The organism is Salipiger sp. ABF4_146, from assembly GCF_056161345.1.
The window spans coordinates 57,672-102,349 of the sequence record NZ_JBSWYX010000016.1 but is presented as its reverse complement, the minus strand read 5'-3'; the positions used below and the strand labels follow the sequence as shown (position 1 = coordinate 102,349).

Annotated in this window: 33 protein-coding genes and 2 pseudogenes (1 of these 35 only partly in view); 18 read left to right on the top strand and 17 right to left on the bottom strand. The window is 66.9% G+C overall.

The window, feature by feature from the left end; all coding sequences use genetic code 11:
- Window positions 1–85 precede the first annotated feature (85 nt).
- Window positions 86–265 (top strand): annotated as a pseudogene (locus tag ACXAJT_RS20615) (transposase); the annotation flags it as partial.
- Between the two features lie 383 nt (window positions 266–648).
- On the opposite strand, the gene ACXAJT_RS20610 reads toward ACXAJT_RS20615, so the two are convergent.
- Genes ACXAJT_RS20610 through ACXAJT_RS20600 form a run of 3 tightly spaced genes read right to left on the bottom strand, consistent with a single transcriptional unit; the run spans window position 649 to window position 4,366 of the window.
- The gene (locus tag ACXAJT_RS20610; RefSeq protein WP_475238368.1) at window positions 649–2,844 is read right to left on the bottom strand and encodes a xanthine dehydrogenase family protein molybdopterin-binding subunit; all 2,196 of its coding nucleotides are present in this window, start codon (window positions 2,842–2,844) and stop codon (window positions 649–651) included.
- Window positions 2,841–3,863 carry an FAD binding domain-containing protein gene (locus ACXAJT_RS20605; RefSeq protein WP_475238365.1) on the bottom strand — a complete coding sequence of 341 codons (1,023 nt, stop codon included), beginning with the start codon at window positions 3,861–3,863 and terminating at the stop codon, window positions 2,841–2,843. The genes ACXAJT_RS20610 and ACXAJT_RS20605 overlap by 4 nt, the downstream gene beginning before the upstream one ends.
- Window positions 3,860–4,366, bottom strand: a complete 507-nt coding sequence (locus ACXAJT_RS20600; RefSeq protein WP_475238363.1) for a 2Fe-2S iron-sulfur cluster-binding protein — start codon at window positions 4,364–4,366, stop codon at window positions 3,860–3,862. The genes ACXAJT_RS20605 and ACXAJT_RS20600 overlap by 4 nt, the downstream gene beginning before the upstream one ends.
- Before the next feature lie 471 nt (window positions 4,367–4,837).
- Between ACXAJT_RS20600 and ACXAJT_RS20595 the strand changes: the two genes are divergently transcribed.
- The 6 genes from ACXAJT_RS20595 to ACXAJT_RS20570 all read left to right on the top strand — a co-directional run bounded on the left by ACXAJT_RS20595 (window position 4,838) and on the right by ACXAJT_RS20570 (window position 12,461).
- The gene (locus ACXAJT_RS20595) at window positions 4,838–6,292 is read left to right on the top strand and encodes an ATPase domain-containing protein (RefSeq protein WP_475238361.1); all 1,455 of its coding nucleotides are present in this window, start codon (window positions 4,838–4,840) and stop codon (window positions 6,290–6,292) included.
- 28 nt (window positions 6,293–6,320) lie between these two features.
- Entirely contained in the window at window positions 6,321–7,814 is a 1,494-nt protein-coding gene (locus ACXAJT_RS20590) for an HWE histidine kinase domain-containing protein (protein ID WP_475238359.1), read from the top strand.
- Window positions 7,815–8,125: 311 nt separating this feature from the next.
- Window positions 8,126–8,872 (top strand): gluconate 2-dehydrogenase subunit 3 family protein, encoded by a 747-nt coding sequence (locus tag ACXAJT_RS20585; protein ID WP_475238356.1) that lies wholly within the window; start codon window positions 8,126–8,128, stop codon window positions 8,870–8,872.
- A gap of 3 nt (window positions 8,873–8,875) precedes the next feature.
- A complete protein-coding gene (locus tag ACXAJT_RS20580) occupies window positions 8,876–10,645 on the top strand; it encodes a GMC family oxidoreductase (protein ID WP_475238352.1) in 1,770 nt (589 codons plus the stop codon).
- Window positions 10,646–10,657: 12 nt separating this feature from the next.
- Complete coding sequence (locus ACXAJT_RS20575) at window positions 10,658–11,992, top strand: c-type cytochrome (protein WP_475238350.1); 1,335 nt, start codon at window positions 10,658–10,660, stop codon at window positions 11,990–11,992.
- Between the two features lie 259 nt (window positions 11,993–12,251).
- Complete coding sequence (locus ACXAJT_RS20570; protein ID WP_475238348.1) at window positions 12,252–12,461, top strand: hypothetical protein; 210 nt, start codon at window positions 12,252–12,254, stop codon at window positions 12,459–12,461.
- A gap of 292 nt (window positions 12,462–12,753) precedes the next feature.
- Here the strand turns inward: ACXAJT_RS20570 and ACXAJT_RS20565 are convergent, their stop codons facing one another.
- On the bottom strand, window positions 12,754–13,785 hold the full coding sequence (locus tag ACXAJT_RS20565) for an IS110 family RNA-guided transposase (protein WP_475238345.1): 1,032 nt from the start codon (window positions 13,783–13,785) through the stop codon (window positions 12,754–12,756).
- 172 nt (window positions 13,786–13,957) lie between these two features.
- Here ACXAJT_RS20565 and ACXAJT_RS20560 point away from each other — a divergent pair.
- Window positions 13,958–14,310 (top strand): annotated as a pseudogene (locus ACXAJT_RS20560) (transposase); the annotation flags it as partial.
- Between the two features lie 792 nt (window positions 14,311–15,102).
- Here the strand turns inward: ACXAJT_RS20560 and ACXAJT_RS20555 are convergent.
- The 5 genes from ACXAJT_RS20555 to acsA are packed head-to-tail and all read right to left on the bottom strand — an operon-like array spanning window position 15,103 to window position 22,305.
- Entirely contained in the window at window positions 15,103–17,175 is a 2,073-nt protein-coding gene (locus ACXAJT_RS20555) for a [FeFe] hydrogenase, group A (RefSeq protein WP_475238343.1), read from the bottom strand.
- A gap of 46 nt (window positions 17,176–17,221) precedes the next feature.
- Window positions 17,222–17,479: an acyl carrier protein gene (locus ACXAJT_RS20550; RefSeq protein ID WP_475238339.1), complete on the bottom strand. Its 258-nt coding sequence runs from the start codon at window positions 17,477–17,479 to the stop codon at window positions 17,222–17,224.
- Window positions 17,476–18,621 carry a dihydrolipoamide acetyltransferase family protein gene (locus ACXAJT_RS20545; RefSeq protein WP_475238335.1) on the bottom strand — a complete coding sequence of 382 codons (1,146 nt, stop codon included), beginning with the start codon at window positions 18,619–18,621 and terminating at the stop codon, window positions 17,476–17,478. Before ACXAJT_RS20545 ends, ACXAJT_RS20550 begins: the two co-directional genes overlap by 4 nt.
- A 16-nt stretch (window positions 18,622–18,637) precedes the next feature.
- Window positions 18,638–20,647: a pyruvate dehydrogenase (acetyl-transferring) E1 component subunit alpha gene (gene pdhA, locus ACXAJT_RS20540; RefSeq protein ID WP_475238332.1), complete on the bottom strand. Its 2,010-nt coding sequence runs from the start codon at window positions 20,645–20,647 to the stop codon at window positions 18,638–18,640.
- Window positions 20,644–22,305, bottom strand: a complete 1,662-nt coding sequence (acsA, locus tag ACXAJT_RS20535; RefSeq protein WP_475238329.1) for an acetate--CoA ligase — start codon at window positions 22,303–22,305, stop codon at window positions 20,644–20,646. Before acsA ends, pdhA begins: the two co-directional genes overlap by 4 nt.
- A 462-nt stretch (window positions 22,306–22,767) precedes the next feature.
- Between acsA and ACXAJT_RS20530 the strand changes: the two genes are divergently transcribed.
- From ACXAJT_RS20530 to ACXAJT_RS20500, 7 genes are all read left to right on the top strand, one after another.
- Window positions 22,768–23,442 carry a hypothetical protein gene (locus ACXAJT_RS20530; protein WP_475238326.1) on the top strand — a complete coding sequence of 225 codons (675 nt, stop codon included), beginning with the start codon at window positions 22,768–22,770 and terminating at the stop codon, window positions 23,440–23,442.
- Between the two features lies 1 nt (window position 23,443).
- Window positions 23,444–24,457 (top strand): hypothetical protein, encoded by a 1,014-nt coding sequence (locus ACXAJT_RS20525; protein WP_475238323.1) that lies wholly within the window; start codon window positions 23,444–23,446, stop codon window positions 24,455–24,457.
- 10 nt (window positions 24,458–24,467) lie between these two features.
- Window positions 24,468–26,177 (top strand): Dyp-type peroxidase, encoded by a 1,710-nt coding sequence (locus tag ACXAJT_RS20520; protein ID WP_475238320.1) that lies wholly within the window; start codon window positions 24,468–24,470, stop codon window positions 26,175–26,177.
- A gap of 10 nt (window positions 26,178–26,187) precedes the next feature.
- On the top strand, window positions 26,188–27,549 hold the full coding sequence (locus ACXAJT_RS20515) for a cytochrome P450 (protein WP_475238315.1): 1,362 nt from the start codon (window positions 26,188–26,190) through the stop codon (window positions 27,547–27,549).
- A gap of 9 nt (window positions 27,550–27,558) precedes the next feature.
- Window positions 27,559–28,362 carry a glutathione S-transferase C-terminal domain-containing protein gene (locus ACXAJT_RS20510; RefSeq protein WP_475238310.1) on the top strand — a complete coding sequence of 268 codons (804 nt, stop codon included), beginning with the start codon at window positions 27,559–27,561 and terminating at the stop codon, window positions 28,360–28,362.
- Window positions 28,363–28,439: 77 nt separating this feature from the next.
- The gene (locus tag ACXAJT_RS20505) at window positions 28,440–28,757 is read left to right on the top strand and encodes a c-type cytochrome (protein WP_475238306.1); all 318 of its coding nucleotides are present in this window, start codon (window positions 28,440–28,442) and stop codon (window positions 28,755–28,757) included.
- The gene (locus ACXAJT_RS20500; RefSeq protein ID WP_475238303.1) at window positions 28,723–29,205 is read left to right on the top strand and encodes a hypothetical protein; all 483 of its coding nucleotides are present in this window, start codon (window positions 28,723–28,725) and stop codon (window positions 29,203–29,205) included. The genes ACXAJT_RS20505 and ACXAJT_RS20500 overlap by 35 nt, the downstream gene beginning before the upstream one ends.
- 78 nt (window positions 29,206–29,283) lie before the next feature.
- Here the strand turns inward: ACXAJT_RS20500 and ACXAJT_RS20495 are convergent, their stop codons facing one another.
- Both ACXAJT_RS20495 and ACXAJT_RS20490 read right to left on the bottom strand, forming a co-directional pair.
- The gene (locus ACXAJT_RS20495) at window positions 29,284–30,582 is read right to left on the bottom strand and encodes a PQQ-dependent sugar dehydrogenase (RefSeq protein ID WP_475238300.1); all 1,299 of its coding nucleotides are present in this window, start codon (window positions 30,580–30,582) and stop codon (window positions 29,284–29,286) included.
- A 278-nt stretch (window positions 30,583–30,860) separates the two neighbouring features.
- On the bottom strand, window positions 30,861–31,163 hold the full coding sequence (locus tag ACXAJT_RS20490; RefSeq protein WP_475238298.1) for a hypothetical protein: 303 nt from the start codon (window positions 31,161–31,163) through the stop codon (window positions 30,861–30,863).
- A gap of 230 nt (window positions 31,164–31,393) precedes the next feature.
- On the opposite strand from ACXAJT_RS20490, the gene ACXAJT_RS20485 reads away from it, so the two are divergent.
- Window positions 31,394–32,947: a fused MFS/spermidine synthase gene (locus ACXAJT_RS20485; RefSeq protein WP_475238295.1), complete on the top strand. Its 1,554-nt coding sequence runs from the start codon at window positions 31,394–31,396 to the stop codon at window positions 32,945–32,947.
- A 233-nt stretch (window positions 32,948–33,180) separates the two neighbouring features.
- A complete protein-coding gene (locus ACXAJT_RS20480; RefSeq protein ID WP_475238292.1) occupies window positions 33,181–34,185 on the top strand; it encodes a phosphatase PAP2 family protein in 1,005 nt (334 codons plus the stop codon).
- Between the two features lie 186 nt (window positions 34,186–34,371).
- Here ACXAJT_RS20480 and ACXAJT_RS20475 read toward each other — a convergent pair whose 3' ends face one another.
- Entirely contained in the window at window positions 34,372–36,723 is a 2,352-nt protein-coding gene (locus ACXAJT_RS20475; protein ID WP_475238289.1) for a membrane-bound PQQ-dependent dehydrogenase, glucose/quinate/shikimate family, read from the bottom strand.
- Between the two features lie 559 nt (window positions 36,724–37,282).
- Between ACXAJT_RS20475 and ACXAJT_RS20470 the strand changes: the two genes are divergently transcribed.
- Window positions 37,283–37,918, top strand: a complete 636-nt coding sequence (locus tag ACXAJT_RS20470) for a hypothetical protein (protein ID WP_475238286.1) — start codon at window positions 37,283–37,285, stop codon at window positions 37,916–37,918.
- A 15-nt stretch (window positions 37,919–37,933) separates the two neighbouring features.
- Here ACXAJT_RS20470 and ppsA read toward each other — a convergent pair whose 3' ends face one another.
- From ppsA to ACXAJT_RS20445, 5 genes are all read right to left on the bottom strand, one after another.
- Entirely contained in the window at window positions 37,934–40,348 is a 2,415-nt protein-coding gene (ppsA, locus tag ACXAJT_RS20465) for a phosphoenolpyruvate synthase (protein ID WP_475238282.1), read from the bottom strand.
- A gap of 15 nt (window positions 40,349–40,363) precedes the next feature.
- Entirely contained in the window at window positions 40,364–41,734 is a 1,371-nt protein-coding gene (locus ACXAJT_RS20460; RefSeq protein WP_475238279.1) for an MBL fold metallo-hydrolase, read from the bottom strand.
- 111 nt (window positions 41,735–41,845) lie between these two features.
- Window positions 41,846–42,883, bottom strand: a complete 1,038-nt coding sequence (locus ACXAJT_RS20455) for a glycosyltransferase family 4 protein (protein ID WP_475238276.1) — start codon at window positions 42,881–42,883, stop codon at window positions 41,846–41,848.
- The gene (locus tag ACXAJT_RS20450) at window positions 42,880–44,487 is read right to left on the bottom strand and encodes an ABC transporter permease (protein WP_475238273.1); all 1,608 of its coding nucleotides are present in this window, start codon (window positions 44,485–44,487) and stop codon (window positions 42,880–42,882) included. Before ACXAJT_RS20450 ends, ACXAJT_RS20455 begins: the two co-directional genes overlap by 4 nt.
- On the bottom strand, window positions 44,484–44,678 hold the 3' portion of the coding sequence (locus ACXAJT_RS20445; RefSeq protein ID WP_475238271.1) for an ABC transporter ATP-binding protein. It continues 597 nt past the right edge of the window; only the last 195 of its 792 coding nucleotides appear in the window; its start codon lies off the right edge, out of view; its stop codon occupies window positions 44,484–44,486. The genes ACXAJT_RS20450 and ACXAJT_RS20445 overlap by 4 nt, the downstream gene beginning before the upstream one ends.

The following is a 44,678-nucleotide window of genomic DNA, read 5'->3' as shown; positions in this document are numbered from 1 at the left end:
CTGATTGCTTGGCCATGATCCCCTCCACCCGTTACGGACAGTGAATCACGATGATCATCAATCAGCCAGTGGTTTCCGGAGGTGTCCAGGTTACGCCCTGTCGATCAAGCACCGCAAACGGATCGAAGAGGCTTTCGGCTGGGCCAAGACCGTCGGCGGCATGGCTCAGACCGTCTATCGCGGCCTCGAAAGGGTGCGCTCCCGCTTCATCCTTACGATGGCCGCAAACAACCTCGCGCGACGGCCCCGGCTGTTGGCCGCATAATGACGAGAGACCGCGTCAGACACGCGCGCCTTCTGCGCCGAAACACCCGAAGCCAAACCTGACCAGTTCTGCCGAAAGGAAACCGTTCCACCTCGCCGACTTCTTCAGCGGCCTGTTAGGCGATGGGCGCCTGACGGATAAAGCTGCTAGCGCCGCTAGGAAGAAGCACCCGCCGCGCGAGACCGAGCTGAATTCGAACCCGGAGTGCGCACATGAGAACGCTCGCGGCCCAACGGCCCTTAAAAAGGCCAACGGCGCCGCAGTGAAAGCGTGCCGTTGCGCTGACAACAAGCTATTCGCCGCCTTGCGGCACACCCGTCGGCTTGGCCATCGCTGGATCGATGCACACGTCCCCCGCCGCACAAGCGGCGGGGGACTGTGGGTCAGGAACCCGCGGCGTCCATCGCTGCGATCACCCGGTCGGGGGTGGCGGGCATGTCGTAGACCCGCGCGCCGCAAGCGTTGCGCACCGCATTGAGCACCGCCGCTCCGGCGCCCGAGATGCCCAGTTCGCCGATGCCCTTGGTCTGGATCGGGTTCGCCATGTCATCCCGCTCTTCAAGGAACACCACCTTGAGCTCTCCGGGCACATCCGCATGCGCAGGCACGTGGTAGTTGGCGAGGTCGCGTGTTGCCAGATGGCCGGTCCGCGGATCGTGCGACAGCTCCTCGGTCAGCGCCGAGCCGAGCCCCCAGATCATCCCGCCAAGCGCTTGCGAACGCGCGGTTTTCTCGTTGAGGATGCGGCCCATGGCCATCACGCCGAGCATGCGGCGCACGCGTACCTCGCCGGTGTAGGCATGCACCGCCACCTCGGCGAAATGCGCCCCGAAGCCCGAGGAGAAGTGGCTCTCGGAGGTGCCCCCGGCCTCGACGCTGGCTTCCTCGACGAGCTCTGCGTCGACCAGTTCGGAAAGCGGCACCTCGCGGTTGCCGCCGCGGGCGATGCCGTCCTGCAGGGTGAGCTCGGACAGGCTGCACCCCATGCGGTCGGCGAGTGTCTGGCGGATCGCCTTCGCCGCGAGGAAGGTCGCCGAGCCGGCGGAGTTAGCCCCGAAGGAGCCGCCGGACCCGGACGCGCCGGGGAAGCTGGTGTCGCCAAGGCGCACCTCGACCTGCGCGATCGGAAGGCCGAGCATCTCTGCGGTGATCTGGCCGAGGGTGGCGTAGCTGCCGGTGCCAATGTCGGTCATGTCGGTCTCGACCACCGCGCCGTCGCCGGTCAGGCGCACCCGCGCAGCGGACTTGATCAGCATGTTCGACCGCGCCGCCGAAGCCATCCCCATGCCGACGTACCAATCGCCCTCTCGGCGCTCGCCCATCGGCTTGCGATCGGCCCAGCCAAACCGCTCGGCGCCGTCGCGCAGGCAATCTGCGAGGCGCGTGGCACTGAACGGCTGGTCGGTCATCGGGTTCTTGTCGGGCAGGTTTTTCAGGCGCAACTCCACCGGGCAGGTGCCCAGATCTTCGGCCAGTTCGTCCATGGCCTGCTCGAGCGCCAGCATCCCCACCGCCTCGCCCGGCGCACGGACGGAGCCGGTCGGGGTGCGGCTGATCCGGGCCAGCGTCTGGGTGAAGCTCAGACCTTCGGCACCGTAGAGGAACTGCGAGGCCTGACTCACCGGCTCGGCGAAGCCTTCATCGCGGATGTTCGACACGCGGTCGTCATGCGAGAGCGCGCGCAGCCGGCCGTCCTTGTCCGCGCCGAGGCGCAGGCGCTGGCTGGTTTCGGTCCGGCGCAGCACGCTGTCAAAGACGTTCTGCCGGGTCATCACCACGCGCACCGGACGCCCCAGCTCGCGCGCGGCCAGGGCCGCCGCCACCGCCTCGGGGCCAATCCCCAGCTTGGAGCCGAAGCCGCCACCGATGTAGGGCGAGAGAATGCGCACCTGCTCGGCGTCGATCCCCAGCGAGTCCGCCAGTTCCTTCTTGTTGAAGCGCAGCATCTGCAGCGCGCCGCGGAGGGTGAGCGCATCGCCGTCCCATTCCGCCACCGCCGCGTGCGGCTCCATCGCCGCCGCCGCGTGGGGCGCGGTGGTATAGGTGCGATCCAGCGTGACCTTGGAGGCCGCGAAGGCCGCCTCGAAATCGCCCGCCGTTTCCGGATCGCCCTGCTCGTGCGTCTCGCTGCGGGCCGGATCGGTGATCACACCGTCCTCGGCCTCGTAGTTCACCGTCAGCCGCTGCGCCGCGTCGCGCGCGGCCTCAAAGCTCTCGGCCACCACCAGCGCGATTGGCTGGCCATGATAATGCACCTCGTCGTCCGGCTGCACCGGCGCGGCCCCCGCCATGCCCTGCGCGGGATTGCGGATCATCTTCGGGCCGTGGAACACGCCAAGCACGCCCGGCATGCCCGACACCGAAGACTCGTCGATCGAGGTGATACGCCCCTGCGAGATGGTCGCGCGCACCAGCACCCCGTGCGCCGCGTGTGGGGGCAGCCCGTCAGCGGCGTAGGCGGCGCGGCCCGACACCTTCTTGGGGCCCTCGGGCCTGTCGAGCGGGGCGCCGACGATCCCCTGCCCTGTTTCGTCCAAAAGGCGCGGCTGCGCCTCGTCCATGCGGAATGTCTTGGTCATGCCGGGATCCTCGCGGTCTCGACGCCGGGCGCGGACGCGGCAAGGCCGGTGGCCTCGCGCAGCGCGGCGATCAGGGTGCGCCGCAGCAGCGGCTTCTTGAACTCGGTTTCAGGATGGCAACGCGCCTGCTGCAGCAGCCTGTCCGCGGCCTGTCCGAAGGCCTCATCGGATGGGACCACGCCAACAAGCGCCTCTTCGACCTGCGGGTCACTCCAAGGCCGCGGCGCCACGCCGCCGAAGGCGCAGGACACCGAAGCGATGCGGTCGCCTTCCATAGCGACGGCCGCTGCGACAGAGACCAGCGCGAACGCATAGGACGCGCGATCCCGTACCTTCTTGTAGACCTGCCGGGTGTCGACCATCGGCGCGGGCAGACAGACGGCGGTGATGATCTCGTCAGGCGCCAGCACGGTTTCGAGGTCCGGGCGGTCACCAGGCAGGTTGTAAAGCTCGCTCAATGGGATGCGGCGCGCCGCGCCCTGCGGCGTGCGGATCTCGACCTCGGCGCGCAACGCAGTCAGCGCCACCGCCATGTCCGAGGGATGCGCCGCAAGGCAATGCTCGGAGGTGCCGAAGATCGCCAGCATCCGTCCCACGCCCTCTTTCGCCGCGCAGCCCTCGCCCGGGTTGCGCTTGTTGCAGGGCATGGCCGTGTCGTAGAAATACGGGCAGCGCGTGCGCTGGAGAAGATTGCCGCCGGTGGTGGCCTTGTTGCGGATCTGCGCCGAAGCCCCGGCGAGGATGGCGCGCGACAGCAGCGGCCAGCCGTTGCGGACGCGGGGGTCCGCCGCCAGTTCGGAATTGGTGATCAGCGCGCCGATGCGCAGGCTGTCACCGTCTTCGGAAACGTCCTTGAGGCCGTCGATCCGCGTGATGTCCACCAGCCGCGATGGCGTCATCACCTGTATTTTCATCAGGTCGAGCAGGTTGGTGCCGCCAGCGATGATGCTCGCGTCCTCGCCGAGTTCGCCCGCAGCGCCGGACAGCGTTTCGGCCCGCGTGTAATCGAAGTCCCTCATGATTTCACCTCGGCGGCCATGGCGATGGCTTCTCGGATCAGCGGATAGGCGGAGCAGCGGCATAGGTTGCCGCTCATGCGCTCGGCGATCTCGGTGTCGTCGAGCGGCATCTCGCCCTCCAGCGAGGCCGAGGCGTAGGACGGGTCGTCGGCGCGCAGCTCTTCGAGCATCGCGGTGGCCGACACGATCTGGCCGGGCGTGCAAAAGCCGCACTGGTAGCCGTCCTTGGCCACGAAGGCTTTTTGCAGAGCGCTCAGAGCCTCCGGGCTGCCGAGCCCTTCGATGGTGGTCACCTCATCGTCTTCGTGCATGGCGGCGAGGCACAGGCAGGAATTGACCCGCTGGCCGTTGACCAAAACCGTGCAGGCGCCGCACTGACCGTGGTCGCAGCCCTTCTTCGTGCCGGTCAGGTCGAGCTGGTCTCTCAGGGTGTCGAGCAGGGTGGCGCGCGTGTCGTGCTCGACCTCGCGGGGCTCACCGTTCACTGTGAATCGTGTGCGCATGTGGCTCTCTTTTTGAAGGTGGCTTTGGACCGCCCGACGGGCGGCGACCCTGAAACCAGAACCACTCGCGCGCCGATAGAGTTCCGGAAATTCCGGGCACCAAGCGTGTCGATGTCTTCGGCGAGAGCAGAGAGAACAGGCTTTACGGACGTCCAATGTGCCAGAAGACAAAGCGCGCATTGGTCTTTTGCACGTCCGACGTCCGCGCCTCTGGGTTCAGTGACCGGGTACGCTCCGCCACCATGCTATCATTGTGATCAGCCCAAGACCTTCAGACCGCCGGGCCTGTTCACCCGGCGCACCGCGGCTCGAAACTGGCCTCTCCGCGACCGGCCCGAAGCGGCCCAAAGCGGCCCGGGCGCGCTCCAAAGGGGAGATGCCTTTGACTATCAAGCGATCTCTTCTAGCATCCAGTCCAACTGCGCACGACCGCAGGCAAATTTTCAGCACGTGGATATTGGGGGATAATGCATGCCAGAGGGAATTTTCGGAGACGCTGTCGCGACGGGCATCTCTGGTTTGGACCGTGTGCTGCATGGAGGATATCCGCAAGACCGGATCATGCTCATCGAGGGTGCCCCCGGAACCGGCAAGACGACCCTGGCACTGCAGTTCCTTGTCGAAGGCGCCAAGCAGGGAAAGCGCGGGGTGTTCTTCAGCATCGCGCAGTCCCGACCCGAACTGGATATGATTGCCCGGTCGCATGGCTTCGATCTCGATGGCATATCCGTCTTCACCCCTGAACTGGGCGCATCGAGCGACGAGCGGGTGTTCTCGGTGGACAACAACCAAGCCGATCTGGTGAGGCTCATGGATCAGGTCGCGGCGGCGCTGGAAGAAACAAAGCCCGATCTGTTCGTCTTCGACTCGCTGCTGGAACTGCGGTTGCTGTCGGATGCGCCGACGCACTACCGTCGGGAACTGCTCTCTCTGCGGCGCAAGCTGCGCGAGGTCGAAGCCACCTCTTTGCTGGTCGATCACCTAGAACCTGCTGGCGGCGAACGGAACGCCGAGGGCATCGTGCACGGCGTGATCAAGCTTGAGACGGTGACCCCCGCGATCGGCGTGCCGCAGCAGCGCTTGTCCGTCACCAAGTTGCGCGGCGCGCGCTACACGCAGGGGTACCATGACTTCAAGATCGCGACGGGCGGGCTGATCGTCTATCCGCGGGTCATTCCGCAGGAGGCCAAGCCTGTGCGGCTCGAGGATTGGCTCGTTCCTCACCACGAAGCGCTGGCGAGCCTGCTCGGCGGCGGCATCGAATTCGGCTCGGCGCTCTTGATTGCCGGGCAGTCGGGCACCGGTAAGTCCACCATGGCGACGGTCCTGAGCGCGGACGCGGCAAACCGCGGGCTCACGGCGGCGCTGTTCCTGTTCGAGGAACGTCCCGAGGTGCTGCGCGGCCGCTCTGCCGGCGTCGGGCTGGACATTGAAGATCAGGAAGCGGACCGCCGGATCCTTCTCAATCACTTTGACCCCGCCGAACTGTCACCGGGCGAATTTTCCAATGCGGTGCTGGAATCGGTCGACAACGGTGCGCGTGTGGTGGTGATCGACAGCATCACCGGGTATCTTGAGGCGTTGCCGGACCAGAAGCACGCTATCACGCATTTGCACACGCTCATTCAGCACCTGACACGACGACAGGTGCTGGTCATCGTGACGCTTTCGCAGCACGGCCTGCTTGGCGAGCCGCCAAGAACCGAATTCGACAGCAGCTTCATTGCGGACTCGGTGATCCTGCTGCGGCAATACGAAAGCGGCGCTGACATCCGCAGATCCATCGCGGTGGTCAAGAAACGGCACGGCGACCACAAGCGCAACATCGAGGAATTGGTCATTCGACCCGGCGCGGTCGAGGTTCGCAATATTTCCGAGGAAACCGAGGCGCGGGCCAAGTCGGCGGGTCACCTTGGCGGATCGTGAGTTCCAAGCCGCTCGGCAAGGGCACCCCGTGCTTGTCCTCGCCCCGCTGGGCAACGACGCAAATGCACTCGCCGCATGCGTTGAATCGGGCGGACTGCAAGCGCGCTGCCTCTCCGGCGCGGGGGACCTCGCGGAGCATCTCGGCCCGCCTGACGCGCCGGAGGCCCTCTTCGTGGTGCTCAGCCATGAGGCGGCGGACAAGGAGGCCGGCGGCATCCTTGCCGATGTGATGAAAGCCGAGCCGGAGTGGTCGCGCCTGCCTATTCTGATCCTTGTGAGCAGCGCGGACCGGCGGCCGCCCGCATGTGCCGTGCTCGACCGGGAAATCGAGTCTGCCTCCTACGTGCTTTTGGAACGACCGGCCCCGCCCGCGGTGCTCGTCAGGCTCTTCGGAACGCTCGCGGCGACCCGCAAGCGCCAATTCCGAACCCGTGACCTGCTCCGGCGCTTGGAAGAGGAAGAGAAACGCACCACCTTCCTGCTCAGCGAGTTGCGGCATCGTGTCCGCAACAGCCTCGCGGTGCTGCAATCGCTGTTCAAGATGACCGCGCGCAAGGCGCAGACCGTCGAGGAACTTACCGAGGCTTTCGGGGAACGTCTGCGCAATCTTTCCGACGCGCACATCCGACTTGCAAGCGAGGGGAGCGGCGAGAACGCGCTCGGCGCACTGGTGGAGGATCACGTCGCCCCCTACGCGCCGGGTCGGGACCGGCTCACAATGCAGGGTCCCGCCGTCAAACTTACAGAATCCGTGGCATTCGACCTTGCGCTCGTCATCCATGAACTGGCGACCAATGCGGCGAAATACGGCGCGCTCAGCGTTCCCGAAGGACAGGTGGAGGTCAGTTGGTCGCTGGATGACCAGAGTGGCGCGCTCGACCTCCTGTGGCGCGAAAGCGGCGGCCCGCCCGTGCAGGCTCCAACACGCAGGGGCCACGGAACGACGCTGATTTCGGGTTTCTTCGCAAGCGAGGAGAACATCCCGGAACTGACATACGCCGCGGGCGGCGTTGCATGGCGGGCCAAGCTGCCGAGAAATTGCTTTGCGCTCAAGGGCGGCGGCGTTGCGTTTTCTCAGCGAGAAGAAAGGAGGCCGCGATACCCGTACCCGCCACCCTTGCACAGCAGCCGAACACACCGCCACCAGACCTGCCGCCGAACGAAGCGCCTCCCGCGCCGGATCCCGACATACCGGGCGAGCCGCCCAGCGAGGTTCCGACTGAGCCCGATCTGCCGCCCGGGATTCCGCCTGAGCCCGAGCCCGAGCTTCCGCCCGAACCGCCGCAGGAAGATCCGAGCCCGGAGATCCGCCCCGAGTTTGCATCGGACGTCCGGCCGGTTTGAAAGGAGGCCGGCCATGTCCGAATTCGAAACCCGGCTCGTCGAACTTGAGGCGAGCGTCATTGCCCACCGGCGGCTGCTGGGCCCACCGGCGGCTGCTGGCGAAGCTGGTCGACCTGCTCGGACCTGCCGAGCGGGAAATCGTGTTGCAGTGGATCGACGACAGCCAGAGCCTGCATGACGGCCGAGAGGACCCTGCCGCCGTCCCGTCCGACGTCGCAGCCTTGCCACTGAGCATCGCCAAGGAATTTCAGGAAATCCGGGCCCTTACGAAGAGCGAACAGGGCGATAGCGCCTACTCAACAGCCATCGGTCACATACCGATGGCTGGCGCGACAGGTTCACAACCTAGAATATATTCGACAGAACAAATTACCACTCTAGCGTTTTAGACACTGGAAGACGGCATCCCGTGCGGAGCCTCCTCTTGCGCCCCGGTTGTACCGCGCCGCGCGTAGAAGAGCCCGCCTAACCTTTGGGAGACCCATTTTGATGTCTGAGCATTTGAAGACCACCCGCCGCGGATTTCTCGGAGGCACCGCCGCGGCGTCGGCGCTTGCTGTAGCCGCGCGAAAATCGGCCGCGCAAGAGGCGCCTGCCCTCGCCGCCTACAGCCCAGAATATTTGAGCGCGGCGGAATGGGCGTTCGTGATGGCAGCCACATCGCGCATCATTCCCTCTGACGGTGACGGCCCCGGAGCGTTGGAAACCCGTGTTCCGGTGTTCATCGACCTGCAACTCGCCGGCGATTTCGGCAAGGCCACGGACCTCTACATGGAAGGCCCCTTCAAGCCCGACGCCCCCGATACGCTCGGACCGCAGAGCCCGCTGACCCCCGCCGAGATCTACCGCGGGGCCATCGAGGCCATCGACACCGCCTGCACCAACAGATTTGGCAGCGTGTTTGCCGACCTCGACGAAGCGCAACAGGACGAGGTCCTCACGGCGCTGGAGGAAGGCAACCGCAACAGCGGGTCGCGCCCAGAGGTCGCGGAATCCACCGGCGGCGGCGGCAGCGCCGATTTCGGCCTGACGCCCGAGTTGAAGGAGTTCTTCTCGCTGCTCGTGCAGAACACCAAGGAAGGCTATTTCGCCGATCCCATGTACGGCGGCAACGCCGGCATGGCGGCCTGGAGCTACATCGGCTTCCCCGGCGCTCGGGGCAGCTACGCAGAATGGGTCGGACGCGAGGAAGATTACCCGCTCGGCCCGGTCTCGATTTCCGGCGAAAGGGCGTGATCCATGGCTAGAACTGACGCGAAACGTGAGGTGGTCATCGTCGGCCTCGGCTGGACCGGCGCAATCGCCGGGATCGAACTGGCCAAGGAAGGTCTCGACATCCTCGCGCTGGAACGGGGGCCGGACCGCTCGACGGTGCCCGATTTCAAGTATCCCGAGGTGATCGACGAACTGCGCTTCGGCATCCGCTACGGCTTCATGCAGAGGCCGAAAGCATCGACCCTCACCATCCGCCGCAGCCTCGACGAAGAGGCCATGCCCTACCGGCGGCTCGGCTCGTTCCTGCCGGGTGACGGGGTCGGCGGGGCCGGTATTCACTGGAACGGCCAGACCTGGCGTCCGCAGGCGCAAGAGTACCGTCTGCGCTCTTATGTCGAGGAAACCTTCGGCGCCGACATCATCCCCGAGGACATGACGATCCAAGACTGGGGCGTCACCGCCGAGGAACTGGAGCCCTTCTACGACCGCTTCGAGAACATGGCCGGGATCTCCGGGCAGGCTGGGCACGTGAACGGCGAGACCATCGAAGGCGGCAATCCGTTTGAACCGTCGCGGGCGCGCGACTACCCGCTGCCGCCGCTCAAGCAGCAACCCGACAGTCTGCACTTCGCCGACGTGGCGCGGCAGATGGGGTATCACCCCTTTCCGCGCCCCGCCGCCAATGCCTCGGCGCCGCATGTAAACGAGTATGGCATGCAGTTGGGGCCCTGCAATTACTGCGGATTTTGCGCGCGGTATGGCTGCCTGAACTACTCGAAGTCCTCGCCGCAGACCTGCATCCTCGATGCCCTCAAGCGCTACGAAAACTTCAACTACCGGGTGAATTCCGAGGTGCTGCGGGTCAATCTCGCCGAGGACGGGCAGACCGCCACCGGCGTCACCTACTGGGACGCCGAGGCCGAAGAGGAGGTCACCCAGCCCGCCGACATCGTCATTCTCGCCGCCTACGCGATCCACAACGTCCACCTGATGCTTCTGTCGGGAATCGGCGAGCCCTACGATCCGCGCACCGGCACCGGCACCACCGGCAAGAACTACTCCTATCAGATGAACGGCGGCACCACGATGTTCTTCGCGGACCGCCAGTTCAATCCGTTCGTCTCCGCCGGGTCGTCGGGCATGTCGATCAATGATTTCGGCATGGAGCAGATCGACTACGCCGCGGAAGGCTTCATCGGCGGCAGCTACATGACCTGCGGCCATTCCAACGGCCAGCCGATCCGGGGCATCGCGGTGCCCGAGGGCACGCCAAGCTGGGGCGCGGGCTGGAAGCAAGCGGTGGGCGAGCACTACGGTCACTCGACGTCGCTGGGATCGCACGGCTCGAACATGGCGTACCGCGACTGCTATCTCGATCTCGACCCAACCTACACCGACCCGCACGGGCGGCCTTTGCTGCGCATGACCTTCAACTGGAAGGACAACGACATCCGAATGACGCAGTTCATGCGCCAGCGGATCGAGGAGATCGTACGGGCGATGGAGCCGGACAGCTGGCAGTCGAGCTACAAGGACGACGGCGCGATCTACGACGTGCGGCCCTACCAAACGACGCATAACGTCGGTGGGGCGATCATGGGTGAGACCCCGCAGACCTCGTCGATCAATCGTTTTCAGCAGACCTGGGGCCAGCACAACGTCTTTGTGCTGGGGGCCTCTGCCTTCCCGCAGAACATCCAGTACAACCCCACCGGCGCGGTAGGAGCGCTGGCGTATTGGACCGCCGACGCCATCGTCAACGATTACCTGCCCAACCCGCGGCCGCTGGCCTGAGGAGATGCCATCATGAAAACTCTGATCCGCATCGTAGGCACTCTCGTGATCGTGGGCGTCGTCGGACTGCTCGCCTTCATCTTCTGGCCGGTCTCGCGCAGCGAGCCGCAGGCCATGGCAGCCGGAGACGATCCGGAGGCAAGCGGAGAGTACGCCATGCGCCTCGCCGATTGCGCGGCCTGCCACACCGCCGAGGATGGAGAGCCCTTCGCGGGGGGGCGGGCGATCGAAAGCCCTGTCGGCACCATCCATTCGCCCAATATCACGCCCGACCCGGACACCGGCATCGGTGACTGGACTCTGGCGGAATTCCGCAGCGCGCTGGTCGATGGGCTCGACAACGACGGGCGTCACCTCTACCCGGCGATGCCTTACGCCAATTATCGTGGGTTCACCGAAGCCGATATCGTAAAGCTCTACACCTATTTCACCGAAGAGCTGGAGCCGGTGCGGTCAGAGGTGGCGGCCAACGATCTGCCTTTCCCCTTTGACCAGCGTTGGGGTCTGCGCGCATGGAAATGGGTCGCTCTGCCAGAGATCGGCTTTGCGGCAGGCGCGTCGTCGGACGAGCCGCTGCAACGCGGCGCCTACCTCGTAGAAGGGCCGGGCCACTGCGGGGCGTGTCATAGCCCGCGCAACGCGGTCTTCGCGCAGGCTGGCTTTACCGCCGAGGACCCCGAGTTCCTGTCGGGCGGCGTCATCGCGGGCTGGAGCGCGCCGGCACTGCGCGGCGACGGCAGCGCGATTGCCGGCTGGAGTGCGGATCAGATCGCGGGCATCCTGTCGACCGGGCGCAACGCCCACGCCGCGATCAACGGCGAAATGTCCCTCGTGGTGAAAGACAGCACGCAATATCTCACCGGCGACGACCTCGACGCCATGGCGCAGTACCTTGTGGAGCTCAACGGCGGTGCGCCCGCCTCCGACACCGCCGAGGCTCGGATCGGCCTCGGCGAGCGGCTCGCCGACGCGCCGGCGACGCAGACCGAGGCGATGCTGGCCTCCGCCGATCCGGGCATGCCCGAAGGCGCGCGGCTCTATCTCGACAACTGCGGGGCCTGCCACTTCGTCGATGGCAAGGGGGCGGACGGTGTCTTTCCGGAACTTGACGGCAGTTCGCTGGTGCAAGCCGGAGAAACAACCGGGCTGATTTCGATGATCCTGCATGGTGGCCAGCTGCCGTCGACCGCCGCGCGCCCCTACGCGCTGCGCATGCCCGGCTTTGCCGATCGGCTCTCCGATGCAGAGGTGGCGACGCTCGCCTCTTTCCTGCGCGGCGCCTGGAGCAACGAGGCGTCCATGGACATCAGTTCCGACGAGGTGGCCGACCTGCGGCCAGACGATTGAGGCGCGCCCGCGCCCCGATGGTCATGGACCACCCTCCGCTCGCAGGCGGGGGGTCACTTGCTGCCACGAGGGCCCCGGTGGCAGGCAGCGACGGGTATGAATACTTCAAAACTCTGACGCATGGCGCTTTCACAGATAAGAGCCTGCCAAAGAAAATGCTTTCAATTCGGGCATGAACGCGCCGTTGCCCGGCGCGCCCGCAACTGTCGTCGAGAGGTGTGCGTTGTTCTAAAGACACTGCAAAGTCAGGAGGCACATCATGACCGATGCTGAATGGGAACTGTTCGAGACGCAGGGGGCCCGCGAGGTGTGGCAAAAACAAGTGCGCGGCCCTGACGGCGAGAGCCAGTTTCACTATCGCGGTGAGGAGTACACCGAGCTCGATGGTGAGCGTACCAAAGTCGAGGAAACCCGCGACTTCCATACCCAGTCAGACGCGCTTGCTTGGTTAACCGGCGAAGCAGGTTAACATCGGGACGAGGCGCATTGGCCAAGAAGCACGGCGCGGAACGGTGACGTCCCGAGAGGTTCTCTAATCGCCTTGGTCAAGTGCTGATCTCATCAGGCCCTTCTGCGTGCCGGGCTCTTGGGTTCTCTCCGCGATCACCGCGATGGGCGCCGCATGTTTGCGTTCAGGGTCGGGCAGATCGAAGTGGTGTGCGCGGTCAATGCCGCTGTCCTGGGAGCGATCTTGCCCTCGCCGCGCGTCCCGGCTGGACGCATTCGGGTGTGGCGAAGTCAGCGTTGTGGTTCTGGCATGTTCAGATGACGGCATCCTCCCGGAAGGCTGTGCCGGTGCGCCACATGGCGTGCAGCGTGACAGCCAGTTTCCTGGCCAACGCGACCTTTGCTTTCCGCGGTCCGGTGCGTTCTGCGATTGCCTTGGCCCAATCGCGAAGGCGGCCGCCACCCAGCTTCCGGCGGTAGATCGCGTTTGCCGCCTCGAAGAGGCATTTCCTGGTGAAGGCATCGCCGCGCTTCGAGACGCGGCCGTTCCGGCTGATCTCGCCTGACTCGTAGCGGCGCGGCGTCAGGCCAAGGTAGGCCCCGGCACTCGAAGAGCGACGGAACCGTCCGGCATCGTCGAAGGCCGCGACGACTGCCATCGCAGTAATCGGTCCGACGCCCGGTGTGGTCATCAGCAAGCGGACCGTCTGATGGCGTCTGGCAATCATGCGGATCCGGCGATCGAGATCGGCGATCCTGACCAGGATGTCGCGCCGGGCCTGCATCAGGGCCTCGAACACGGGCACGAGTTCGGGCGATACCGCAAGATCCCGTGCGATGATCTCCTCGGCACGGCGCTTGAAGCCGCCCACCCGCTTGCCAAACATCACGCCAAAGGTCTTCAACAGCCCCCGAACTTCATTCTCCAGCCGGACGCGCATGCTGACCAGCGTATCCCGCGCAGTCAGCAAGGCGCGTGTCACATAGGCGGCGTGGCTCTTGATCTGCACGGCCCGGAACCAGCCGGTCCGGACGATTTGCGCCAAGCCCCGGGCATCCAGCCGGTCCGTCTTGTTTGGCATCATCTTCAGCACACCATTGGCGTGGCGGGCATCGAGGCAAAGGACTGGCACCCCGCGCTCGGTCAGTGCATTCCAGAGCCAGACGGCCAACGGACCCGTCTCCATGCCTACCCTTTCCATGTCGTCCGGTTGCCCTGCGAGCCACGCCGAGATCGCGTCTGGACAGGTCCGCACCTTGGCCTCTGCTAGGACTGTTCCCGCGCCATCGACCACGCAGATCGCCGTCAGGTCTTGTGAGACATCAAGTGCCGCAAATACGTTCATCGTCGCCTCCATGTTCGCTACTCAGCGACACGCTGAGCTGCGGTCATCCTGCACCACGGTATGGAGCGGGTGGGACATGGCGATTACGCTAAGTGGTGTAGCTGTCGGTGGCCATCGGGTTTTTCGGTAGCGTCGGGGTGCTGACACCAACCTGAACCGAGGGATAGACCCGATGACCAAACCGATGATGGACCTTCGCGCGCTTGTCGAGATGAGCGGCGATGCGGACCTGCTGCGCGAGATGATCGGCTTTGCCGCCGAGCGGCTGATGGAACTGGAGGTCGGCGCCAAGACCGGTGCCCACTACGGCGAAAAGAGCACCGAGCGGCTGGCGCACCGCAATGGCTACCGCGACAGGGATTGGCGGACCCGTGCGGCAGTGTCGAGTTACGCATCCCGCGCCTGCGGACCGGCTCTTACTTTCGCTCGTTCCTCGAGATCCGGCGCTCGCTGGAAAAGGCGCTGACGGCCGTACTCCAAGAGGCTTATGTCCATGGCGTTGCGACGCGGTCGATGGATGACCTGTAGGCCACGCGCTGCCCGACCGGCGATTGCGAGGCGATCTGCCTAGGAGGTCCTTGATGAAGACGTCTCCGACGCCTTTTCTGTCGTCTTCGACAAGACTGTCAGGCGACTGGAGAAGGCGAAGGTCGCTCGGTCGGGAGGAGAGAAACAGACCGAACTGGAGCCATTGGCCCTTCGCCCTCGGCGCTGCTCGACATCATAGACACCGCTCCGTTTGCGATACCCTTGAGAAAGACCCCGTCGCCGTTGAAGTCGGCGTTTGGAAGTCGGCGCCCAGCACGAATTTTCTCGACCACGGAACAAGGCGACCTGCGTTCCGTCTGGCGAAAACTCTGGGCCAAAGCTGGTCCCATTGGCAGCCGCGCTCTGATCATCAGACGAAACGACCATGTCTTCTCCGGTCGGGAGGTCCTTGAAGGCTACCGCCTCCTCCGCGATGAACGGACTGTCCAACGGGTAGCGGTAGGTGAGCCCGAAGGCGACACGTGTGCCATTGACGGAAATCGCCGATCTCCAGCCACCTTCTTCCGTGGCGGCGACGCTGGGGGCGACAGTGAGCCGCTCGAAAGCACCGGTCATCAGCTTCCTGAGGTATATACCCCAATAGATGTTGATGTCTTCGGGCCCCGATCTTGAAGCGCTCTGAGAGACGCGCCAAGTGCCGTCCGCGCAGAGAACCCTTCGCTGCTTACGATATCGCCCGACACTCCGTCGCCTCGCCCGCTCCTGCCTTCGAAAGAAGGTCGGTCATAACGCACTCCTTGATCGAACCCGGCCTCGGCTTGGCAGGCCTCAGAGGATTTCGCGTACAAGTCTCGTGATGACACTCTTCGCGTTGCTTTCGCGGTCGAACGTACATAGGTCCAGATGGAATCTGCTACGGCCGCCGTCCGGAGTGAGAACGGTGAGATCGGCGACGTCGGCGGCGGTCTCCATGCGGTGTCGGGTGTAGGCCGCCGCATAGTGTCGTGGCGGCAGCGTGCTGCTGATGAACGCCTCGATCTGATCCGCACCTTCGATTTCGCCGAACGCCGAGGCGGTCGACCAGACCCCCTCTGGGTGGAACAGGTCCGCCGCCGCAGCCCCATCGCGCCGGTCGACACAGTCGAGAAAGCGCATCAGCAGCGAGCGCCGGGACTGCCGGGCGGCATGGTGGGTGTGCAGCAAGCGGTGCGCCGCCGCGGAAGTCGGGGACTGAAGCTCCGACGCGTAGAGCGCCCGGACGTCGCCGTTTTCGTAGGACCGGCGGCGCGGCGCGTCCGCATCGACGGCATAGATGGCTGCGGCGCGTTTGCGGAGGATATGCGGGTCCATCGACTTGGGCTCACCGCCGCCGCCGAGGCAGCCCCCGACGCAGGCCATGACCTCGATGGCCACGTAGTCGCTCCGCCAGTTTTCCCCCTCGAGCATGCGTTGCGCGGCGGCGATGCCGCTGCACACCGCGATCGTGCCGACACCGGGTATGGTCGCGGTCTTGACGCCTTGCCCAACCCCGCGCAGCGCCTCCCACTCCAAGGGAAGGTCGTGGTCCGCGCCCCTGAGGTGCGCGGCGGTGCGCACCATGGCTTCCATGACCCCGCCCGAGGCGCCGAATATCTGCGCCGCGCCGGTGCTTTCCCCCAGCGGGCTGTCGAACTGCCCGTCATCGGGAAGCGCGGCGAAGGGAAATCCGCGCGAGCGGATCATCCGGGCCAGCTCCCGCGTCGTGAGAACATGGTCCACGTCGCCGGATTGTCCGGGACGGCGGGCCTCGTCTTTCTTGGCGGTGCAGGGCATCACGCTGACGACATAGGGTTCCGCCCGGCCCTCGGCGAAATCGGCCCCGAGGGACCGCGCAAATCCGCTCCGCTTGGCAATCGCGCCGTGCATCTGCTGCGGGGATTTGGTCGTGCTCAGATGCGGCAAAAGATCGGGGCGGTTGAGCTCGACCCAATTGACCCAGCCGGGGCAGCAGGAGGTGAACAGCGGCAGCCCCTCCCCGGCCTCCAGCCGCGCCAGAAGCTCGGAGCCTTCCTCCATGATCGTCAGGTCGGCGGCGAAATTGGTGTCGAAGACGTAGTCGAACCCGAGCTGCCGCAACGCGTTGATCAGTCGGCCCGTGCTCACCGTGCCCGGTGCCAGCCCGAACTCCTCGCTGATCGCGATCCGCGTCGCCGGGGCGACCTGCACCACCGAGACGCGGCGGTGCCCGTCGAGCGTCTGCATCACCTCATGCCAGTGCGGGGCTTCGATCAGGGCACCGACCGGACAGACAAGCGTGCACTGGCCGCAGGAAATGCACGTGGTCTCACTGAGGGGCGTATAGAAAACCGTGACGGGCCGGCGATCAAATCCCCGCCCGGCAAAACCGATGATGAACTGCTCCTGCACGGCCTCGCCGCAGACATCCGCACAGACCCCGCATTCGATGCATTTCGACAGGTCCCGCCAGATGCTGGGCGACGTATGATCATTCGAGAGCACATCGGCCATGCCCGCCGGACCGGCGGGAATCTTGGGCCAGAGATCCTCCCACTGGTTTTCCCGCACGAGGGTCTGGAGTTGACAGGCCCCATCGATCTCGCAGCGCATGCAATCATTCGGATGCCGCGCGAGCAGCCATTGCGCGTCTGCCCGCCGGAAGGCCTGCAGGGAGGCGGTGTCGGTTTCAAACTGCGCGCCGTCCGTAGCCAGGGTACGACAGGCCGGTTGCGGGTCGCGCGCGCCCGAGACCTCGACGAGGCACATACGGCAGGCGGCATGGGCTGGTAGGCCAGGATGATAGCACAACGTCGGGATGTGCACCCGCGCCGCCCGCGCCGCGTCCAGCAGGGTTGCGCCCTCCTCGACCGTGGCCTGCCGGCCGTTCACCCGCACCGTGATCATCCGCCAACATCTCCCGGCCGCGCTCGCCTCTCCCGCCACGCCGAACTCATCGCGGCCCCGAAGCTTCTGCCGCCCGCAGGTAGGGCACCGCCAGAGCCAGCGTGGCGATCTGCGGGTAGTCGGCCTCGGGGATGTCGATCCCAAGCCGGTCGTGCAGCGCCGCCACCAGGTTCAGAACGTCCATCGAGTCGAGCCCGAGATCGCGCTGGATGTGATCGCCCTCGCCAAAACTGCGCGGGTCGATGTCGGGCGCCACGCCGACCAGCGCGTCGATGAACGCGCGGCGCATCTCTGTCTCTGTCATAAGCCCTCCGGCAGTGCGATCTGCTGTTCGAAGGCGGCGAGAAAGCGCGCCGCCTGCCGCCCGTCGCTGACCCGGTGATCCGCCGAAACGGTCACCGTCACGACGTGGCGCGGGACGATTTTTCCGGCCACCACCCAAGGTCGAAGCTGCGGCGCGCCAATGCCGACCAGCGCCACCTGCGGCGGAAAGATGACCCCGGACATGGCCTCTGCGCCGGTCTCGCCAAGGCTCGAGACGGTGATCGTGCCCTCGCTCATTTCCGACCCCCGCAGCCGTCCGGCGCGGGCGCGCATAACCAGATCCCGCATCCCGGCCATCGTTGCCGGAAGGTCCAGGCTCTCCGCACCGATGAGCGCCGGGGCGACCAGCCCGCCGCCGCGCAGCGCGACCGCCACGCCGACGTTCACCCCGGAGGCCGGCTGAAACGCATTGTCGCGATAGTGCCCGTTCATCACCGGAACCGCCTGCGCCGCAAGCACCACCGCGCGGACAAAGAGCGCGCCAAGCAAAAGCCGCTCGGCCGGTGGCCGGTCCGCGTTGCGGGCCTCCAGCCAGTCCCGCGCAGGCTGCACATCCATTGTGGCCGAGAGGTAGAAATGCGGAATCTCGCGCTTGGCCCGGGTCATCGCCGCGGCGATCGCCCGGCGCATCTCGGTCTGGGCGATGGCCCGCGGCACCGGTTGCGGCGTGACCTCGGCGGGCGGGACGACGTCTGCGAGAAGGATCGCGCCGCCCGGTCCGCTGCCGGTCAGCCCCGCAAGATCAACCCCGAGATCGCGCGCCCGCATCCGCGCCGCCGGCGAGGCGGCAGGACCGTGCGGCCCCTGCGGCGGCAGGGAGACCGGCTGCGCGGCAGGCGGCTTCGGGTGCGGTGGCTCGGGGCCGCGCTCGGCGGTGTGCTCTTCGCCCGGCGCAAGGATCAGTGCGAGGGGCGCTCCGACCGGCACCTCTGCTCCGACCTCGGCGCGCAGATCTTCGACCACGCCGTCCTCGAAGCATTCGATTTCGATCGCGCCCTTCTGGGTCTCGACCACGGCCACGACGTCGCCGCGGGACACGCGGTCGCCCGGTTTCACCAGCCATTCCGTCAATGTGCTGGCCTCCATGTCCGAGCCGAGCGAAGGCATGGTGAAAAGGCCCATCAACCGCCCCCCACCATCAGCCACCTCCCAGCAGGGCGCGGGCCGCCGCGACGATCACGGGCACCTGCGGGATCGCCGCCTGCTCGAGATGCCGGGCATAGGGGATCGGCACCTCTGCTGAACAGACGCGACCGACAGGCGCATCGAGCGACCAGAACGCCTGCTCCATGATCCGCGCAGAGACCTCCGCCGCCAGCGCGCCGCTGCGCCAGCCCTCGTCGATCACCAGCGCCCGGCGGGTCTTGGCGACCGAGGCGATGATCGTCGCCTCGTCGAGCGGGCGCAGGCTGCGCAAGTCGACGACCTCGGCGGAAACACCCTGCGCCGCCAGCGCCTCGGCGGCCTCCAGCGTCTTGAACAGCGAGCCGCCGTAGGTGATCAGGCTGAGGTCCGTCCCGGCGCGGCGGACGGCGGCCGAGGCGATCTCCACCGCACCCGCAGCGCTGTCGATCTTGCCGCTGCGGTTGTAGAGCATGACGTTCTCGAAGATCAGCACCGGGTCCGGGTCCTGCAGCGCGGTCCAGAGCATCCCACGCGCATCCTCCAGCGTTGCCGGGGCGAGCACCTTCAGCCCCGGAATATGTGCGTACCAGCCCTCGAGACTGTGCGAATGCTGCGCCGCAAGCTGCTTGCCCGCGCCGGTGGCCATGCGGATCACCAGCGGCACCCCGAACTGGCCACCCGACATGTGGCGCAGCGTGGCGGCCGAGTTGAGGATCTGATCGAGCGCCAGCAGCGAGAAGTTCACCGTCATCAACTCGACGATGGGCCGCATCCCGGCGGTCGCGGCGCCGATCCCTGCGCCGGTAAAGCCGCTCTCGCTCAGTGGGGTGTCACGGATGCGGGCCTCGCCGAACTGCTCCAGCAGCCCCTTTGAGACGGCATAGCAACCGCCGTAGGCCCCCACGTCCTCGCCCATCAGAAAGACCCGTTCGTCGCGCTCAAGAGCATCGCGCAGACCCAGCCGAAGCGCCTCGCGATAGGTCATCTCGATCAGGTCTCCGGACGGCGCGGGGGCGGGCGGCGGGGCGGGCGGCGGACCCAGCACATGGGCTGTGAGGCTCTCGACAGGCTCCCACTGTCCCGCCTCGGCAAAGGCCACGGCATCGGCGATCTCGGCATCGACCTGCTGCTCGATCTCGGCCACATCCGCCTCGTGGATCAGGCCGGTGTCCAGCAGCCAGCCGCGGAACTTCACGATCGGGCCCTGCTGGCGCCAGCGCGCCACCTCCGCCTTGTCGCGGTAAAGCTGGGGGTCGAACATGGAATGCGCACGGAAGCGGTAGGTCAGGCATTCGAGAAACTGCGGCGCGCCGGTCTCGCGCACCTTCGCGATGGCGCCGCGCGCGGCAACCTCGACGGCGACCACATCCATGCCATCAACCTGCCGCGCCTCGATGCCGTAACACGCCGGCTTGCGCGAGATGTCGGTCAGCACCTCGGTGCGGGCCAGCGCAGAGCCCATGGCGTAGCCGTTGTTTTCGCAGACAAAGAGCACCGGCAACTGCCACAGCGCCGCAAGGTTCATCGCCTCGTGGAACTCGCCCTCGGCCACCGCCCCCTCGCCGAAGAAGCAGGCGGTGACGCAACCGCTGTCCTGCATCCGGTCAGCCAGCGCCAGCCCGGTAGCGAGCGGCAGCCCGCCACCGACGATGGCATTGCCGCCGTAGAATTTCCGCGCCGCATCGAAGAGGTGCATCGAGCCGCCCCGTCCGCCCGAGCAGCCCTCGGCCTTGCCGTACATCTCGGCCATGACGGCGGTCATCGGCACCCCGCGCACCAGCGCATGACCGTGTTCGCGGTAGGTCGCCACGATCCGGTCGCGCGGCTCCAGCGCCGGGATGACACCAGCGGCGACGGCCTCCTCGCCGTCGTAAAGATGCAGGAATCCGCGTATCTTCTCCTGCGTGTAGAGTTCGGCGCAGGTGTCTTCGAACCTGCGGATCCGGATCATCTGCCGCAACAGCGAGAGCACATGCGCCCGGTCGAGCCTGGGTTTTGTCGCGCTGGTGTCCGAGGGGCTCATGACTCGTCTGTCTCCAGCGTGGAAATATCTCCCTCGGGCAGACGCAGTTCGCGCGCCTTCAGCAGGCGGCGCATGATCTTCCCCGAGCGCGTCTTGGGCAGGGTCGCACGAAAGATCACCTCGCGCGGGGCCACCGCGGGCCCCAGCCGCGCCCGGGCATGGCCGCGCAGCGCGCGCTCCAGGTCCTGCGAGGCCGAATAGCCCGGGTTGAGCGTCACATAGGCCTTCACCACCTCGCCCGCAGTCTCGTCGGGAACGCCGATGACGCCGGCCTCGGCGACGGCGGGATGTTCGATCAGGGCGCTTTCCACCTCGAAGGGCCCGATCAGGTGGCCGGAACTCTTGATCAGGTCGTCGGCGCGACCGACGAACCAGAAATACCCGTCGGCATCGCGCATCGCCAGATCGCCGCTGAGGTACCAGCCATCCGCAAAGCACTTGTCGTAGCGCGCCTGCTCGCCGAGGTAGGCGCGCATCATCGACGGCCAGCCGGGGCGCAGGGCGAGCTCGCCGACCCCGCCGTCGCCGAGCGCGCGCAGCCCGTCGCCGTCGCGCTGCACAATGCCGGCTTCGATGCCCGGCAGCGGCCTGCCCATGGAGCCGGGCCGCACCGCCATCCCCGGCCGGTTGGAGATCATGATTCCGCCGGTCTCGGTCTGCCACCAGGTGTCGCGGAAGGGCTGGCCGAAGACGGCCTCGGACCAGATCACCGCTTCGGGGTTCAGCGGCTCGCCGACGCTGGCCAGAAAGCGCAACGACGAGAAGTCGTAGGGCGCCGCCGCCTCCTTGCCGGACCGCATCATCATGCGGATCGCGGTGGGGGCAGTGTACCAGACCTCGACCTTCTCGCGCTGCAGCGTGGCGTACCAGCGCAGCAGGTCGAACTCCGCCTCGTCGACGATCATCGTCACGCGGTTCACCAAGGGCGCGATGATGCCGTAGGAGGTGCCGGTGACCCAGCCCGGATCGGCGGTGCACCAGTAGATCGTGCCCGGCGTCAGATCGAGCGCCACGCGCCCCGAGAAGGCATGGTAGAGCACCGCGCCGTGAACGTGCACGGCGCCCTTGGGGCGGCCCGTGGTGCCCGAGGTGAAATGGATCAGCGCCGGGTCTTCGGGACGCGTCGGCACCGGCTCGAACGCGGGCGCCGCCGCCGCCAGGGCCGGGCCGAGCGCGACACAGCCCTCGGGCGCATCGTCGCCGAGGATCAGCACCAGCCGCAGCGAGGTCATCTGAGCGCGCCAGGGCGCGATCTTGCGCCGGTAGAGCGCTTCGGTCGTCACCAGCACCGTCGCGCTGCCAATCTCCATACGTGTGCGGATCGGCTCTGGGCCGAAGGCGGAAAACAGCGGTGTGAACAGCAGACCGGCCTTCAGCGTGCCGAGCGCGGTGACATAGAGGTCCGGCACCCGCCCCATCAGCGCGTAAACACTGTCGCCGCGTGTCAGCCCATGCGCGCGCAGCACATTCGCGAAGCGCGCCGTCTGTTCGGCAAGCTCGGAAAAAGTCAGCACCCGCCGCGCCCCCTCTGCCCCGATCCAGAGCAGGGCGGTCTGCGCGCCGTGGCCGTGACGGACGTGGCGGTCCACCGCCTCGTAGGCGATGTTCACGCGGCCATCCGGGGCATCGATCAGCCCCGGCACATCGGACCAGGGCACCTGCGCATCCGGCGCGCGCCCCGGCCGAGTTTCGAGTCTTTCGCCCTTAGACAGTCTTTTGCCCTGAGACATGGCCTCCTCCCGAAGCCGTCTTCTCCTCGACGGCCTAGGTCTACCCGTTTTCCCCGGAGCGCCGGTTGACGTGCATCAATGCGCGGCTCCGGCGATACCGCGCCGCGCGCCAAGCACATCTGCCGCAGGCGGAGCGCCGGCCCCCTGCCCGCGCGTGCCTCGGTTCGCGCAGCGCAACCGCCACCACCATTCCGGGCCGCGTGTTGCGCAAACGGATCCGCCAAGTGCGCGCGCACCGCACGACCCGACAGGGCGCGCCAAGAGCGGTCAGGACAGGCAATCCGGGACCATCTCGAAAAACTCTTTGACTGAGGCGATTTGTCGCGGTCTTATGCATCTTATGGAATAGTTGCCGCTACGTAACACACCCCTCAGTGATTGGAGTGCGCCATGTCGAACGTCGCCGGAAAAGCCTATGCGATGAACGTGGTGACCCCCAGTCGCCCCAGCGTCACATGGATCAACCGATTGCTGTTCATGGCGGCGCGCGGCCTGCCGTCGAACCTGATGGGGCTGCTCGGGCTGTCGCTCATCCATTTCGCCAGATGGGTCATCATCAAGCGCGATCAGTGGCCCGATCTTGGGCAGGGCAAGGAAACGCTCGACAACGACTACATGCTGTTCTGCTCGAACTTCAACGGCACATGGGACCAGTATATCGACGCCTTCTCCGACGGTATTCCCAACGGTCTCAACTTGTTCTGGTACTCGGCGAGCAAATACCCGCTGTCGATCCCGATCACACCGTTCAAGGATTACATCACCTACAACCAGATCGGCACCGACTATTACTACAACGCCACGCCCGGCTCGGCGCAGCGCGACATCAAGTCGGCGCTCAAGGTTTATGATCAGGTTCTGTCGCTGGCCGAAACGCATGGCTCCGACACGCCCGACGCCTTCGCAGAGGCGTTTCGCGCCGCATATCTGGCCGTGCAGAACGACCTCGGCGATCCCGGCTTCGGCCCGGTCGCCAGCCTCGACACCGAGCGCGCCGACGTGAACCGCCTGCACTATATCGAGGCGGCGCAGGCGCGGTTCGGCGCAAAGCGGAAGGAGGCGTGAGATGGCCGATCTTGACAGCGGACACCTGTTCCTGACCTACATCGTGCCGATCAAGCGGGGCGGCCCACGCAATGATGTGTCGTTCAAGCAGAAGGTGCGCATCGAACTGGCCCGCCTGCCCCCGGGCCACCAGACCCCGGCGACACAGAAAACCAAATATGCCGCGCCGTTTTCGCGCAACACCCGCAATCACTTTGCCCGCATGTTCGTGCTTGATGACGTGGTCTACAACGGGCGCAGCGCGCAGGACGCGCTGGTGGCCACGGTGCGCGGGGTGAACACCATCGTGCCGGGCGAGGTGGACAGGCTGCGTTCGGCCTATCTTGTCTTTACCGCCGATATCGACGCCATCGTGAAAGACGGTGCGCCGCTGCCGTCGACGCTCGACGCCGAAGGCCAGCGCAAGGTGCGGCTGGCCTATGCGCAGACGCTCTGGGACACGATGGGCGAGGAGATCAAGGCGATCTTCGGCAATTGCCACGGGTTCGACGGCACCGACAGCGGCGCGGCCTTCGGGGCCTATCTCGAGCGCTGCCATGTCGAGACAACGATGCCCTACCACGATTATTACCTCTCGCTTCCGGCGTTCAACACGCTGCCGCTGAAGGGGCTGATCGCCGCCGTGGGTGTGCCGGCGCTGGTGATGCTGGCGGCGCTGGTGCTGCGCCTTTTCGGGGTGATCCACCTGTGGGGCGTGAACACGCTGGGCCTTGCGCTGGTGGCGCTGGTGCTGACGGTGCTGGCCTTCTTGCTTGCGGTGCGCTTTGCGATCTCCAACGGCGCGAAACCTCTGGCACCGGCCAAGCATGACGATCTGCCGACCGTGCTCAAGGCGCTGTACATGCAGCAGGCCTTCGCCGATTTCATCGCCGCCCACCAACACGCCCCGCCCGAGGCCCTGCACGCGGCCTTCGGCGCGTTTCTCGCGACGCACGCCCCCGCCGACATCGCCGGGCCGACGCAGAAACCGGGGGTGATTTCCGACGCGGCGCCACAGCCGCAGGCCGGTGTGTGAGGGGTTAAAAATGGGCTATCAACTGAACCTGCATGACATTCAGGGCAATGTGACCCGCGCCTATGGGCGGTTTTCGTTTCCCTTCGCGCGGTACCTGTTCTTTCGTATCCGAAACCCTGCCGCCGGGCGCGCTTTCGTCGACGCGGTGCGGCGCGAGGTGACCACCTCGGCGCGCTGGCCCGAGGAGGCGGACAAGCCCGAGTGCACCGTCAACATCGCCTTCACCTTCATGGGGCTCTACTGGCTCGAAGTGCCGGACCGCACGCTGCAGGGCATGCCGGATGTGTTCATCTCGGGCATGCGCAGCCGCGCCTCGATGCTGGGCGACCGGGACCCGACCAAGACCGCCGATGACGATCTCGACTGGGATCGCGACTGGGACCCGATCTGGCAAGGCAACCGCAAAGAGGGCAAGGGCGGCGCCGAGGACGTGCACATCCTCGTCACGCTTAACGCGCAGCCCGACCTTGGCGGCGCCGATCCCGACACGCCCGAAGGCCTCGCCCGGCTGAAGCAGCCGCACCCGGCGCTCGAGGCCAAAACCGAGTGGCTGCGTTCGCTGACCGGCCACGGCGTCGACCTGATCGAACGCAACGGCAAGGCCGGCGATCAGCCCTATCAGGCCGCCTCGGCGGTGTTTGACGAGTTCGGCGGGCTCACGCTGCCCACCGCCCGCGAGCATTTCGGCTTTACCGACGGCATCGGCGATCCGGTGTTCAAGGGCCAGTATCCCCCGGAAAAGGAAAAGACCGCGCTGATCGGGCGCGGCAAGCGCATGGGCAACGATTGGGAGCCGCTGGAGCCCGGCGAGTTCATCTTCGGCCATCCCGGCGAGAGTCAGGAACTGCCGCCCACCGCCATGCCGCCGGAGTTCATGCAAAACGGCACCTTCATGGCCTACCGCAAGCTGCACGAGAACGTCTCGAGCTTTCACGAGGTTGTCGACGCCGAAGCCGCGCAATACGCCGACTGCATGGGCGTGGGTCTGACCGAAGCCAAGGAGACCATTCTGGCCAAGATGTGCGGGCGCTGGTCGGACGGCGTGCCGCTGGCAGTGGTGCCCGACTACGGCGACTGGATCGCCTTCGGACAGAAGGGCGGGTGGCGCGATGACAGCGGCGCGATGCGCATGGACCCGGCCGCTTGGGGCAAGAACATCGCCTACATCCGCAGCCCCGAAGCCTCGAACTTCCGCTACGCCGACGACATGGCGGGCTTCAAATGCCCCGGCGGCGCGCATATGCGGCGGATGAACACCCGCGATTACCTCGACCCGCTGAACCAGTTCGGCATCGATCCCGAGACCGGCGCGCAATTCGAGAACCCCAAGGCCACCCACGCGCTCAACAAGCGCCGCCGCGTGCTCCGCCGCGGCCTGCCCTACGGCCCGCCCAACTTCGCGCCGCGCGACGATGCCTCGGAACAGGGGGTGATCATGATGGTGATGGGGGTCGATCTGTTTCGCCAGTTCGAGTTCGTGCAGCAACAGTGGATCCAGTACGGGCTCGACTTCCATCAGGGCAACAACACCTGCCCGATGCTGGGCCGCCACGACCAGCACACCCGCCACATGATCCCTTCGGACCCCAAGAGCGGCAAGCCGCCCTACATGATGACCCGGCTCAAGACCTTCGTGGAATGCCGCGGCGGCGACTATTTCTTCGTGCCCTCGATGATCGCCCTGCGGATGATCGCCATGGGCATCGTGGACCCGACATGAGGGCGCGGCGATGCTGGCACGGCTGAAAGGATGCGTCGCGACCCTCTGCCGCTTTGTCATGGTTCTGGCCGAGGGGCTGGCGGCTTTGGGCTGGCTGATCGGCAAGGGCGCGGCGGCCTTTGCCAAGGGCGGCAAGGCGGCGCTGGCGCCGTTGCTCACAGCGCCGCATGCGCAGGCAAAGGTGTTTGCCGTGCTGCGCGCCTTCTGGCCCAACCTGTCGCTGAAAGCGGTGCTGGTGAAGGCCTATGACAACAGCGGCACCGTCGTTGTCACCCGCCATGAAGACTGCATCGACGTGCTCAACCGCGATGCCGATTTCGAGGTGGTCTATGGCCCGCGGATGCGCAAGCTGACCGGGGGCGAGAACTTCTTTCTGGGGATGCAGCCCGGCTGGGACTACACCCGCGACACCTCGGCCATGCGGCTCGCGGCGCGGCGCCCGGACGTGGCACAGATCGTGCTGCCCCGCGCGGCATCCTTGGCGCAGGAGATAGTCGCCGGGGCGACGGGCCGCATCGACGCGGTGCCGGAGCTTTTCCTGCGCGTGCCGTGGGACATGACCGACACATACTTCGGCGTCGGCGGCACGCGTGAGACCATGCAGAACTGGACCACGGTGCTGTTCTGGTACCTCTTCGAAGACCTGCCCGCCGATCCCGACCTAGACAGAAAGGCCATGCGCTACGCCGCCGACCTTCGCGACTATCTCGACGCGGCCATCGCGGCGCGCAAGGCCAGCCCCGACGACCGACCGCAGATCCTCAATCGCTGCCTTGCGCTGCAAAGCTCGGGCACGCCGGGGATGGATGACCTCGGTATCCGCAACAACCTGCTGGGTCTGCTGATCGGCGCGATCCCGACGATCTCCAAGGCCTGTTGCCTCGCGCTCGACGAGTTGCTGAACCGCCCCGACGAGTTGGCCAAGGCGCGGGCGGCGGCGGTTTCGGACGATCCCGCCTTCGCGCAATTCGTCTGGGAGGCGCTGCGCTTCAATCCGCACAACCCGGTGATCTACCGCCGCGCGCTGCATGACACGGTGGTGGCGCGCTCGACCTTCCGCGCGGCGCAGATCCGCAAGGGGCAGATGGTCTTTGCCGCCACCGCCTCGGCGATGTTCGACCGCTACCGCATCCCCGATCCGAACAGCTTTCGCACCGATCGTCCTTGGAAGGATTACATCATCTGGGGCTACGGCATGCACACCTGTTTCGGCGCGGCGATCAACAGGGCGGTGATCCCGGCGATCCTCAAACCCTTGATCGCGCAGCCTAACCTGCGGCGTGCCGAGGGCGCCGCCGGACAAATCGACACCGGCCAGATCGACACCGGCGGCACGCCGCACCCGCAGCATTTCCACCTGCTCTACGGTTGAGCGGCTGTGATGTCCCCGCGCAAGCCCCTGCCCCGCCTCGTGACCCTTCTGCCATCCACCGACGTCGACCTTGGGCGCTGGATGCTGAGCCACTATGGCATCGCCTACCAAGAGCGCCCGCACGCGCCGATCTTTCACGTGCTGGCCCTCAAAAGCTGGGGCGTCAGTGCCGAAGGCTACCCGCTGCTGCTCTCTGCCGACCGCAAGACGAAATCCGCAGGCATCGAGGCGATGATCGATCTGCTCGAGCCGCAGGCGGCACCGGGCAAGCGGCTCTGGCCCGACAAGCAGCGCGAGGCCGAGCGCTGGACGGAGGTCGACCGGCTGCAACAGGACGCCCGCTATGGCATCGGCACCGCCGTGGTGCACTGGTCCTACTGGAACCTGCTGAAATACAGATCGGTTGTCTGGCCGTCGCTCACCACTGCGGTGCCGTGGTACGAGACCCTGACCTGCCGCCTCGCCTTTCCGCTGATCAGGGGGCTGATGTACAAGGGGCTGAAGCTGGATCAGGGCGTGGCCGATACGGCGCTCGAGGCCATTCATGACGGGTTCGACAGGCTCGATGCACGGCTGTCGGACGGGCGCCGCTATCTGTTGGGTGACAGGCTCAGCTTCGCCGATCTTGCCACCGCCGCCTCGCTCGCGCCCATGGTGCTGGCGCAGGGCTATCATGGGATGCTGCCGCTCGAAGCGCGCTGCCCGGTCTATATGCAGAAGGTCTACAAGCCTCTGCGCCAGCGACCCACCGGGCTGTTCATCCAACGCATCTACGACACCCACCGCGCACCGCAGGAGTTGCAGCTGCGGTAGTGATCCGCGCGCTTTGACCGGCACGAACGCTTGCCTGCCCCCGGCGCCGCGATATCTTGTCTGGCAGGGAGGACATCATGAACACACATACAATCGCGCGCCTCGCGGCTGCGGGGCTGATGGCCGCAACCTGCGCCGAGGCGCAGGACAGCGCCGCCGGTGAGAGCGTCTACCAATCGGTGTGCAAGAACTGCCACGGCCCCACCGGCAAGGGCATGGCAAGCTTTCCCAAGCTCATCGGTCAGGGCCCCGAGTATCTTGCCGAGCGGCTCGAGGCCTATCGCGCCAAGGAGTCGGTCGGGCCCAACTCGGCGCTGATGTACCCGATCGCGGGCAAACTGAGCGACGCGGACATCGAGAATGTCGTGGCCTATATCACCACCGAACTGGAGTGACCGCGGGCGCAGCGCTTGGCGGCGCTGTTTCGCGGTCGGGCTCTGCGCAGCGCTGCTCGGGCTGCCCCACGCGACGCTGGCTCAGGAGGGGCGCGCGGGGGCCTCTGACCGGCTGGACGACGCCGTGGCACGCGCCCGGCGCGGCGATTTCGACGAGATCGGCTCCGCGCTGTGCGCGCAGGACATCGGGCAACCGCTGCAGACCTGCGCGGCGGCGGTTGCGCGCAGCGGACCGGCGACGGCGGCGGTCCGCGTCACCTTTCCCAATGGCTTTTCGCGGCTTCTGATCTTCACAGGCGGCGTGTTTGTGTCGGCAGATGCCACCATGTCAGGCGTCGGCACCGACATCGACCAGCGGATCGCGCAAGACCGCCACATCCTGCGCGTGGAGGATCAGCGCTACGAGCTTGACGCGGCGCTGGTGTTCGGCCCGTCCCAAGACCCATGATGCCCTTGCGGACCCTGAGAGCCTGACTGCGAGCTCGCAACTGCGCCACGCCCCGCGGGGGGCGTGACGCGGGCCCGGTCACATGCCGGGGGTGAGCTTGTGGATCGTGCCTTCGTCGACCGCCGCATAGAGGCTGCCATCCGGCCCCTGCACCAGCGAGCGGAAGCGCCCGGCTTCCATCGGCAGGGTCATCTCGGTGACGTCGAGCACCGAGATGCCGTCGCTGTTGTCGAGCTGGATCACGTCGATGCGCTGGCCGATCGGCGTGCCGCCGAAGCCGATGCCCATGATCCCGACCACAAGCGCGCCATCCCAGTCACCCCACTGCTCGCCGGTCAGGAAGGCGGCCGAGGAGGTGCCCTGCGACCAGCCGTTGTTGTTCCAGATCGGCGGCATGGCGTCGGGATAGGTCTCGAAGTCGGTCATCGGCATGAAGGCCGCCCGCTCGAACCGGTTCATGCCCTCGTTCTGGTTCGGCATGTAGCCGCAGTAGTTGTCGGGGCAGTCGCCACGTCCGGCCATGTTCGGGCGCGGATCCCAGCCGCCGTTGCCACCGTTCTCCAGCACGGTGATCTCGTCCGAATGCCACGGCCCGTGTTCGGCCACGATCGGCGTGTTGGTTTCAGGATGGAAGGCAAGGCCCTGCACATTGCGGTGCCCGTAGGTGTAGGTCCGCATGTCGAAGCCCTCGGGCGGGGCGTTATCCGGCGCCGCATTGCCGTCGGTGTCGATGCGCAGCACCTTGCTGCCCATCATCGTCGGGCTTTGCGGGACCTCCGAGTTGTGGTTGTCGCCGGTGGTCAGGAACAGCAGCCCGCTTTCGGGGTGGAACCGCACGCGCCCGCCATTGTGCGCGCCCGGTCCGCCGAACGGGTGATCGCTCGCCGCCATCTTGTAGGGCACGTCCTCGACGATGTCGGTCCGGTCCGAGACCGAGGTGAAGTCATCGCCGACCACCAGCCGCATCAGCCGGTTGGTGTGCGGGTCCGACATGTTCGACGTCGAATAGACGTAGATGCGACGGTTCTCGGCGAAGCCCGGATCGATGGCGACCCCCATCATGCCCGCCTGCCCTTCGCAGAAGAGGTCATCGGCGGTGGATGGGTAGCCTTCGCTGCCGCCCATGCCAAGCAGGGCGTTGACATCCCCGGAGGGCATGCGCACCGACAGGCCCTTGCATTTTTCGGTAAAAAACATGGTGCCATCGTCGAGGAACGCCATGTCCCACGGGTTTTCGAGGCCGTCGAGGACCACCTCATGTTGCAGGCTGGTGGTGTTGGTGCCGGTCTCCGCGAAGGCGGGCAGCGCAAAAATACATGCGCTGGCCACAAGCGGAGCCATCGCGCCCGCAAGCGCGCCGGATGGACGGTGAGTCATTGTCTCCTCCCTGAGTTCGTGACTCTCTGAACTGCGCCTAGCTCTCGGAGGACGCTCGCGAAAACCATCCGCAGCAAAAGTAAGGTAGCACAGCCGGGCCACGTATCCAGATCACGCTTCATTGCCGCCGCTGTTTCGACCGTCCCGCGTAGCACCCGTGCGCCGGCACTATCAGCGCGGCACCTGCTTTGGCCGTGCGGGAGGGCCGGTGACGCACCGCCTGTGGTGGCGTTGCATGCGCTGGCACCGTTCAGGTGGACTCCGGTGCCGAGCCGGTGTCAGCGCTTGATCCGCATTGCGGCGATGCGCGCCGAGGTCGGACGATTGGCGCGCCGGATCAGCAGCACCAGCAGGCCGAAGACCAGCAGCAAAAGGGCAATACCGGATAAGCCGTAGAGGGGCTCGAAAACGCTCAGCACGACGAGCGCCAGCAGCGCAACGCAAAAGGTCGAGACGACAAAAAGGTCCAGTGGTTTCATTTCTTTACATTCAGTTCTTGAGGTGCGCCGCACGACGCGACGCCGCATCTGCCCGGCGCGCCAACTTGCGCCGCGGGCAGCGGTATCGAAGAACTTTGGCAACTGCGAGCGTCCGCCGAACGATCAGCGCCCTATCGCCGATCGACAGGCCTTTCGGCGGTGGCCTGTACTGCGAAACGCCGGTCACGCGGTCCGGGCATCGGTCCAAGCCCCCCTATGATTTCCGATCCCGCGCCTAAAAAGAGCGGTCCAATTGGCGCGGCACCACGCACCGGTAAAGAGACAGGTGATTTTCGAAGATCCCTCGCTACCTTCTTGTTTCTAACTGGCTGATGCCTGCCCCCGCGCTGCCGCGACGCCCCGAGGAGCGGGACGGTCGTCTCAGTGCCGCAACACGTCCGAAGGAGGCTACCATTCGGTTCTCGGTCACCATCGTTTTGATCCTCGTGCTGTCCGGAGTCGGGCTGACCTACGAGATCGCCGCGGGCCGCGTGCTCGCGCCGTTTTTCGGCACTTCCCTGCTGACATGGACCAGCGTTATCGCGACCGTCCTCGGAGGCTTCTCGCTTGGCAGCGCGCTGGGGGGCTTCATCGCCGAACGTCTGCGCCCGGTGGCGCTTGGCAATGTCCGCAGCGCGCTGGTGGCGACGGCGGTGCTGATGGCGGTCTCGCCCACTCTGCTGGGCCTGTTTCATGCTTGGGGCGCGCGCGGCACCGGCGGGATGATGATGACGGTGATCCTCGTCTTCTTCCCCGCGTCCGTCTTCGTCACCCTGCCCTCGCCGCTGCTGGCCAAGCTGGCGATCGAGGCCCGGCCGGGGCGCGAGGGCTCCTCGCTTGGGATCGTGCTGGCGGCGGGCTCGGTGGGGGCAATCTTCGGCGCCATCCTTGCCGGTTTCGTGACTCTGCCACTGATCGGATCGACGGCCACTTTCGCGGCCTGCGGCGCCGCGGCGCTGCTGTGCCTGCCGTTCCTGCGCGCCCGCCCCGTGGGCACCGCCGGGCCCAACACCGTGGTCTGCGTGACCGCGGGCAGCTTCGTCGCGCTTGCCGGTCTGGCCGGCGCCCCGGCCTGCCAATACGAGTCCGGCCTGTCCTGTCTCGATGTCGCAGAGCGCGGCCCCGAGGTGATGCTGGTCTCGGACGGCACGATACAGGCCGCCGAACTTCGGGCTTCGGCCAGAAACGGCGCAGAGCCGGGCACGCTGGCGCTGCCCTACACGCAATGGCTCTGGGACCGGCTGGACCGCGATCTGGGCCCCGCGCCTTCGGTGCTGTTCGTTGGCGGCGGCGGCTACACCCTGCCCACCGAACTGCTGGCGTCGCGCCCGCAAGCGCAGGCCGTGGCGGTCGAAATTGATCCGCTGGTCACGCAGGTGGTGCGCGCGCACCTGCCGCAGGCCGGCGAGATGATCCGGCAGGCGGGATATCAGGCCGGGTATGAGGCGGGGCCCGGAACCGAGCGCGCGTCGCAACGCCTCGGCCTCGTGCATGCGGACGGGCGGGTCTATCTGAACGAAACCGAGCGGCGCTTCGATGCGGCGGTGATGGATGCCTTTTCGTCAGGCTCGGTCCCGGCCCATCTGGTGACCCACGAAACCTTTGCGAGTCTGCGCAGCATCGTCGACGGGCCGGTCTATGTGAACCTGATCGACCGACTCGACGGCCCGCTTGTGCGGGGCGTGCACGCCATCCTGCAAGACCTCTATCCGCACGTGCAGGCGGTGCGCGGCCCGATCAGCGCGCGGGGCCGCGGCAACGTGCTGCTGAGCGCCTCTCGGGTCCCGCTCGACCCGCTGGACCGCCTGCCACAGAACTACGTCCACGCCCGCGTGTCCGAGGCGCGCGCCTTCACCGATGATCGCGGCTGGGTGGGGCACAGGTAGATGCTTCGGACCGCTCAGAGCCCGCCGCCAGCGGCGGGTCGTTCCCTGACCGCCGCGAGGGCTTCAAGAGGCAGTTCTTCTCGCGCCGCGTGGCCCGCAAGGATCAGCCGGTTTTGCGCTCGTTCCGCCAAGCACCTTTCCGACCGGCGATTTCCACCTAATTATTCGTTTTTAGACAGCTCATTCCGGACCGCCATGTTGACCTATGCCACTGCCAAGAGAGGAGCGAGACGATGATCCCGTCTCTTGCGTTTTTCACCTTCGGCATGGCCTACGCGGTGTTTTCCTTCCTGCTGGCCATCGTGTTTCGCGATCGGGTGATTGCCGATGTGCTCGACACCGTCACCGGCGATCTGGATGTCTCGCTGTGGTATGTCGGCGTCATCGCGGTTCTGATCTCGCTCTGGGCCCTGCGCGCCGAGATGCGGCGCGGGGTCGGCGGGAAACGCGCCGCCGCAAATGTCGCGCTGGTCTTTGCCGCGGTGCTGGCGCTGCATCTGGGCTTCACGCTGTTCAAGACCACGATGCCCGACATCGTGCCCTATTACGCCGATCCCTATCTGGCGCGCATCGACGCGTGGCTGCATGGAAACGACGACCCTTGGACGGTGATCAACCGCGTCTTCGGGCCGGACGTCATGCTACGCCTCACGCCGCTTTATCATGGGCCATGGCTGATCGCCGCGTTCCTGTTTCCGGTCTTCCTCGTGGCCTTCGACGACGATCAGCGCCGGGTGAAACGCTATCTGACGCTCTACTGCGCAAGCTGGATCGTCATTGGCAATCTGGTGGCGCTGAGCGGCATGTCGGTGGGGCCGGTGTTCTATGACCGGCTCTACGACAGCAACCGCTTCGCCTCGCTGACGTGGACCCTGCGCTTTGCGGGGGTGGACAGTTCGACCATGGGCGCGCTGCAGGATTATCTGTGGGAGGCCTATTCGGCGGGCCGGCAAAGCTTTGGGACAGGGATCTCCGCCTTCGCCTCGGTGCATGTGTCGGTGGCGACGGTTGTCGCGATCTACTGCGGCGAACGCTCGGCGCTGCTCGCCCTGCCTGCCGCGCTGTTTTGCGGCACCATTCTGCTGCTGTCGATCTGGAGCGGCTATCACTACGCCATCGACGGCTACGTCTCGATCGCCATCATGGCGCTCATGTGGATGTACCTGCGCAAGCGCGCCGAGCCCTTGGGCAGCGGCGGACGCATGCGCCCGCGCCCGGTGCCCGTGCGCAAGAACTGACGCCTTGGCAGACCGCACAAACTGGTCTTCGTCGCGACTCGCGCACGAGGCCTTCGACCACTTTCCCGACGATGTCTTGCAGAACGCCGTGTGACGCACATGGCGTTCCGGCCGACCGCGGCGCGTTTGAAACCCGCCGCGCGGTCTGGCAGCGCCACGCTTGGCGCTGCCAGAGGGGCCACCGTCTTAGTTCGGCAGCGCGTAGGCGACCACGTAATCACCGCGATCCACGGAGTTGCGTGCACCACCGGCCGAGATCACCACATACTGTTTGCCGTTCTCGGCGACGTAGCTGATCGGCGTGCCTTGGCTGCCGACCGGCATCCGGGCCTTCCAAAGCTCCTCGCCCGTCGCCTGATCGAAGGCGCGCAGGTAGTAGTCCTGCGTGGCGGCAAAGAACACCAGACCGCCCTGGGTCGCCAGCGAGCCGCCGATGGTCGGCATGCCGATCGGCATCGGGGCGTGCATCTTGATGCCCATCGGGCCGGTGTCCTGCACCGTGCCGAGCGGCACCTGCCAGGCGATCTCCTGCGTTTCCATGTTCACCGCGGTCATCGTGCCAAACGGCGGCTTCTGGCAGGGAATGCCGAGCGGCGACATATAACGCTCCTTGGCGTTGATCGCGTAGGGCGTGCCGACCAGCGGCTGCACGTTGTCGCCGCTGATCTGCGCGTTCTCGTCGCCGTTGCTGGCTTCCGCGTCCCCTTCGTAGGGCACCAGCTGCACTTCGAGGCCAAGGCGCATGTCGTTGAAGAATGCGTAGTTGGTGGTCGGGTCATAGGACACGCCGCCCCAGTTCAGGCCGCCCAGCGAGCCCGGCAGGTTCAGCGTCTTGTCGGTGCCCGGCGGGGTGAACAGACCGTTGTAGCGCATCGACTTGAACTTGATGCGGCACATCAGCTGATCGAACGGCGTGGCGCCCCACATGTCGCTCTCGTCCATCAGGTCGGCACCGATCTGCGGCATGCCGACAGAGATCGGCTGCGTCGGCGAATACACCTCGCCTTCCATATCACCCGCCGGGAACGGACGTTCCTCGACCTCGGTCAGCGGCTCACCGGTCAGACGGTCGAGCACGAAGATCTGGCCCGCCTTGGTGCCGAAGACCAGCGCCGGGGTGCCGTCGAAGTCGATGAAGGTGGGCTGCATCGGCACGTCGTAGTCCCAGATGTCGTCATGGACGGTCTGGTAGGCCCATTTCTCCTGACCGGTGGTCGCGTCCAGCGCCAGCATCGTCGCGCCATAAACGCGGTCGAGCGGCTTGCGCTTCACGCCCCAGAGGTCGATCGCCGCCGAGCCGAGCGGCATGTAGACGGTGTTCGACATCGGATCAAACGACATCGGCGCCCAGACGTTCGGGGTCGAGCGGGTGAAGATCTCGCCCTCGGGCAGATCGGTGACGCCGGGATTGCCCGGATCGAAGGCCCACCGCATCTCGCCGGTCATCACGTCAAAGCCGCGGACCACGCCGCCGGGCATATCGAGCGCGACGTTGTCGCCGACGCGGCCGCCGGTGACCACGGTGGTGCCGGCCAGCGTCGGGGCGGAGGTGGTCGAGTACTCGCCCGCGTCCGCGCCTTCGCCAAGGCCCTTCTTGAGGTCGACGTAGCCGTCGGTGCCGAAGCCTTCACACACCTCGCCGGTGTCGGCGTCGATGGCCCAAAGCAGCGCCTGGGTGTTGTTCATCAGGATGCGGCGTTCGCAGTTGCCGCCGGCCATCTGAGGCGCGATCACCGGGGTGCTGTCCGGCGCGGTCGGCTGCTCGACGGGCTGGGTCGCGTCGAAATAGGCAAGGCCGCGGCAGCGCTGCCAGTTGTCGTTCTCGACGCCGCTGTCGAAGCGCCAGTTCTCTTCGCCCGTGGTCGGGTCGATCGAGATCACTTGGTTGTGCGGGGTGCAGAGATAGACCTGACCGTTCACCATGAGCGGGGTCGACTGGTCCTCGGCGCCACCACCGTCGCTTTGCGGCAGGTCGCCGGTGCGGAAGGTCCATGCAACCTCGAGCGCATCAACGGTGTCGCGGTTGATCTGGTCGGCCGGGGCGAAGCGGTCGTGCCGGTTGTTGCCGGCGTACTGGCTCCACTGCGCCTGCTCGGGGTCGTTTTCGGCCGGCTCGAGCGCCGGGCCGGATCCCTTGGCCACCACGGTCGGGTGCGGCTGGAACATGCCCCAGACACCGGCGGCGCAGGCCACGGCAACCACGGCCGCGGCGCCGAAGGCGGGCTTTGCGGTGACGTTCTTGCCCGCGAGCTTCTGCAGCAGCGGCAGCGTCAGGAAGACCACCACGGCCCCGACAGAGATCGCCAGCAGGCGCGAGACCAGCGGCCAGAAGTCGAGCCCGGCGTCATAGAGCGACCACGGAATGGTCAGCGCCCAGACCAGCAGGAAGAGCGTCGCGCCGATGGGGCGCGCACGGATGATCTGGATGCCCGACACGAGCAGCGCGACGCCGGCCAGAACGAAGTACCAGCTGCCGCCGAGCATCGCGAGCTTGGCGCCGAAGTAGAGGAAAAAGAGACCCGCTGCGAGAATGACCATGCCGAGGACGGCCAGCTATATCCTCGCAATGGGCGATGATGAGGGGGAGGTTTCAGGCATTCTTGAGTCTTTGCTTTTCGTCAGGCCGGTCTGGGAGGCGACGCAGCCCGCGTTGGGAGAAGAGACGCAACGTGACACGCCTCGCGGCGCGGACTACTCTGCTGCACAAGATGCCGAAAGGTCGCAGGCGGGTGGAACCGAGAGAAATGTTCGTGCGAACGCGCACAATATCTGTTCACACTCGCACAATTTGTTGCGCTACAAATTCCAGAATGACGTCGCGTTCAAGATTTCCTGTGCGTCGATAAGATCTTGAGCCACTGACGCATATACCAGCGTTGCCGACCAAGAGCGCCGGATTGCGCGTCTCGGCCACGGCGGCGATTTCGCAGAGCACGCCCGGTGATCGACGGCGCGTCACTCGACCGGCCCTCAGAAGCACCGCGACCACCGCCGCAAACGAGCCGATTCGCGCCGCCGCGCGGAATTCTACTGGCCTCGCGGGCCGCGCCGCCTACCTGTGCCGCCTAATGCCCAGGCCAACCATCTGGAGCCAAGAATGCAATGGCTGAGCGAGCATAGCAGTGCTCTGAACTTCTTTGTGAATCTCGGGATGCTGGGGGTCTGGGTCGTCTACCTGCAGCTGTTTCTCTACACCTATCTGCGCTCGCGCAAGCCAAGGCTGCTGATCAGCCGTGCTTCCGGCTCGGACATCGATTCCGTCTGCCTGGTGTCGAACATGAGCCAAGAGCCGGTCTACGCGCAGAACATCTACTGCACGATCCACCACGAGAATGGATCGTGCTCGGCAACAATCACCGACAGGCATATCCTGCAGCGTTCGGGCCGCGACCGTTCCCCCGAAGGCGTGACGCCGCAGGGCCCGCTGAACCGCGGTGACTTCATGAGCATCGGCACCTTTCGCAACCTGCTGCAGATCACCTCCGACTATGCCGAGGACTGCCCCTCGGATCTGGAAAAACTGGGCGAGAGCATCCAGAGCGTCGAGATCATGATCGTCGCGGCGTTTGGCGGCGACGATCTGGAGATTGCCGCGCGGCGCACCTTCCGCATCGACGCCAGCCGCGAGGCGTGGGGCCTCATTCCCGAAAGCCCGTCGACCAAACAAATCTCGAGCCGCAAGGAGCGCAAGGAGATCCGCCAGATGATCAAGGACGAGCTGGCGCAGCGCTAAAGACGCGCGCCGCCGCTATCTTTCGGCCTCCGCCACGTGCCGCTTCACCGCAAGAAAGCTGTCGGGCGTGACCGAGATGCTGTCGATGCCCGCGCGCACCAGCAGCTTGGCGAAGGCGGGATGGTTGCTGGGCGCCTGCCCGCAAAGCCCGATCTTGCGCCCGGCCTTGCGCGCCTTGGCGATCACCGTCTCGATCATCCATAGCACCGCCGGGTCGCGTTCGGAAAAGAGGCTCGCCAGCGCCTCGGAGTCGCGGTCGACGCCAAGGGTCAGCTGGGTGAGATCGTTGGAGCCGATGGAGAACCCGTCGAAACGCGCGGCAAAGGCTTCGGCCTGGATCACATTCGAGGGGATCTCGCACATCACATAGACCTCAAGACCGTCCTCGCCGCGCTTGAGGCCGTTCTGCGCCATCACCTCCAGCACCCGGTCCGCCTCTCCCACGGTTCGGCAGAACGGGATCATCACCACCGCGTTGCGAAAGCCGATGGTCTCGCGCAGGCGCCGGATGGCGCGGCATTCGAGCGCGAAGCCGTCGCGGTAGGCGTCTGAGTAGTAGCGCGCGGCGCCGCGAAAGCCGATCATCGGGTTCTCTTCGTGCGGTTCGAAGGCCGCGCCCCCCAGCAGCCCGGCATATTCATTGGTTTTGAAATCGCTCATCCGGATGATCGCCGGGTTCGGATACCACGTCGCGGCAATGCGCGAGAGGCCGCGCGCCAGCGTCTCGACGAAATACTCGGTGCGGTCGGCATAGCCGCGGGTCAGCCTGTCGATCGCCTCGCGGTCCGGGCCGTCGGGCAGGCTGTCGTAGCGGGTCAGCGCCAGCGGGTGCAGCTTGACCTCGTTGGAGATCACGAACTCCATCCGCGCCAGCCCGACGCCATCCGCCGGCAGCCGCCACCAGCGCGTCGCCGCCGCCGGGTTGGCCATGTTGAGCATCACCTTGGTGCGGGTCTGCGGGATCGCGTCGAGCCGCGTCTCCTCGACCTCGAAATCGGCCTGCCCGGCATAGATCACCCCCTCGTCGCCCCCTGCGCAGGAGACGGTGATCGCCTGCCCGTCGTGCAGCAGATGCGTCGCCTGCCCGGTGCCGACGATGGCAGGCACGCCCAGTTCGCGGCTGATGATCGCCGCATGCGAGGTGCGGCCGCCGTGGTCGGTGACGACGGCGGCGGCGCGCTTCATGATCGGCACCCAATCGGGATCGGTGGTCGAGGTGACCAGCACCGCGCCATCGCGAAAACGCCCGATGTCGGCGGCGCTTTCGATCAGGCAGACCTCGCCCGTCGCCACCGCGCTGCCGACGCTGAGCCCTTTCAGGAGCGCCGCGCCGGTCTCGCCCAGCTTGTAGCTGCGGAAGGCGTGGCTTTCGCTGCGCGACTGCACCGTCTCGGGCCGCGCCTGCACGATATAAAGCGGTCCGCCCAGCCCATCGCGCGCCCATTCCATATCCATCGGCTGGCCGTAGTGGCGCTCGATCTTCACCGCCATGCGCGACAACTCGAGGATCTCCGCGTCCGACAGCACGAAGCGTTCGCGCTCGGCCTTCGAGGTCGGCACGGTGCGCGTCGGCGCCGCCTCGCCCGCGCCGTAGATCATCTTGATCGCCTTGGCCCCCAGCCCCTTGTGCAGGATCGGCACGCGGCTCGCTTCGTCGAGAAAGGGCTTGTAGACCTGATACTCGTCCGGGCTCACCGCCCCCTGCACCACGGTCTCGCCCAGCCCCCATGCGGCGTTGATCAGCACCAGCTTGTCAAAGCCGCTCTCGGTGTCGAGCGAGAACATCACCCCCGAGCCGCCGGCGTCTGCACGCACCATCAGTTGCACCCCGATGGACAGTGCCACGTCAAGATCGTCGAACCCCTTGAGCCGCCGGTAGGTGATCGCCCGGTCGGTGAACAGCGAGGCATAGCAGCGGCGGCAGGCGGCCAGCAGCGCCGCCTCGCACCGGATGTTGAGAAAGGTCTCCTGCTGGCCCGCGAAGCTGGCGTCGGGCAGGTCCTCGGCGGTGGCCGACGAGCGCACCGCAACCGCAGGCTCGGCTGCGCCGACGCGGTCGCCTAGGGCGCGGTAGGCGGCACGGATCGCCGTCTCTATCTCGCCCGGCCAGCGCCCTGCCACCACCGAAGCGCGGATGCGCTGCCCGGCCTCGGCCAGCGTCAGCCGGCCTTCGGCGAGCGCGCCAAGCTGCTCGGCCAGCACCGCATCCAGCCCATTGGCGCGGAGATAGCTGCGGTAGGCGGCGGCGGTGGTTGCAAAGCCGGGGGGCACGCGAATGCCCGCGCCGCCAAGCCGCGCCACCATCTCGCCAAGCGAGGCATTCTTGCCGCCCACCTCCGGCACGTCGCTGCGCGACAGGTCCTCGAACCACCTCAACAGGCTCTTGCCGCCCTCGCCATGCGCCTCCATCGTCTTGTCCTCCCTCTGCATCGAACACGCCGCTTGCTAGATCTGATAGCTCTGCCCCATCGCCGGCCTCTGCACCCCGCCGGTGTTCAGCCGCTTGCCAAACGCCGCCATCGCCGCGGCCTCGCCATGCACCAGAAAGGTCTGCTCGGGGCTGCCGAGCTTTGCGTGCCATGCCGCCAGTTCGCCGCGCCCGGCATGCGCCGAGAAGCCGTTGATCGTGTGAACCTGCGCCCGCACCGGGATCTCCTCGCCGAACAGCTTCACATGCGTCGCGCCGTCGATGATGATCCGCGCCAGCGTGCCCTCGGCCGCGTAGCCGACAAAAATGATGCTCGATCCCCGATGCGCGAGCGTGTGGCGCAGGTGATGCCGCACCCGCCCGCCGGTGCACATCCCCGACCCGGCCATGATCACCGCCCCCGAGCGCAGCTTGTTGAGCGCCATCGAGTCCCGCGCCTCTTGGGTGAATTCCAGCCCCGGCAGGTGAAACGGGTCGCGCCCACTGCGGATCATCCGCGCGGGCTTTGGCCCCATCGCCTCGGGGTGGCGCCCGAAAATGCGCGTCGCCGAAATCGCCATGGGGGAGTCGAGATAGAGGCTCAGGCCCTTGGGGATACGCGCCTGCTCCAGCCCTTCGCGCAGATACCACAGCAGTTCCTGTGCGCGCTCCAGCGCGAAGGTCGGGATGATGATATTGCCCCCGCGCGCCCCGGTGTCGCGGATCGCCGCGTAGAACTCCTCGACCGAGGCCGCCAGCGGCCGATGATCACGGTCGCCATAGGTGGTCTCCATCACCGCCACATCCACCCCGGCGGGCGGCGCCGGATCGTTCAGCAGCACCCGCCCGCCGGGTCCGAGATCGCCCGAGAACAGCACGCGCCGCCGCCGCCCGCCTTCGGTGATGTCCAGCAGGATCGAGGCCGACCCAAGGATATGCCCCGCCTCGAAGAAGGTCACGGTGATGCCCGGAAACACCTCGATGGGCTTGCCGTACTGCGCCGGACGTCGGAACAGTTCCACCGCGTCAAGCGCATCGAGCCGGTCATAGAGCGGCGCATCGTGGTGCCCGTGACGGCGGCGGCGGCGCGCCTCCTCTTCGTGCAGATGGGCGGAATCCATCATCACCAGCCGGGCAAGATCGCGGGTCGCGGCGGTGGCAAGGATCGGCCCCGAGAAGCCCCGCTTCACCAGCAGCGGAAGACGCCCGCAATGATCGAGGTGAGCGTGGGTCAGCAGCAGCAGGTCGATCTCGGGCGGCGCGAACCCGAAGTCTGCCGCGTTCTCGTCGTGCAGCTCGTGCGCGCCTTGGAACATGCCGCAATCGACAAGGATTTTCTGTCCCGCCGCCTGCACGAGGTGGCACGATCCGGTCACCTGCCGCGCGGCCCCGTGAAACGAGAGCTTCATTGGCTGTCCTCCCGGTCTGCCGCACCGGTCCGGCAGCCCATTGGCAGACTGTGCCACGGCGTCGCGCCACGCTCTATGATGGGGATCAATGACCGCGCCTGCGCGCCGCGCCTAAAGCCCGTCCAGCACGCCGCCCATCACCGCAGCGGTGTCGCGCCAGCGCGGCAATGCGCGGCCCATGGCGCGCGAGCGGTCGGAGAGCGCCCGCCGCGCGTCGGCGGACCTCAGCAGCCTGCGCAGATGCCGCGCGAAGGCGTCGGGATCGTCCGGCGGGGCCAGCAGCGCCGCATCGCCCACCGTGCCCGGCACCGCGCCCGCGGCGCAGCTGACGATTGGCAGGCCATGGCACAGCGCCTCGGCCAGCGCCATGCCGTAGCCCTCGTATCGGGTGGCGAGCGCGAAAACCTGCGCGCTGCGGTAGGCCTCGGCCAGCGCCGCGTCCGGCAGTTCCCCGGCCAGATCCACCCGCCCCGCAAGGCCAAGCTCTGCGATTAGCGCGGCAAGGTCCTGCGCGATCGCCGGGTCGTAGGTCTTGCCGACGATGCGCGCGCTCCACGGCAGATCCGCCACCTGTGCCAGCGCCCGGATCAGCACGTCGTGCCCCTTGCGCCGCGCCAGCAGCCCAACCGACAGGATGCGCGGCCCCGCCGCGACGCGCGGCAGGTCGCGCGGCCCGTCATAGCCCGGCAGCGCCACGGTGATCCGCGCCGGATCGGCGCCAAGCCCGATGTAGGTCTGCCGGGTGTGCGGGCTGGTGACAACGATCTGCGCCGCATGGGCGAGGTTGGCGGTCTCCTGCGCCAGCAGGTGCCGCGCCAGATCCGGTGCCAGCCCCTGTTCGAGACCCATCGGGTGATGCAGCATCGCCACCACCGGGCAGGTCAGCCGGGCCAGCGCCGCGGGACGCATGGCGCCGAACACCAACCCGTCGAGGATCAGCGGCCGTTCCGGCGGCAGCGCCGCCAGCGTCTCCAGCACCTCGGCCCGCAGCGCCTCGGGCTGCTCCGCCGCCGCGGCGCCTGCGGGCAGCGCGATGTGGCGCACCTCGCGCCCGGCGGCCTGCAACTCTTCAAGCAGCCGCCGCTCGTAGATGAAGCCGCCGGTCTTTTGGCGATGATCGCCGGGGATGGCAAAGGCGCAGGGTCTCATCGGGCCAGTTGCTCCGCGCTGGTGCGGGCCAGCACCGCGCGCTCCAGCGCCGCGACGAGCGCATGCGCCAGAACCGCCGCCAGCCCGATGAGCGCGATGGCGCTCCACAGCATGCCGTAATCCGAGGTCGAGGCGACGGTGGCCATCAGCGCCCCGATGCCGCGCCCGGTGGCCAGCCATTCGGCGGTGGTCACCGCAAGGATCGCGGCGGGGATGGCCATGCGCGCCGAGGCGAAGAACGCCGGCAGCATGGCCGGGAGCTGCGCCCAGACGAGGCGGCGCATCGGGCCGGCGGCGTAGACGGCGAACAGGTCCAGCACGGCGCGGGGCGTGCGCGCCAGCCCGTGCTGGCACGCGATCAGCGTCGGAAAGAAGATCATCACCGCGACCACGGCGATGGTCCCCGCCGCGCCCCGGCCCAAGGCCCAGACGATCAGCGGCGCGGTGGCGACGATGGGGATCGAGCGCAGCGCGATCGACAGCGGGATCACCGCGCCCGCCAGCCGCGGCAGCAGCGCCAGCCCCATCGCCAGCCCCGCCCCCAGCACCAGCCCGGCAAGATAGCCCGGCGCCGCCAGCGCCAGCGTCTCGCCAAGCGCGCCGAACAGCCGGGCGCGCTGCGTGTCGGCGGCGGGCGCGGTGACCAGATAGCTCCAGACTTCCTCGGGGCGCTTGGCAAAGAAGCGCGGCAGGCCAAAGACCTCCATGCTGCCTTTCCAGATCGCCAGCGTCACGGCAACCGCCAGCAGCGCCTCGCCCAAGCCGCCCCAAACCCGGCGGCTGCGCGGCGCGGGCGGCGCCAGCAGCACTTCGGGCGGCGCGAGGTCGAGCCGCCGCCCCAGCGCGCCGACCGCGGCGAAGGCCAGCATCGAGACGGTGGCGGCGATCAGCGCGATGCTCCATGTGGCGGGCAGATCCAGCGCCCGCAGCGCGCGCACCGTCAGCACCCCAAGGCCGCGCTCTGCGCCGGTGAACTCGCCGACCATGGCCCCCAGAAAGGCGGCGGGCGCGGCGATCTGCAGCCCGGCCACCATATAGGGCAGCGCGGCGGGCAGGCGCACCTCGCGCAGCGCGGTGAGCGGGCCGCGCCCGTAGCTGCGCACCAGATCGAACCAGCCTTGCGGCGCGGCGCGCAGCCCCACCAGCACCGGCAGGAAGGTGGTGTAATAGACCGCCAAAGCCGCCAGCGTCACCTGCGGCCCCGCCCCCGGCCCGTAAAGCACCCGCAGGATCGGCCCGGTGGCGACCAGCGGCAGGCAGAAAACCAGCAGCGCCAGCGTCGACAGCAGCCGCGCGCCGCGCGGCACCAGCACCGCCACCAGCGCCAGCAGCCCGCCCGCGAGGTTGCCCCAGACAAACCCCTGCGCCGCCGACCACAGCGTGGTGCCAAGGGCGCGGGTGAGCAGGTCGGCGTGCGTGGCCATATGCCGGGCGATCTGGCTGGGGGCGGCGATCACGAAGCTGCCTGCCGTGGCGCGGGCGATGGCCTCCCAAACCAGCAGCGCCAGCAGCACCGCCAGCGCCCGCAGGATGCCGCGCGGCAGCGCCCGCGAGGCGCGCGCCGCGACCGGACCGCCGGGAAGTGCCTCTCGCCACGAACTCATTGCGCCGCGAGGCTCTCGGGCGGCTGGTGTTCGCGAAGCGCCGCCGTGACCGTGTCGCACAGCGCGTGGAACGCCTCGGAGCCCAGCACATCGGCGCCGCGCGGGCGCGGCAGCGGCACCGGGATGTCAGCGGCCACCCGCGCCGGGCGCGGCGTCAGCACGAGGATCCGGTCCGACAGCCGCACCGCCTC

What these genes read in the sequence shown, in the direction of transcription:
- ACXAJT_RS20545 (WP_475238335.1), bottom strand. Translation starts at nt 18,621, where the DNA reads ATGGGCCTTTTCACCATGCCTTCGCTCGGCTCGGACATGGAGGCCAGC.
- ACXAJT_RS20455 (WP_475238276.1), bottom strand. Translation starts at nt 42,883, where the DNA reads ATGAGACCCTGCGCCTTTGCCATCCCCGGCGATCATCGCCAAAAGACC.
- ACXAJT_RS20605 (WP_475238365.1), bottom strand. Translation starts at nt 3,863, where the DNA reads ATGAGGGACTTCGATTACACGCGGGCCGAAACGCTGTCCGGCGCTGCG.
- ACXAJT_RS20460 (WP_475238279.1), bottom strand. Translation starts at nt 41,734, where the DNA reads ATGAAGCTCTCGTTTCACGGGGCCGCGCGGCAGGTGACCGGATCGTGC.
- ACXAJT_RS20600 (WP_475238363.1), bottom strand. Translation starts at nt 4,366, where the DNA reads ATGCGCACACGATTCACAGTGAACGGTGAGCCCCGCGAGGTCGAGCAC.
- ACXAJT_RS20470 (WP_475238286.1), top strand. Translation starts at nt 37,283, where the DNA reads ATGCAATGGCTGAGCGAGCATAGCAGTGCTCTGAACTTCTTTGTGAAT.
- ACXAJT_RS20475 (WP_475238289.1), bottom strand. Translation starts at nt 36,723, where the DNA reads ATGGTCATTCTCGCAGCGGGTCTCTTTTTCCTCTACTTCGGCGCCAAG.
- ACXAJT_RS20580 (WP_475238352.1), top strand. Translation starts at nt 8,876, where the DNA reads ATGGCTAGAACTGACGCGAAACGTGAGGTGGTCATCGTCGGCCTCGGC.
- ACXAJT_RS20530 (WP_475238326.1), top strand. Translation starts at nt 22,768, where the DNA reads ATGTCGAACGTCGCCGGAAAAGCCTATGCGATGAACGTGGTGACCCCC.
- ACXAJT_RS20510 (WP_475238310.1), top strand. Translation starts at nt 27,559, where the DNA reads ATGTCCCCGCGCAAGCCCCTGCCCCGCCTCGTGACCCTTCTGCCATCC.
- ACXAJT_RS20555 (WP_475238343.1), bottom strand. Translation starts at nt 17,175, where the DNA reads ATGATCACGGTGCGGGTGAACGGCCGGCAGGCCACGGTCGAGGAGGGC.
- ACXAJT_RS20525 (WP_475238323.1), top strand. Translation starts at nt 23,444, where the DNA reads ATGGCCGATCTTGACAGCGGACACCTGTTCCTGACCTACATCGTGCCG.
- ACXAJT_RS20515 (WP_475238315.1), top strand. Translation starts at nt 26,188, where the DNA reads ATGCTGGCACGGCTGAAAGGATGCGTCGCGACCCTCTGCCGCTTTGTC.
- ACXAJT_RS20550 (WP_475238339.1), bottom strand. Translation starts at nt 17,479, where the DNA reads ATGACAGAGACAGAGATGCGCCGCGCGTTCATCGACGCGCTGGTCGGC.
- ppsA (WP_475238282.1), bottom strand. Translation starts at nt 40,348, where the DNA reads ATGCAGAGGGAGGACAAGACGATGGAGGCGCATGGCGAGGGCGGCAAG.
- ACXAJT_RS20565 (WP_475238345.1), bottom strand. Translation starts at nt 13,785, where the DNA reads ATGAACGTATTTGCGGCACTTGATGTCTCACAAGACCTGACGGCGATC.
- ACXAJT_RS20610 (WP_475238368.1), bottom strand. Translation starts at nt 2,844, where the DNA reads ATGACCAAGACATTCCGCATGGACGAGGCGCAGCCGCGCCTTTTGGAC.
- ACXAJT_RS20575 (WP_475238350.1), top strand. Translation starts at nt 10,658, where the DNA reads ATGAAAACTCTGATCCGCATCGTAGGCACTCTCGTGATCGTGGGCGTC.
- ACXAJT_RS20505 (WP_475238306.1), top strand. Translation starts at nt 28,440, where the DNA reads ATGAACACACATACAATCGCGCGCCTCGCGGCTGCGGGGCTGATGGCC.
- ACXAJT_RS20480 (WP_475238292.1), top strand. Translation starts at nt 33,181, where the DNA reads ATGATCCCGTCTCTTGCGTTTTTCACCTTCGGCATGGCCTACGCGGTG.
- ACXAJT_RS20485 (WP_475238295.1), top strand. Translation starts at nt 31,394, where the DNA reads ATGCCTGCCCCCGCGCTGCCGCGACGCCCCGAGGAGCGGGACGGTCGT.
- ACXAJT_RS20495 (WP_475238300.1), bottom strand. Translation starts at nt 30,582, where the DNA reads ATGACTCACCGTCCATCCGGCGCGCTTGCGGGCGCGATGGCTCCGCTT.
- ACXAJT_RS20585 (WP_475238356.1), top strand. Translation starts at nt 8,126, where the DNA reads ATGTCTGAGCATTTGAAGACCACCCGCCGCGGATTTCTCGGAGGCACC.
- ACXAJT_RS20595 (WP_475238361.1), top strand. Translation starts at nt 4,838, where the DNA reads ATGCCAGAGGGAATTTTCGGAGACGCTGTCGCGACGGGCATCTCTGGT.
- ACXAJT_RS20500 (WP_475238303.1), top strand. Translation starts at nt 28,723, where the DNA reads ATGTCGTGGCCTATATCACCACCGAACTGGAGTGACCGCGGGCGCAGC.
- ACXAJT_RS20520 (WP_475238320.1), top strand. Translation starts at nt 24,468, where the DNA reads ATGGGCTATCAACTGAACCTGCATGACATTCAGGGCAATGTGACCCGC.
- pdhA (WP_475238332.1), bottom strand. Translation starts at nt 20,647, where the DNA reads ATGAGCCCCTCGGACACCAGCGCGACAAAACCCAGGCTCGACCGGGCG.
- ACXAJT_RS20450 (WP_475238273.1), bottom strand. Translation starts at nt 44,487, where the DNA reads ATGAGTTCGTGGCGAGAGGCACTTCCCGGCGGTCCGGTCGCGGCGCGC.
- ACXAJT_RS20570 (WP_475238348.1), top strand. Translation starts at nt 12,252, where the DNA reads ATGACCGATGCTGAATGGGAACTGTTCGAGACGCAGGGGGCCCGCGAG.